The organism is Paenibacillus sp. PL91, assembly GCF_012935325.2.
In the GTDB taxonomy this organism is placed as follows: domain Bacteria; phylum Bacillota; class Bacilli; order Paenibacillales; family Paenibacillaceae; genus Pristimantibacillus.
On sequence record NZ_JABBYG020000008.1, the window covers coordinates 173,015 to 230,685 of the forward strand.

Genomic DNA, 57,671 nt, shown 5'->3' on the forward strand with positions numbered 1-57,671 from the left:
CGGATCGGGGATTTATCGCCATGGCAGCGGCTGCCGGTCACGCAAGCGAAGGAAGCGGCATATTCACGATGGGTCACGGGGATACCCGCAGCAGCGGCAGCGCCGATTGCCGAGGTGATGCCTGGAACAATTTCGAACGGAATGCCTTGTGTGGCAAGCGCCAACGCTTCTTCGGCACCTCTTCCGAAGACGAGCGGGTCGCCCCCCTTCAGGCGGACGACGCTTTTGCCTTGGCGAGCGTAATTGACAAGCGCTTCATTGATTAGATGTTGGGGCATCGCATGCGAGCCAGGGGCTTTGCCGCAGTAGACCAGCTCTGCTTGAGAGCTGGCGTAGCCAAGCAGCTCTTTGCTTATGAGCCGGTCGTACAGGACGACGTCAGCCTGCTGAATGCGCCGCATCGCTTTAATCGTAATAAGCTCGGGATCGCCTGGACCTGCTCCGACAATATAGACCATTCCTGCCGTTATATTTCTCATAAGCTGCTCCTTCCGGCCCTTTTTGCCGCTTTGTGTTCCGTCGTTATACGGGTTTTCTTTGAGACAAGCCAGCCTTTATATCGTTACGTAAATAGATCCGCTCTCTTGATCGATTTCGGTCTCGAAGGTCGTTACGCAGCCGTCGTCAGGCTCATGCACGCGGCCGCTGCGCAAATCCACTTTCCAATCATGAAGCGGGCAGTGTACGGCTGTGCCGCACACCATCCCTTCTGATAGCAGTCCGCCCTTATGCGGGCATTTATTTTCAACGGCGAGCACGCTGCCGTCAGTTAGGCGGAATACGGCAATTTCGATGTCCTTTACTTGAATGCGGCGCGATCCCTTTACATCAATATCGTTGAGATTGGCGACTAGCAGCTTAGTTGTCATGTGAGTACTCCTCCTTAAATGTTATGATTGCACCGTCTCAGGGGCGGATAATTGCTTGAAATTTTTGCGAAGCTCATCTGTTTCAACAATTTGCTTCCAAGGATCTGTCGTTAAGCTGAGCGTTTTCTCGATGCGCGACTTCAGCGCAAGGCGATCTTCAGGGTTTTGCAGCGCATTTTTTACATAATCGAGTCCAACGCGCTCGATCCACTGTGCAGTACGCTCATTCCACTGCGCATTTTCGCGATAAAGCTGCAAGTAGGCGGAGGACCATTCCATCACTTCATCCTCGGTTTTGACGATGCAGAGCAGGTCTGTTGCGCGAACCTTTACTCCACCGTTGCCGCCAACGTGAAGCTCCCAGCCTCCATCTATGGCGACTACGCCAAAATCTTTAATGGTTGCTTCCGCGCAATTTCGCGGACAACCGGACACGGCAAGCTTAACTTTAGCTGGCGTATTTAAACGCTCGAACGCTTTTTCCAATTTGATGCCCATGCCAATCGCATCCTGTGTGCCGAAGCGGCAGAAGGTTGATCCGACGCATGTTTTTACCGTACGCAGCGTTTTTCCGTAGGCGTGGCCGGATGGCATATCAAGCTCTTCCCAAATTTTCGGAAGATCCTCTTTCTTGACGCCGAGCAAGTCGAGCCGTTGGCCGCCAGTAAATTTAACCATCGGAACGTCGAATTTCTCGGCGACCTCGGCAATTTTTTTTAAGTCGGCTGGGGAGGTTACGCCGCCGTAAATACGCGGAACGACGGAGTATGTGCCGTCCTTCTGAATGTTGGCATGGTAGCGTTCATTGGTAATCCGCGATTCGTTCTCGTCAACGTATTCCTCCGGATTGATCATGCCAAGGTAATAGTTAAGCGCCGGGCGGCATTTTGAGCAGCCCTCAGGATTATGCCAGCCAAGTACGTTCATAACTTCCTTGGTGGAATTAAGATTCATCCTTGTTATTTCTGCGACGATCTCATCCCGGTTAAGCGTCGTGCAGCCGCAAATGCCTTCCTTGACCGGTTCGCCTACCGCATCGCCGGCATATAATTGAAGCAGTCCTTCAACTAGCGGCTTACAGCCGCCGCAGGAAGCGGAAGCCTTCGTGCAGGATTTGATTGCGCCAACCGTATTACAGCCCTTGTTCGTAATCGCATCGCCAATCGTTTCCTTTGATACGCCGTTGCAGCCGCAGATGATTTCATCATCGGCCATCGCCTCTAGCCTGTTGCCGCCGGAGTTTTTGCCAAGCATATCGGACGAAATGCCAAGCAGAAGTTCCTTCTCGCGGCCTTCTACCGATTCGCCTTTCTTAATAGAAGCGAACAATTCTGCGCCGTCTGAGGTGTCGCCGAATAATACTGCGCCAATCAGCTTGCCATCCTGAATGACGATTTTTTTGTACGTGCCTGCCAAATCGTCTTGGATCTTCAATGCGCGAGTGGTTGGCGATTCAACGAAATGGCCTGCAGAGAATACGTCGACGCCAGATACTTTAAGCTTGGTAGAGGTAACGGACCCTGCATAGCCAGCCGTTTCCACACCAGCTAGATGCTTAGCTAGCACTGCGCCTTGTTCATACAGCGGAGCCACGAGGCCGTATGCAATTCCGCGATGCTCTGCGCATTCGCCGACAGCATAAATGCCAGGCACGCTTGTTTGCATGAAATCATCGATGACGATGCCGCGGTTCACTTCGAGGCCAGTTGCCTTAGCAAGCTCTATGTTCGGCTTAATGCCGACAGCCATCACGACCAAATCGCCGTCTACCTCGGTGCCATCCGTGAAGGCGAGCCCGGAAGCGCGGCGTTTGCCTTTAATGGAAGCTGTGCTTTTTTTTAATAAAAATTGCATGCCTTGCGCTTCCAGCTCGCGTTGCAGCATTTTGGATGCTGCTTCGTCTAATTGCCTCTCCATCAGGTAGCTGTGAATATGGACGACGTTGACTTCCATGCCGAGATGGAGAAGGCCGCGAGCGGCTTCGAGACCGAGCAAGCCGCCGCCGATGACGACTGCTTTCTTATATTTTTTGGATGCATCAATCATCACTTCACAATCATGAATGTCGCGGAAGGCGATAACGCCTTCCTTGTCTGCGCCGGGAAGCGGCAGCATAAATGGATTGGAGCCAGTTGCCACAATGATCGAATCATAGTCAACTTCTATGCCTTGATGGGAGATCACCTTTTTGCGGTCCGTATCAATTTTGGTTACCTTGTGGCCGGTGTGAAGGGTGATGTTATTTTCTTTGTACCAATCCCAATCGTTAATGACGATTTCTTGCATATCTGCGCCGCCTGCAAGGACGGAAGAAAGCATAATCCGATTATAGTTGGGATGCGGCTCAGCGCCGAAGATTGTAATATCATAGCTATCTGGTGAAAGCTTCAATAGATGCTCGATCGCTCGAACCCCCGCCATGCCGTTGCCGATAAGGACTAGTTTCTTTTTCGTTGTATTCATTGTATTTCTCTCCTCTCAATCTCTGTCTAAGCGAAAATATTAAAAGCCTGCTTTCGATCCAAGAGAAAACGTACGTCTCCCTTGAAAACGAAAGCAGGCTTCTTTGCCGCTCCAAACGAATACATCGTTGTATTCGCGAATGATATGTGTTTGTTATCGTAAATATACAATGAGTTTAGAGTCTATGTCAAGATACTTAACATCAAATGGGTGAAAAAACTTGGGTGGTGACAATTTCATGATTTGTATGTTATATATAATCACAAAGACATCGACTTGTGCATAGTTAACAAATGAAATGAAGTCGAATAGGAGGGGGCACTTCTACATGCGTTCATTGTTGGTGATCGATCAACGTGCGGCAAACGAGGTACCGGTGGCGGACCCTCAATCGGATCAGCTTTCCAAAAAGCATACACCAAGGTTTTTGCTCGAGACCTATGGGTATCATGTCCTTCGAGCAGGAGACGAGAATAAGGCTGTGCTGCAAATGGGCAGCGCAGACGCCGTTATTTTTCACTTGCCTCTTAATGAAGTGAAGCAATGGGGAACGAAGCTCTTGAAGCATAAAACCGTGCCGATGCTATGGTGGTGCAGTGCTGCGACTGCATCCTTGTCAGCCGCATTTTGCGAGGACGACGTGCCTGTGGATGGCGTACTAACCCCTTCGATGAGCGAGCAAGAACTTCACTGGGCGCTGCATTTTGGATCTAAGCAATGCTTCGAGAGGCTGCAATGGATGAACGAGCGCAAGCAGCTGGAAGGACGGCTTGAGGAGCGGAAGTGGATTGATATGGCAAAGGGGATTTTGTGCAAAATCAAAAACATTTCCGAAGCGGAAGCCTATGACGTGCTGCGGAAGCAGGCGATGAACGAACGCAAGCGTATGGTTGACGTTGCGACATCGATTGTAAAGGTATACCAAATCCTTCAGGATCAAAAATAAAGGGGCGTTGCGATGATGATCAACCTGTTAAAGGAAGTCGGCCGTGGAAAAAGAGGAGCGCGTGACCTTGGGTATGATGAGGCGTTGCAAGCGGCCGATGCGATTTTGGAATTAAAGGCGACTCCAGCTCAAATCGGCGCTTTTTTTATCGCTGAACGAATAAAGATGGAAAGCGTTGAAGAAATTGAGGCTTTTGTAACGGTTTGTCGCAAGCATGCCCTTCGCGTTCCTATGCAACAAGGACTCGATTGCGCAGGACCCTATGACGGTCGGAAAAAATCATTTTACGCCACATTCCCTACTGCGTTTCTGCTTGCGGCTGCCGGCCTTCCCGTTACGCTGCACTCAGCGGAATCCTTGCCTCCAAAATGGGGGATAACGCTGCATGATTTGTTGAAGGAAGCCGGCATTGATGCTGAGCGCTTATCGAGCGAACAGATCGTTCAAGCGGCTGCGGATACCGGTGTGCTGTACGTTCCTGCGGAGGAATGGTGTCCGCCTCTTAAGGCGCTGCGATCCATTCGTATTGAGCTGGGTATGCGGACCGTGCTGAATACGGCCGAGAAGCTCATTGATTACGCCCATTCCCCTTATTTGATTTTCGGGGTTTTTCACAATACGGTGTTTGAGCGAATGGCGAAGCTCGCCAGCAACTTGGAATACAAAAAAGCACTCATCGTACAGGGGACGGAGGGCTCCGAGGATTTGTTCATTGAGAGGCCAACCCGCATCTATTACGTAAAAAACGGTGATTCGCATTTGAATATCATCGACCCGGACACCTATGGCTTGGAAACGGCGGTGCCGGAAATCGATTGGACGCCGGCTGAGCAGTTGCGCGTATCGGAATCGGTTCTGCAAGGACGCGGCCATATCGCATTCGTCAATCAAGTGCTGCTTAATGCGGCCGTGAGATTGCAATTGGCAGAGAAGGTTGACTCCATTGAGGAAGGGCTATATATTTGCAAGGATCTGCTCGATAATGGCACCCCATGGGAGCTTTATCGCAAATGGCATAATGCCATGCGGAGCGAAACGGCGCTGCCTTGTCGCACGACGTAACGGCGAGAGGCAGGGAGAGATCACCCAGTAATGCCAGCTTTTTCTGAACTAAATATAAACAAAGAAAACGAGCCTTAGAATCGCTTCTAAGGCTCGTTTGGCATACCTAGTGAGAATCATGAACACGGCAGAATCCTTGAATTATTGCTGTTTGGTAGAAATAACAGGAAATTCTCCATCTATTTTTCCGCTGAGGAGGGAGATAGACCAATTAGCAGGAAAATCTCCCGTTAATCGGAGCGATTTTACCCAAAGCAGGTCAAAAACATAAAATTAACGGGAGAAAATCATTTTAACGTTCGTTTTCGCCCATAATTGCTTGACATAACGGGAGTTTTTCCAGTTAATATGATTTTCAGACGCTTAATCGCAGCTACATCCATCAGTACTGCTGAGAAAATATAGGAGCAACGCTTTACGCCTGAATCCCCGCGCAAGAAAGTTAGCTTCGAAAAACGTCCAATCTTGCTGATTGCGGTCTGTTCCTTCCTGCGTGGTTAATTCGCGGATTGTTTTTTAAAACTCCGTTACTATTCCTTTATCGAATGGTCCGATCGTTGACGGGCTTGCTTTTTTCAGTTATCCGGAAGGGCAGGAGAGAGGTGATGAGCGGCGTATTAAATTCCCAGTTGTAGAGTACGGCTGCGAGCTTGAATTTGATCGACAAATAGTAGAGATACTCCTTCAAGCTGCTGCATTTATACCGGTAACCCAATACACTTGTGCTGTTCGTAATCATCTCGAGATTTAGAATTCGAATGAGATCTGCTTTCGTTACAGGCATAGGACTGTTCTTGAAATTTCTAATCAGCATGCTAAGGATGGACCCGATATGATAGGCTGCCATATCCCTCTTAAAATGACTATGGGCATACAAACCGAACTCCTCGGAAATCCGCTTCCTTAACTCATATTGCAAAATCAAGCTCTTCTCCAGATAAGGCTTATAGGGAGAGCTCATTAAGCTGTCCAGATTGTTGACGGTGTAAAAATATAACGTATCCGGCAGCGCGTAGGCGCGCTCAGCAGCAAGCAGCGCTTCCAGATGAAAGATGGTATCCTCCCCAATCGTCAATCCCTCGTGGAATTTAACGACATTTCTTTCGAGCGATTCCCGAAGAAATAAGCTTCGCCAGGCAAAGCATAAGTCGTTGTCGGAATGGACTGCTGCTGCACTTAAAATAAGGTCCTTCCCGTTTAAAAGCGAATGGAGCCTGTACTGCGGAGAAATGCGGAGACCAGTCGGAACTGTCTCATATCCGCTGATTACGACTTCACAATCATGCTCCTCCGCTGTAGCGTAAAGCTTAACGAAAAATAATTCATCAATTTCATCGTCAGCATCGAGAAAAGCGATGTATTTGCCGCTTGATGCCATGATGCCGACGTTTTTAGTGTTGCTCGTTCCGCTGTTCGATTTATGAATAACTTTTATTCTAGCGTCTACTAAAGCGAGCTCATCGCAGATGGCGCCGCTGCGGTCCGTGGAGCCGTCATTAACAAGCAGCACTTCTATATCCCGGAAGGGCTGATTAAGGATGCGGTTTACGCATCGGAGCAACCATTTTTCAGCATTAAAAATAGGTACGATTACACTAATGGCATTGCCCATACACGTGTCACCCCAGGTATGATCGTTAATGAAAAGCGCTTCAAAGCTGAGCGTTAAACTGATCATATCACATTCGTTATAAAGAACAAATTGTTATTTTGCACAAGGTAAGAAGACTCGAAATTTAAGTTTGGTAGGTAAAACTTTGTCGTGGTAATATAAGGATATTGTGACATTTCAAATTAAAGCTCGAGGGTGAGAGGCCATGAGAATCATCCTTATTGATTTCCGTTTTAATGAAAAAAAATTTGAATTAACCAATTACTTCAAAAGAGCAGCTCACTAGTGTAGGCTAGAGAAGCGTGACTTAAAGAAAGTGCATTAGGTGAGAGAAAGTTCATGCGACACGAAGGGGATAACGAGATATGGAACATATAACAGTCGAATGTCCCATTTTGGTAAATGCTTCTCGGGAGCAAGTGTGGCTTGCGGTAACGGAAGCGGAGCAGCTATCTGTATGGTACGCTCCCGGCTCGCCCTGGGATATTCCGAAGCTAGAGGCGGGAGCGGCAATTTACTTCCATCACTCTCCCAATTCCTATCATGCCGGGACGGAGGTTATCACGCTGCAGGCAACGATAGAGGCGATTGATCCGAAGCGTCGTTTTGCTCTTCGTTGGGAGCTGGATTTTGTGGGAGAACCGATGGTTACTACGTTTCTTCTCGAAGAGGAAGACGGCGGTACCAGACTCGTTTTAACAGAATCGGGCTATGAATCGCGAGAACAGGCTAGGCCGACGGAGGAAGGCTACACCATGTCGCTTAAAAACTTAAAGGCGCATTTAGAAGGTCGGGAGCTTCCTTATTGAACATCATGATAGGTTTTATCTTAAGTAAACAATGAACGGCAACAGGAAAAGGGGGATATGATGTCTTTTGTAAATCGGTTGCGATGGTTTTTTAAGGATCGATGGGGGAGTTATCTATTAGCCGTTAGCATCATGGCAATTGTCAGCCTGCTGTCTACGGTACCGCCCAATCTCATTGGGAAAACGGTCGATCATATACGTGAAGGGCAGCTTACATCTGCGGGCTTGTCGCAGACCGTGCTGCTGCTTATTGGACTTTCGCTGCTGCTCTACGTCATGGTTTATATTTGGATTACGACGTTGTTCGGCAATTCGGCGCTTGTCGAGAAGGTGCTGAGAGGCCGGCTGCTTGCGAATTTGACGCGGATGACGCCTGCTTTCTTTCAGCGCAACAGCACGGGGCAGCTAATGGCGCTCGCAACAAATGATATATTGGCAATCGGACAAACGGCAGGCTACGGCGTCATGACTCTCGTCAATACGCTTGTTGGCGCTTCGGTTGTCGTTATTATGATGGTTTCGCTCGTAAGCTATAAATTAATGATTGCTGCTCTCATCCCGCTCCCCTTGCTGGCGGTCGTGATTAGCAAGCTTGGCAAAAAAGTAAGGACAAGGTTTCTCGATGCACAGGCTTCCTTTGGCAAAATGAACGATCATGCGCTGGAATCGATCTCCGGCATTCGCGTTATTCGCTCGTACGTGCAGGAAAACGATGATCTCACGGCATTCGATAAGGTGACCTCGGATGTTATGCTCAAAAACAAACGGGTATCGATTCTAAATGCATTGTTCCAGCCGATCATTTCGTTGATTGTTGGTGTGAGCTATTCGATTGGTATTGGCTACGGCTCTTATCTCGTTTTTCAAGAAGAAATTTCACTCGGACAGCTCATTTCGTTCAATATTTATTTAGGCATGCTTATATGGCCGATGATCTCCTTCGGTGAGTTCATTAATGTCCTGCAGCGCGGAAGCGCATCGGCTGATCGCTTGGATACGGCGCTCACGCAAAAGCCGGACCTAAAGGACACGGACAAGCCGGTCGCAATCGCAGTGCCTTCAAGCATTGAGATGAAGCAGCTAACTTTTACTTACCCAACAGCCAGCCATCCTAGCTTGGAAAAGGTATCCTTCAAGCTTGAGCGAGGCCAGACGCTTGGCATTGTAGGCAAGACTGGGAGCGGGAAGAGCACACTGCTGAAGCAGCTTCTTCGCCAATATCCGCTGGATCAGGAACAGCTATACATAGCGGGCGTGCCGGTTGAGCGAATCGCCATTGACCAAATGCGACGCTGGATTGCATATGTGCCGCAGGAGCATCTGCTGCTATCCAAAACGATTAGAGAAAATATCGCGCTTGGCAAACCAAATGCGACGCATGAAGAAATTGCGCGCGCGGTCGAAATGGCCTCTTTTACGGAGGATATTGCAATGATGCCTGAGGGACTCGAGACCATCGTTGGCGAAAATGGCGTCATGCTCTCGGGCGGCCAGAAGCAGCGTTTGGCGATAGCGCGGGCGCTGCTCGTCGATTCCGAAATATTGCTGCTGGATGATTCGCTGTCGGCGGTTGATGCGCGGACCGAGAGCCGGATCCTTCATCACATCCGCTTAGAGCGCGAGGGGAAAACGACTTTCATCAACACCCATCGTCTATCAGCCGTTAGTCATGCGGACTGGATCATCGTGCTGAATGAAGGCAGAATTGTCGAGGAAGGCACGCATGAGGAGCTGATGCTGTTCGGAGGCTGGTATAAGGAACAGTGGGAACGGCAGCAAATGGAAGCAAGCTTGGAAGAATAAGGAGGCTGTTGCATGCCAAAGCAATCCACGGCGAGAAGACTATTCCAATATGCTCTCGTCTATAAATTCAGAATTATCGGCGCGCTGCTTATTCTTTGCTGCGCGGTAGGCGCTGAGCTTGGCGGACCTTTTATTATAAAAACAATCATTGATAAGCATTTGTCCGTCGAAGGCAGTGATTTGGCGCCTGTTCTCTGGCTGCTTGCGCTTTATATGGGATTGCTGCTCGTTGCGAGCATCGGCAATTTCTCGCAATCGTATATTTTGCAATCGACGGCGCTGCAAATTATCAAAAACATGCGCATGGATTTAATGCGCCATATCCAGCGGATTCCGCTGCGCTATTTTGACAATACGCCCATCGGTCAAATTGTATCGCGAATAGCGAATGACACGGAGGCTGTGCGGGATTTGTTCATGAGCTTCATGGCGACTTTTGTTGTGAGCTTCGTGCAGTTGATCGGGATATTTACGGCGCTGTTTATTTTGGATGTGCGGCTGGCGCTGTTCTGCTTGCTCCTGCCACCGCTTTTTGCGCTCATTATGGTCATCCATTTGAAGTATTCAAAGCGCTACATTACGATCATGCGGGCAAGGCTTAGCGATATGAATGCGATGATCAATGAATCGATTGTCGTTATGCCAATTATTCAAGCGTTTCGCCGCGAGAAGGTGACGCTGGATGAGTTCGAGGTGCTGAACGAGGATCGTTACGTCAATCAAATTAAGCAGTTTAGAGTGTTCTCTTTGTCCTCGCGGAACATTGTTGGTACGATTGGCAGCCTAGTAACGGCGCTGGTTATTTGGTATTTTGGCCGTGCATCGCTGGAAACGTCCATTATGTTCGGGGTGTTCTACGCCTTTATCGACTACTTGGGACGCATCTTTCAGCCGATTATCGGTATTTTCGATCAGCTGACGAATGCGCAGCGAGCATTCGTATCGGCCGAGAAGGTGTTTGCGATACTCGATATGGAAGGCATGGAGGTCGAGGAGGTTGCGGCGGTGAAGCGGCCTGAGGGCGTCGTGAAATTCGATCAAGTAACCTTCGCGTACAAAGAGGGCGAAAACGTGCTGAAGCAAATTTCGTTTGAAGTGCGCAAGGGTGAGACAGTCGCCCTGGTAGGCCATACCGGTTCGGGGAAGAGCTCGATTATGAACCTATTGCTGGGCTTTTATGAGCCGGATCAAGGGGTTATATCGATTGATGGGCGCGATATTTCGGGATACTCGAAGCAAGCGCTGCGCAAGCATATGGGGATCGTGCTGCAGGATCCGTATTTATTTGCCGGCGATATTAAATTCAACGTCAGCCTTTACAATAAGGATATTTCCATCGATCGTGTCAAAAGCGTACTGAAGGATGTTGGCGCCGCGCCATTCATCGAGCAGCTGCCGAATGGCTATGATGAGCTGGTAGTCGAACGCGGGAGCACGTTGTCCTCTGGACAACGTCAGCTAATTTCCTTCGCTAGAGCGCTAGCTTTCGATCCATCGATTCTTATTTTGGATGAGGCGACAGCGAGCATAGACAGCGAGACCGAGGGGCTAATTCAGCAAGCGCTGCGGGTAGTCAGTCAAGGGCGGACTACGCTAGTTATCGCGCATAGGTTGTCCACTATTCGTGAAGCAGACCAAATTCTCGTCTTGCACCGCGGAGAAATTGTCGAACGGGGCAATCATGATGCGTTGATGGCGCTTGGCGGCAGATATTACAAAATGTATCAGCTCCAAAAGGGCGAGAAAGCTTCTGCGGAACCGGTGAGCATGTCCAAAAAATCATGATCTTGTTATAAAACTTAAGTGCCGTGTGCGTGACGAATAATGTCATGTATATGGCACTTTTTGTTATATTGCATAGGGTTTTATGCCTATTTATCCATTACATTCTACCAATTGACAGGAAAATCGTTCCACTGTATACTCTTCAATATATTTAATGTAAGTTTACATCACATTAACAAATGGCGACTCCAAAAGCTTTTGGGCCCAAAGCTATAATCCCCCTTTCCTTCATTAATGCAAATAATCTGTTTATGGATGTCATGCATGTATTGGAGAAAGGGGATTTTTATTGTCGCCTGCGAACAAATGTGCATGTTTACTAGAACTTAATTTCACAATGATGTTCTGATTACAATTTTTTACTACTCTATTAGAGATATGTATTGTTGTTTAATACCATTTTTGGTCTTTGGGAGGAGAAGGTTGGAATGCAGAATTTGGTTAAAAGAATAAAGAGACAAGCCTGCATGCTTTTAGCGGCTCTTCTAGTGGTTACCGGCACGATAGGCAGCTTGGGAAGCCCTGTACAGGCGACGCCCGCGGGGGACAATATCGTTATTTCTCAGGTTTATGGCGGTGGGGGGAACTCCGGGGCTGTATGGAAAAATGATTTTATTGAATTGTATAATCCAACTGATTCGGACGTGATCTTGGATGGTTGGTGGGTAAGGTATGCAAGCGCGGGCAATTCTTTCTCATCAGAATTTGAAACAGCTTTAAACGGTACGATCAAATCCAAAGGGTACTTTCTAATTCAAGAAGCAATTGGCGCTGGAGGAACTACAAGCCTTCCGGCACCTGATGCTAGTGGAACGATTGCAATGGGCGGAACAGCAGGTAAGGTAGAACTAGTTAATGGCTCGCAGACGAGGATCGACTTAGTTGGTTATGGTACGGCCAATCTATCTGAAGGAACTCCAACAGGAGCCTTGTCCAATACCAAAGCAGCCATTCGTAAAGCTGTTGTAGATGCGCCAAGTGACAGTCGAGGCAAAGATACGGATAACAATGCTACAGATTTTGACATCCTTACACCAGACCCGCGCAATTCCTCGTATGGCACGGTTGTTGTTGGTGTGGAACCTGTAACGGCAGATGTAGCGCCAGGAGCTGTTCTACCCGGCACTATTATTAAGCTCTCAACGCCAACGGTTGGAGCAAGCGTGTACTACAGCGTATATGGCTCAGGTGATGCTGAGGTTGCTCCGGAAAACTTTAATTGGTATCAGCCGGGCGTGACATCGATTGAAATAAATGCGCCAACGACAGTACATGCCTATGCGAAAAAAGACGGGCTGGAAAACAGCGCATTACGTGAGTTTTCTTATAGCGTTGTGACGGGGCCGATTACGATCGCGGCAGCTCGGGCTGCTGCATCCGGCACAAACGTTACGCTTAGCGGTACAGTAACGCACCGAGCTGATTCAGGCTCGTATGTAAATCTATTCGTTCAGGACGCGAATAACGGAATTGTCGTTAGAGCGCTGAACACCGTCTCCGCACAGCCGGGGGATACTATCGAGGCTTTCGGGAAGCTTACCCCGTACTCGGGATTGGTTCAATTGATTGCGAATGTTGAAGATGTGAAGGTGACGGGCTCAGTCGCTCTCCCTGCGCCAATAGTTGTAGATTCTACAAGCTTTGGCAAAACGATTGATAACCAGAATAAATTCGAAGGCCGTTTCGTACAGCTAAAAAATATTAAGGTTGAGAGTGTGGCAGGCGGCGTTGTTACTGCAACGGATGCTGTGAGTACTGGTAAAATTATTATTTATTCCTCTGATGCTTCATTTGTCGCAGGAAAAACGTTCGAGCAGGTTACCGGCGTTATGACCTATCATTCCAGCGTAGGTCTGGAGCTGCTCCCGCGCAATACACTCGATATTGTCGAGAAAAGGCTAGCCGTTCAAGCGAGCATCCCTTCAGGCGGCATTAACGCAGGAGGCTCAGTTGCGCTAAGCTCGCTTGCTGATGGCGGTGTTATTCGTTACACGATAGACGGAGGTTCTCCAACTGCAACGACGGGAACGCTCTACAGCACTCCAATTGTCGTAAATGCGGATACCGTCATTAAAGCAGTTGTGACAGCTGGCGAAGTAACAAGCGAGGTAGCGACCTTCACGTATAAAGTATTGGAAAATACGGACGGTATTGCAATCCATAAGATTCAAGGCGAATCGCATAAATCGATCTACAATAATGTCAAAGTTTCGAATGTAACAGGCATCATCACTTCCGTCAGCACGGATTCCTTCTACATGCAGGCACCGGATGACAAGCAGGATGGAAATCCGAATACTTCCGAGGCTATACAAGTTTACAAGAAAACGCATGGCCTTGCCGTTAAGGATGCAGTGTCGGTGTCCGGTACGGTGCAGGAATTTGGAGAAAGCCCGTCTCTAACGGTAACTCAAATTAATGCAGCAACGATTGATAAGCAATCCAGCAATAATACGCTTCCTACGACTACTTTGCTTGGAAAAGGCGGACGTATTATTCCTAATCTCATCGATACGGACAGCTTCAGTGCATTTAATCCAGCTAATGATGCAATCGACTTTTTCGAGAGCGTGGAGAGCATGCTGGTTGAATTGATTAATCCTACGATAACGGGCCCCTACGCCAATGCGGTAACTCCGGTTACGATTGACAATGACATGAATAACCCGGTGAAAACGGCTTTTGGCGGCATTGTGCTTCAAGGCAATGGTTTAAATGCGACAGACAGCAGCCTGAATCCGCAAAAGCTGTTTATAGGCGGTTCAGAGCCAGCCGGCACTAAAATTAAAACGGGCGATGCTTTTGAGGGCAATATCGTGGGCGTTATTCAATACGCAGGCGACCTTTATAAGCTGATGCCAACACAGAGTTTGCCTATAATTAAACGAAGTGATAATAATCCGAAAATAACGAGTATTGTGCCGAATACGGACAAGCTGACGATTGGTACTTTTAATGTGGAGAACTTCAGTGCAGGCGATACAGTGAAAGCTGGGAAGATCGCGAGCATTATCGTAACGAACATGAAGCAGCCGGACATTATCGGTTTGATGGAGGTTCAAGACAACGACGGCAATACGAATTCGGGCAATACGGATGCTTCCAAAAGCTTCTCGACTCTCATCGATGCTATTATTGCAAAAGGCGGCGCAACTTACAAATACACCGATATTGCTCCGGAAAATAATATGGACGGCGGCGAACCTGACGGCAATATCCGAGTTGGCTTCTTATACAAAGCAGATCGCGTAAAGCTTGCATCAGGCAACAAAGGCAGTTCCAACACTTTCGTTAAAGTGGATGGAATTGGAGGCTTAACGCAAAATCCAGGACGCATTGGCTCTACGGATCCTACTACCTTCGCTTCTTCCCGTAAACCGCTTGTCGCTGAATTTCTATTTAAGGGGAAACGGGTAGTCGCGATTGCTAACCACTTTAATTCAAAAGGCGGAGACGGCAAGCCATGGGGCGATGTTCAGCCGGTTGTTCGCAGCAGTGAAGTGCAGCGTGCAAAGCAAGCGGATGCGGTTAACAGCTTCGTTAAGGAGCTTACAACGAAGGATCCCGAAGCAAGCGTAGTTGTATTAGGCGACTTTAACGATTTCCAATTCTCCGGTACGCTGAATAAGCTGCGGGGTGCAGAAATAACGAATCTTGTCGACAAGCTGGATGTATCGGAACGCTACTCCTACATCTATGACGGCAACTCGCAAACGCTTGATCATATTTTGGTGGATAACAACATTGAAACGAATGCCATTATTGACGTTGTACATGTTAATGCTGATTTCTCAACAGATCAAGGCCGAGTAAGCGATCATGATCCGCTTCTAGCGCAGCTGGATCTTTCAACGAAGAAAGATGCGGAGTTCGCCATGACAATTATGCATGTCAATGATTCACATGCCAATCTGGCGAATGTAGCAAAAAGATTTACTGCGGTAAATCAGGTTCGAAGTGAGACGGCTAATTCGATTCTGCTTGATGCCGGTGATGTGTTCTCAGGTACGTTGTACTTTAATAAATATTTAGGCCAGGCTGATCTAGCATTTATGAATAAGCTGAAGTACGATGCCATGGTATTTGGTAACCATGAATTTGATAAGGGACCGTCAGTGTTAGCTGATTTTGTGAAAAATGCCGAATTCCCGTTCGTAAGCTCCAATATTAATTTCAGCAAGGAGCCTGCGCTGAGTGAATTACTAGCTGAGCAAGCGGTTGGCGAAAAGGCAGCAAATGGAAAGATTTATAACTCTATTATTCTTGAGGTTGGCGAGGATAAGACAAAGGTCGGCGTATTTGGACTAACGACCGAGGATACGAAGTTCCTCGCTTCACCTGGCGAAAATATTGTTTTCAATGACTATATCGCTAAAGCGAAAGAAACAGTTAAATCGCTTCAAGACAAGGGCATTAACAAAATCATTGCTTTGACTCATCTTGGGCATACATTTGATCTCGTACTAGCTGAAAAGGTCGCTGGTATCGACGTAATCGTCGGTGGACACAGCCATACAAAGGTCGATACTCCAAAGGTAATCCAAGCGTATGGAGAGCCAACGCTTGTCGTACAGGCGGAGCAATACAACAATTATTTAGGTCGACTGGATGTTAAATTCAATCAATCAGGCGTGTTAACGAAATGGAATGGAAAACTGCTGGATATTATGACTTTTACTCCAGATCCAGTAGCGACAACAATGCTTGGGCCTTATAATGATGGAATTGCTGAAACTAAGAAACAAGTTATCGGAAAAACGAATGTGTTTTTAGAAGGCGGCAACCCTTCTTCTCGTGTTAAGGAAACCAATCTTGCCAATCTAATAACGGACGGGATGGTCTCTAAAGTAAAAAGCTTTGTTAACAGCAATCCAGAATTAAAGAAGTTAGATGTAAAAGGTTTTGTAGCCATTCAAAACGGCGGTGGGATTCGTTTATCTATCCCGAAAACCGCAGAGGGCAAAACAGATGGCGATATTACGCTAGGAGAATTGCTGACGGTTATGCCATTCGGCAATAACCTGACATCGCTTCGCATGACAGGTCAGGAAATTGTTGAAGCATTAGAGAACGGCGTAAGCGGAATCGAATCGGTAAAAGGCCAATTCTCACAAGTATCGGGCATGCGCTATTACTATGATTCCAAGAAGCAGCCAGAGGTGCTCGATGCGAATGGCAATCTGGTAACTGAGGGCAATCGTATCGTTAAGGTGGAAATTAAAAATGATAACGGCAGCTACAGCCCAATCGATTTGAATGCTTATTATTTTGTAGCAACGAATTCCTTTATGGCGAGTGGCGGCGACTTCTACCGCTCGATGAAGAAAGCGAAAGATGCCGGTCGTCATTATGAGATGAATCTCGTTGACTACGAGGTGTTCATCGAGCACATTACGAAGCTGGGCACCATCAATACGGGAATTGAAGGCCGCATTACCGATCTGAAAGGAAGCCCGCTTCCAGGCAGTGAAGGTGGTAATCCAAACCCAAATCCAAATACACCAACACCAACACCAACACCAACACCAACGCCGTCACCGACTCCAACACCAACACCAACACCTGGTGGTGGAAACGAAGGTCCGGCAATTGAGTTTAGTGACGTAGGCAGCCATTGGGCGGCTAAGGCCATTGAAGAGGCAGTGAAGATTGGTTTTGTTAACGGATATGGAGATGGCACATTCCATCCGGGAGACAAAGCAACGAGAGCGCAGTTCGTTACGATGGTCGGCAGAGCGCTGAAGCTTGAATCGACAGATGGCAAGCTGGACTTTGCTGATGCGGGTCAAGTGCCTGCTTGGGCGCGCTCCTTCTTTGCACAGCTTATTGAGGATAAGATTATAGCGGGATATGAGGATAATACGCTGCGACCATCTAATCCACTAACAAGAACGGAAATGACTGTCATTCTGGTTCGCGCACTCGGCATTGAGATTGATCCGAATGCGAAGTCAACGTTCGCTGATGTAAACGACATACCGGTATGGGCTCGGCCATATATCGCTGCGGCGCAGGCTGCAGGTCTTGTTGAAGGAATGGGCGTGAACCAATTTGCGCCGCAAGAGAATGCAACAAGGGCACAGGTTGTGACACTGATTTTGGCGGCGCTAAAGTATGATAAGAACAAAGGGTAATCAATAAGTATAAGCGTCTCAGTCCACTTTGTTACGAGTGGATTGGGACGTTTTATTTTTACAGTGGAAGGGGGAGAGGGGTTTTCATTGTAATTTTGTTAATGCTTTGTTATATATAAATGGGACGTATTCCTTTCAAGCGTTGGCTTTTCCATTGCAGAATGGCGCAGCCGTTTACGCTTATAGTCATATATAGAAAGAGTTGAGCTTGGATGGCAGATGATCGATTGGACGATAAGCTGAGCAAAATGATTGATGCTGCTAGGCTTTATTATGAACTAAATTATAATCAGGAAGAAATCGCGCAAAAGCTTGGCGTGTCGCGCCCTACTATATCTAGGTTTCTCCAGCAGGCGAAGGATGAGGGCTATGTTCAAATTAAAATCGTCTCACCAAACGATAATAACGATGTGCTTGCTGAGCGGCTGGAATCAAAGTTTCGCCTTAAAAAAGCAGTCATCGTTTCGGTACCGCAATTCGAGGATAGTATCATAAAAAGGTATATAGGCGAAGCAGCAGCGACTTATTTGTATGATACGGTGAAGGATGGCGATATCATTGCAACGACATGGGGGACAACGCTTTTTCAAATGGCTACTCAGCTTAAGGACAAGCCGGTTCGGGATGTGAAGGTCGTGCAATTAAATGGCGGGGTCAGTCATTCGGAGACTAATACATACGCCTATGAAATCGTTCATTTGTTTGGCAAGGCATTCCATACGATTCCTTACTTCATCCCGCTGCCGGCACTTGTCGATCACGAGGTTGTAAAGCAAACGATTGAGTCGGATCGCCATATTCGCAATATTTTGGAGCTAGGAAAAATGTCTAATATTGCCGTTGTGACGGTAGGAGCGCCGACAGACGATTCGGTATTGATTAGAGCAAACTATTTTACGGATGCGGACTTGGATATTATTCGGGAGAAGGCTGCAGGGGATATTTGCTCACGCTACATCGATATCGCAGGCGTTATATGCTCGGAGGAGATGAATCGGCGCACGATTGGCATTAGTCTTGATGAGCTGAGGCGGAAGGAGCAGTCGATACTAGTCGCAGGTGGAGCGAAGAAAGTGAGCGGCATTTATGGCGCGCTTCGCGGCGGCTACTCCAACGTGCTGATCACGGATCAATTTACGGCTAGATATTTACTTGAGCGTGATATGTAGGGTAGTGGGAGGGAGGTCGTTTCCTGCTAAAAAGTTTGAAGCTGAAAGCACAATACCAGCATGTTCAAGAACTCTACTAGATTTAAGAATTCCTATTGCACAAAGTGCAACAGAAACCTGACATGATTGTCGATTTGAACTGCTACAATGCAGAAATGCATCAGAATCAGCTGATTATGGGCTGAGCAAGCCATAAATGGCTGATTCTGTTGCACAAAGTGCAGCGTAGCATGGGAATGCATCGCTATTACCAACTTTCTGCTGCACAAAGTGCAACGTAGCAAGGAGCACCTTTCTCAAGCAGAGTTTTGGGACAGCCGCATCGAGTCGGCTTATCAGAAACGCCAAAAGGCTGCTGTAAGCACGTATTTGATCTTATAGCCATGTCCCAAATAGCAATTGAAAAAGCCTACCAACCCACGGTGAAAGTGGGTTGGTAGGCTAAATTTTTTTATCATCCGTATTTCAATGGGGCGACTGAAACCACGATAAGGCTTATGAGACAGCCCCATCTACCTAACTTATACCGCGCATTTCTCCGCCGCATCAACTGTATGCTTTAGCAGCATGGCGATTGTAACGGGGCCTACGCCTGCGGGTACGGGGGTGATGGCGCTGGCTTTGGCTAAGCAAGCTTCGTAATCGACGTCCCCGATGTTACCTTTATTGTAGCCGGCGTCAAGCACGACCGCGCCTTCGCGAATCCAATCCCCTTGAATAAACGCAGGTTTGCCGACCGCAGCGACGACGATATCGGCGAGCCGCAGCATATCAGATAGGTTTTCTGTTTTGGAATGACAGGTTGTGACGGTTGCGTTTCGGTTGAGCAGCATCATCGATACAGGCTTGCCGAGAATCGGGCTGCGTCCAACGACGACGGCATGCTTGCCCTCGATCGGTATTTGATAATAATCGAGAATGGCCATAATGGCGGCGGGCGTACAGGAAGGATAGTCGGCATAACCGAAGGCGTTTTGGGCAAAGCCGAGCGCTGTTACGCCGTCGACATCCTTCTCAATGCTAATCGCTTCAAAAGCTGCACGCTCATCGATTTGATGCGGTACAGGATGCTGCAGCAAAATACCGTGTACGAGCGGGTCTTGATTAAGCTGTGAAATAACGTCAAGCAAGTCCTCCGTTGAGATGGACTTATCCAAATGAACGCGCCGCGACTCGATGCCAAGCCGCTTGCATGCGTTACCCTTCATCCGAACGTAGGTCTCAGAGGCAGGATCATCGCCCACCAATACTGTCGCTAAGCAAGGGATGATCCCCTTAACGCCAAGCGCCTCTACTCTTGCCTTCAACTGCTCTTTAATCGCATCTGCCACGCGTATTCCGTCCAAAATGAGTTTCTCTGTCATTCTCTACCCCAGCTCCTTCGAATGGTTGTCGAAAAACATAAAAAGGCAAGGGGAATGTCCCCTTACCTTTGCCCAGGCGTACGGCTAATGATTCTATGCGCTTCCTCATGGTTCCCCATGCTCCGCCAGTTACGCACAGCTTTTGATGTTAAGTCTATTGTAACAGCAATATAGCCAAAAAACGATACGTCCGCAATATTCAGTTTATTTCCATTTATTGGAGTGCGGGATGGGACTGACGGATGCTATAATTGCTTTATCAGGAGGGCGCTTGAAGAGCAGCCCTCTTTATTTGCGATACTTACAAAATGCCAGTAGATTGAGGTGTCCTCGTGTTTAAGCTTGCTAGCTTTCTGAAAAAATATTGGCTGTCCGCAGTGCTTGCGCCGCTGTTCATGCTGCTTGAGGTGTGCATGGATCTGCTGCAGCCGCGATTTATGGCAAGCATAGTGAATGATGGGATTATGGCTGGAGATTTGGGAGCAATAGCGGCGACCGCCCCGAAAATGCTGGTTGCTGCGATTATCGGCTTGCTTGCAGGTGTAGGCTGCACCGTTTTTGCGACGATAGCCTCCCAGAGCTTTGGTGCCGATCTGAGACAGGAGCTGTTTCAAAAAATTCAGTCATTATCGCTAAGGTCGCTCGACCGATTCGGCTCAGGCTCCATAGTGACGAGGCTGACGGGAGACGTTACTCAAATTCAGGGCCTCGTGCTGCTAGTTCTCCGTATCTTCGCCCGCGATACGTTTATTATTATCGGAAGCTTGGCGATGGCTTTCATGATTAGTCCGCGCCTTTCGGTTATCCTGCTGGCCATGCTTCCATTGCTCGCCGCTTTTCTAGTTATTACGACTCGGATTACGGTTCCGCTCTTCTCGAAAATGCAGCAGCGGCTCGATCAGGTAAATACCGTCATGCAGGAAAATTTGTCCGGCATTCGTGTAGTCAAAGCGTTCGTTCGGTCCGATTACGAGGAAGAGCGTTTTAATGACGCGAATTCGAATTTGCTGCAGGCTAGTCTAAAAGCGGCCAAAATCGTTGCGCTCAACACGCCGCTTATGTCGATCATTCTTAATTTCAGCATCGTAGCTGCCTTATGGTACGGCGGAATGCTTTCGGAGCAGGGCGCTTTATCGGTCGGCAGCTTGGCGGCATTTTTAACTTATATTACACAGCTGTTGTTCTCTACCTTGGGTCTTGGCAATCAATTGATGGCGATTTCCCGCGCGAAGGCATCTGCGGATCGCATTAACGAGGTTTTGGAGCTGACGATCGACAAACAAGCAGCTTATCACCAGCCGTATGAGCAGCAGCCTAAGCAAATTCAAGAAGGCCGAATTTCCTTCGAAAATGTGAGCTTCAGCTATGATGGCGATAGCAAAAACGCCATTCTCCGCGACATCAGCTTTGCCGTAGAGCCTGGCGAGACGATAGGAATCGTGGGCGTGAACGGAGCGGGCAAATCGACGCTGGTCAGCCTCATACCGCGCTTTTATGAGCCTACCGAAGGAATGCTGCGCATCGATTCCCATCCGATCAGCGAAATAGCGCCTCATGAGCTGCATCGCGAGATTGGCATGGTGCTACAGCAGGCGCATTTGTTCAGCGGCACCATTGCGGAAAATATAAGCTACGGCAAGCCGGATGCAAGCCAGCTCGAAATCGAAGCAGCAGCCAAGGCAGCTGAAGCGCATGCGTTCATTATGAAGCTGGAGCATGGCTATCATACCGTGCTCGGACAACGGGGCGTCAATTTATCGGGCGGGCAAAAGCAGCGTTTATCCATTGCCCGTACGCTATTGCTGAAGCCCAAAATCGTCATTCTCGACGATTGCACGAGCGCCGTAGACCTGAACACCGACCTGCTCATCCGTAAATCGCTGCAAACGCTAATGAAGAGCAGCACCTGCCTTATCATCGGGCAGCGCATTGCGTCCGTTCAGCAGGCAGATCGCATAATCGTGCTTGAGGATGGCCAAATAACGGCGATGGGCACGCACCAGGAGCTGCTGCAGCAAAGCAAGCTTTACAAACAGATTGCCTTATCCCAGCAAGGAGCTTAAAGGATGAATCATACGCTATCGACATTAAAAAAACTCGGCACTTATTTGCTTCAGCAGCGGACAAGACTCACCGCGGTCATCATCCTTACAATAGCTGCCGCTGGTCTAACGCTTGCAGGTCCTTATTTGCTTGGCACGGCGCTAGACGATTATATTATTGCCAAGCAATATGACGGGCTGCTTCAAATCTGCCTGCTTATGCTTGGCGTGTATGCGGCTGGCAGCTTAGTTGGCTGGCTGCAAGCCTTCTTCCTGGCGGATGTGTCGCAGCGGACGGTATGGACCTTGCGCAACAATCTGTTCATTCATTTGCAAAAGCTGCCTATCCCGTTCTTTGCCAGCAAAAATCATGGAGAGCTGATGAGCCGCACGACAAACGACATCGATAATGTGACGAATACGCTGAACCAAAGCTTAATCCAGATCATATCGAGCGTCATTATGCTCATAGGCTCCTTCACGATGATGCTTCTCTTAAATGTCTGGCTCACGTTGGTCGCTCTCGTAGTCATTCCGCTCATTGTTTTCGTTTCCAAGCGAATCGCAAAGATGACGAAGCGCCAATTCAAAGGCCAGCAGCAGGAATTGGGAGGCCTCAATAGCTTTATTGAAGAGACGGTATCCGGGCAAAAGGTCGTTGCTTTGTTCCATCAGGAGGAGAGGATGGCGGAGCGCTTCAGCGAGGCAAACGCGAAGCTGAAGAAGGTCGGAATCAAGGCTCAAATCTATTCCGGCACGATGGGTCCTTTTATGAACATGTTTGGCCATATCAGCTATTTGATCATTGCGGGCGTCGGAGGTTGGCTCGCCGTGCATGACCTTGCCACCGTGGGCGTTATTATAAGCTTTCTCGGTTATTCGAGGCAGTTTAGTGGTCCGCTTAATGAAGTTGCCAATCAATTTAACATGATCCAGTCAGGCGTAGCAGGTGCTGAGCGGGTATTCGAAATGATGGAGGTTCCTTCGGAATACGAGGAGGCGGAGGCGGCATCAAAGGTGGAGTCGCTTGCAGGCAAGGTGGAATTCCGTGATGTAGGTTTTGAATATACGGATGGCACAGCTGCGCTTAGAAATATTAGCTTTACCGCGAAGCCTGGCGAGACGATCGCGTTGGTAGGTCCCACGGGAGCCGGCAAGACGACGATCATTAATCTGATCGGACGTTTCTTCGAAATAAAGGACGGTCAAATTTTGATCGATGATGAAGATATTCGGAACATGGACAAAAACAGCCTCAGAAGCCAGCTCGGCATCGTGCTGCAGGATGCTCATCTGTTCTCGGGCACCATTCGCGAGAACATCCGCTACGGCAAGCTGGACGCAACGGACGAAGAGGTGGAGGCAGCCGCGGCTCAAGCGAATGCGCACAGCTTCATCGCCAAGCTGGCCCAAGGCTATGACACGGAACTGACGGCGGAAGGCGGCAACATCAGCCATGGACAGCGCCAGCTGCTTACGATCGCGCGAGCTATACTAGGCGATCCCGCGCTGCTCATCCTGGATGAAGCAACGAGCAGCGTCGATACGCTTGCCGAGCTTCAAATTCAAGAGGCGATGAAGAAGCTGCTCAGCGGAAGAACGAGCTTCGTCATTGCCCATCGGCTAAGCACAATACGTCATGCCGATACGATTTTATTTATTAAGGACGGGGAAATCGCGGAGCGCGGAAGCCATGAGGAGCTGCTTGCCAGGAGAGGGCTTTACTATCAGCTGCACGGGAACCAGTTTTTACAAAACGCTTAGCTCGCAAACGCTAATAAGGGCAAGTGGAATGTGGTACAATGAGACAAGCGATGCGATTAGGAGATGACAAACGATGACTGAACAATTGAATGAGCAAGAGCTTGTGCAATACATTGCAAGCGAAACGAACGCGGATGAGCAGCTGATCAAGCTGGTTTTGAAGCATGAGCAAGCCTTCATCAACAATGCGAAGGAAGATAAGAACGGCGAGGTTGACATCGACAGCGACGAGCTGGTCGATTATATTCTTAGCCGCCCCGATGTCAAATCGAACGAGCTGGTAGTGGAGTCGATTATGGACGCGGAAATGGATTACTTAATGGATAAAGGGCTAGCCGGATACGTAGATTAATGCAAAAATGACTCCTGCCAAGAAGGAATGCGGCAGGGGTCTTTTTTTTTGCCCAAAATCGGCGATACCGTAAAATCGTCTACTTTTTTCAGGAGATTACTCCATATATTGCACGCCGGATTCATCATACAATGAGTTCACAAACCGATTAGGGGTGGGAGCAATGAGCCGGATTTTAGTGTCGATGGATGGCATCACGAAGCAGTTTCCAGGCGTACTGGCACTTGACCAATGCCGCTTCGAGCTTCATGCGGGGGAAGTGCATGCGCTGGTCGGAGAGAACGGGGCCGGCAAATCGACGATGATGAAAATATTAACCGGCGTTTACAAGAGGGATGCCGGACGGATCGTTTATAAAGGCAAGGAAGTTGAAATCGCGAGTACAAGAGCAGCGCAAAATCTCGGCATCAGCATTATCCATCAAGAGCTTCAGCTCATGCCGGATCTCACGATCGCGCAAAATATTTTTATCGGGCGCGAGCCAAGGGCGAGGCTTCCTCTCTTTCTCGATGACCAAGCGATCAATGACAAGACGCAGGCGCTGTTCCAGCGAATGAATCTAAAGCTCGATCCGCGTACGCTCGTCTCGGAGCTGACGGTGGCGAAGCAGCAAATGGTCGAAATTGCGAAAGCGCTCTCATTTCAATCGGAGCTGCTTATTATGGATGAACCGACGGCTGCGCTTACGAATGCCGAGATTGACGAGCTGTTCCGGATGATCAGCCAGCTGCGGGAGCAAGGAGTAGGCATTGTATACATTTCGCATCGGATGGAGGAGCTGAAGCGGATTACCGACCGCATTACGGTTATGCGGGACGGCACTTACATTGATACGGTACGAACGGCGGATACGACCATTGATGAAATTATTGCAATGATGGTAGGGAGGCAGCTATATGCGACCTCGAAGCCGGAAATAAGCGATAAGCAGCAGACCAAGGTGCTTGAGGTAAAGCGTCTCAATCGCGGCAGCGCGGTAATGGATGTTTCCTTTCATTTGAACAAAGGCGAGATCATCGGTTTTGCCGGACTGATGGGAGCGGGCCGAACCGAGGTCGCGAGAGCGATCTTTGGCGCGGATCGGATTGATTCGGGGGAAATTTTCGTCAATGGGAAAAAAGTGAGCGTAAAGGGGCCGACGGATGCGGTCCGTTACGGGATCGGTTACTTATCGGAGGATCGGAAGCAGTTCGGGCTGCTCGTCGATATGGATGTGAAGACGAATCTATCGATCGCATCCTACCGGGGCTTCCGCAATTCTCTTGGGTGGATGAATCAGTCGCGCATAGAGCAAAACGCGGAGAAGCATGTGGCATCGCTCAAAATCAAGACGCCGAGCGTCGACCAGCGGGTCAAGTTTCTGTCAGGCGGCAATCAGCAGAAGGTCGTTATCGGCAAATGGCTCACGCGCGACTGCCAAATTCTAATGATTGATGAGCCGACGCGCGGCATAGATGTTGGGGCAAAGTCGGAAATTTATAAGCTGCTGGATGAGCTGGTGCAGCAAGGGAAGTCGATCATCATGATCTCCTCGGAGCTGCCGGAAATTTTGCGGATCAGCCACCGAATCATCGTCATGTGCGAAGGTCGCATTACCGGCGAATTAAGCAGCGAGGAAGCTACGCAAGAGCTGATTATGAAATATGCAACGATGCGAGTAGGGGAGGAAGCGTTATGAAGCTAGCTGAAATACAAAAGCCCGTATCTTTAAAAACAGGCGCTACGCAAAAACTGCTGGCATTCGCCAGTCTCATCTTATTGGTCGTGTTCTTCTCCTTGTCGTCGGAAAACTTTTTCCGCTTCGATAATTTAATCGGCATCATGCTGTCAACCGCCGTCATCGGCGTGCTGGCGCTTGGCTCGACCTTCGTTATTATTACAGGCGGCATCGATTTGTCGGTCGGTACGGTCATGACCTTCGCTTCCGTTATGACCGGCGTCGTCATCACGTTTTGGGGCTTGCCGATCCCTTTCGGCATTGCAGGCGGCATTCTAACAGGCGCGCTTTGCGGATTCATAAGCGGCTGGCTTGTCGCCAAAATGAATATTCCGCCGTTCATCGCCACACTCGGCATGATGATGGTGACGAAAGGGCTGTCGTTTGTCGTCTCTGGGACGAAGCCGATTTATTTTAACGATACGCCTGCCTTCTCGAAAATCGCGATGGAAACGCTGTTCAAGGTGCCGTTTGCGGTATACATCTTCTTCGGGCTTGCCGTTATTGCCAGCATCGTGCTGTCGAAGACGATTATCGGACGCTACAACTTCGCCCTTGGCAGCAATGAGGAAGCGACAAGGCTATCCGGCGTTAACGTCACCTTCTGGAAAATTATTATCTATGTGATCACGGGCGCTTTCGCCGGCATTGCGGGCATCATGATGGCCTCGCGGCTTAATTCGGCGCAGCCTGCGCTTGGCTCCGGCTATGAGCTGGAAGCGATCGCAGCGGTCGTCATTGGAGGGACCTCGCTGAGCGGCGGGCAAGGCTCGATTCTCGGAACCGTCATCGGCGCGCTCATTATGAGCGTTCTGACGAACGGACTGCGCATCATGTCCGTACCGCAGGAATGGCAGGTCGTCATCGTTGGCTTAGTCGTGATCGGGGCGGTATATGCGGATATATTGCGCCGCCGCAAAAAATAAACAACGGTATAGCTCTCTAATAGCCTCATGGGCTGAGGAGATTTCATACAATAAAAACGAGCGTAAGGGGAGATCGACAATGAAGCGAAATAAATGGATTTCAATGGCCATGCTGGTGCTTGCTTCGGTTATGGTGCTCAGCGCATGCGGTTCTAACGGCGGAAATAACGGCGGCAGCAAAGCCGAGAATAAACCGGCGGCAGCGGAAACAAACGATTCGAAGAACGACACAGGTGACAAAAAGCTTTATATCCCGGTTATCTCCAAAGGATTCCAGCATCAGTTCTGGCAAGCGGTGAAGCAGGGCGCAGAGAAAGCGGCGACAGAGCTGAATGTCGAGATTACGTTCGAGGGCCCTGAGACAGAAGCCCAAGTGGACAAACAAATCGAGATGCTGCAGGCAGCGCTCGACAAGAAGCCAAGTGCGATAGCCTTCGCTGCGCTGGACAGCAAAGCCTCGATCCCGCTGCTCGAGAAAGCCAAAGCGAACAATATTCCCGTCGTGGGCTTCGACTCCGGCGTAGACAGCGACATTCCGGTAACAACAGCGGCAACTAACAACATTGCGGCAGCGGCGCTTGCGGCGGACAAAATGGCGGAGCTGATCGGAGGCTCCGGCGAGGTTGCGCTAGTCGTCCATGACCAAACGAGCCGTACAGGCATCGATCGCCGCGACGGGTTCGTGAATCAAATCAAAGATAAATATCCGGATATCAAAATTGTCGATATTCAATATGGAGCGGGCGACCAGCTCAAATCAACCGACCTTGCGAAGGCGATTATACAAGCGCATCCTGATCTTAAAGGCTTCTTCGGCGCCAACGAAGGCTCGGCCATCGGTGTCGTCAATGCGGTAGGCGAGCTTGGCAAGCAGGGCAAGATTACGGTCGTTGGCTACGATTCCGGCAAGCTGCAAATGGAGGCGATCAAAAACGGTACGATGGCAGGCGCCATTACGCAGGACCCGATCGGCATAGGGTATTGGTCGGTGAAAGCGGCAGTACAAGCGATTAATGGAGAGAAGGTAGAGCCGAATATTGATACGGGGTTCCACTGGTACGACAAAACGAATATCGATTCGGATGAAATTAAACCTCTTTTATACGAATAAGCATGTATCCATAAGCAGTAGGCCGGCGAAGCACACCGGTCTACTTTTTACTGTTTTCGCACAGCGGGAACAGCTAATGGCAGGGAATTATGTAAGCGCTATCGAAATGCTTGTGAAAGGAGGCGTGGCTAAATGTACAAAATGATAATCGTCGACGATGAGGATGAAGTAAGAGAAGGCGTGGAGCGGCTGACCAATTGGGAGCGCTGCGGTTTCGAGCTTGTCGGCGATTTCAGTAACGGCAGAGACGCGCTTGAGGCTGTTGAACGGCTGCGTCCCGATGTGGTCATAACCGATATTAATATGCCTTATATGGACGGGATGGAGCTTGCGGCCCAATTAAACGCATTGTATCGGGAGTTGAAGGTTGTCATCCTAACCGGCTACGAGGATTTTGATTATGCGAAGCAGGCGATTAAGCTGAAGGTAAAGGATTATTTGCTGAAGCCAATTAATTTGCAGGAATTTACGGAGTTTCTGTTAAAAATGAAGCGGGAGCTGGATGAAGAGCAGGCCCGCATGGAGGATATGTCGGCCTTGCAGCAGCGGTTGAATGAGAGCTTTCCGCTGCTGCGCGAGCGCTTCCTTGAGAAGCTGGTCACGGTGCCGATGGCCGAGCACGATATCGTGCAGAAGCTTCATTACTTCCACCAAAGCTTAGAGGGGCCGGCTTATTTGGCGATGCTGCTGGATTTGGAGGATGCCGATGCGTTATCTGGGACGGCGGCATATGGAGATAGAGAGCTGCTTCGATTCGCGCTGCTGAATATCGCGCAGGAAATTATACAGAAGGAGCATGGAGGAATCGTTTTCCAGACGAATCATGACAAGTCTGTCGCGCTGCTCGGGGGACCGGAAGATGCGATTGCGGTAGAAGCGCAGAAGCTGGCGGCGCATGTGGGGGAAGCGGTTCGCAAATATTTGAAGCTGGACGTATCGATCGGGATCGGCGGCATTTGCCGATCAAGAAGAGAGCTGCGAATCTCTTATCAGGAGGCTTGCTCGGCGCTGGACTATCGCTTTCTGCTCGGCACAGGCAGCATTATTTCGATTCACGACGTAGAGTTCGGCGAGCGGATCAGCACGTCCGCCTATTACGAATTTGAGAAGAAGCTGATGGCCGCGGTAAAAACAGCGAAGGCTGCGCAAGCCTCTGCCATACTTGGTGAGTGGTTTATGGAGCTGAAGCAGTCGGGGGCAACGCCTGGCAGCTGCTACGGCTATCTTCACCGCATATTGGCAGCCTTTATCAACATGATCGCCCAAACGGGCTTTGACGACTCCAAGCTGCTGGGAGATGATCCGTTTGCAACTATTCCGGCGCTCAAATCAGTCGATCAAATGAAAGACTGGCTGGATGAGACATGCCGCAGCGTGATTTCATTTCTGTCCGAGCAGCGGACGCAAGTTAACAATACGCAGCTGGAGGACGCTCTTTTGTACATTAACGATAACTATGGCAGTCCGGAGCTGTCGCTTCAACAAGTGTGCCAGCATGTGTTTTTAAGCCTTAGCTACTTCAGCGCGCTGTTCAAGCAGCATACCGGCGATACGTTTGTCGAGTATTTAACTCGTCTTCGCCTTGAGAAGGCTAAGCAGCTGCTCGTTGGAACGCAGCTCAAGGCGTACGACATCGCTGAGCGGGTCGGTTACGCCGACCCGCAATATTTCAGTGTCATCTTCAAGCGCCGCATCGGCATGACGCCGAAGGAATATCGAGCAGCTATGAAGGAGAATGCTTCGAGATGAGGGGACGTTCCTTCTTCCAGTTCAAAAGCATTCATACCAATATTGCGCTTGCCTTCTCCTGCCTCATTATTTGCACGACTGTCATCCTTAGTGTAAATACGTATCTAATTTCTTCGGATGCGGTGAAAGACAACTCATACGATTATACAGCCCAGCTCGTCGAGCAGGTAAACAACAACATACAGACTTACATTGGCAACATGGAGAGCATTGCTGAGCTCGCGCTGCGTGACGAGGATTTGCAGCGACTGATGCGGCTATATGATCCGCAGGACCCGGAAGGACTGGCGCTTGCCAAGCAAACGAGCACCTTCTTCCGTTCCATCGCCCGATCCCGCAACGATATTGCCTCCATCGTATTCATCGGGACGAACGGCGCACTCGTATCCGACCGCGATGACGCGCAGTTAAAGGATTATTATGAGCTGATAAGCCAAGATTGGTACAAGCAAGCGAAAACGGCAGAGGGCAAGTCAGTCATTTCCTCCTCGCGCGTACAGCATGTATACAAGAACGAGTACAACTGGGTAGTCTCGATCAGCCGTCAGGCAGAGACTGCTGCGGACGGTAATAGCGGCGTCCTTCTTGTGGACTTGAACTATAATGTCATCAATGATCTTTGCAAGCAAATTCATATGGGGAATCGCGGCTATGTGTTTCTGCTTGATCCGACTGGCGATTTGATTTACCACCCGCAGCAGCAGCTCGTATACTCGGGCCTGAAATCGGAGGCGCTCAATCAAATTTTGCAGATGCAGGGCTATCGGTTTATAAAGGCAAAGAGCGACGGTACAACAAAGCTTTATACGATTGGCAGCTCACGCTACGGCTGGAAGGTCGTCGGGGTAAATTATCCGGAGGAGCTTGTCGGCGATAAAAGCAAAATTCAATTTTCAGCGATGCTGTGGGGCTCCATATGTTTGCTTATTGCGCTCATCTTCTCGATTCTTCTCTCCTTAACGCTAACGAAGCCGATCAAAAAGCTGGAAGGCCATATGAAGAAGGTAGAGAAGGGAGATTTCAATACGCGCTATGAAATTGAGGGCATCAATGAAATCGGCAAGCTGGCGCGAACGTTTAATTTGATGACCGGCAAAATCAAGGAGCTGATGAGCCAGGTCGTGCAGGAGCAGGAGGATAAGCGAATCAGCGAGCTGAAGGCGCTGCAGGCGCAAATCCATCCTCACTTTCTGTACAATACGCTTGATTCGATCATCTGGATGGCGGAGATGGGGAAGATGGGCGATGTGGTCAAGATGACATCAGCCTTGTCGAAGCTGCTTCGCTCAACGATTAGCAAGGGCGAGGAGCTTATTCCCATTCGTGCGGAGCTTGCGCATATCGAGCATTATTTGACGATTCAAAATATCCGCTACCGCAACAAGTTTGCTTACAGCATCGACGTCGATCCAGCCATTCTGGATTGCAAAATATTGAAGATCGTACTCCAGCCGATTGTGGAAAACGCGATTTACCATGGCATCAAAAACAAAGCCGATGCCGGCCATATTCTCATTAAAGGATTTCGAACGAGCGAAGGCATAACGCTCCAAATTATAGATGATGGTGTAGGGATGGACGAAGCAAAGCTCCAAGCCCTTGCAGCTAAAGGGCGACCGCAGCCGCATACATCCCATGCAGCGCCTGCGCACTCGCTTGCTTCCGCATCCGCAACGAGCGGACTAGGGCTCCAAAATGTGAATCACCGCATTCAACTGAATTTCAGCGACCGCTTTGGGCTGTCCTTCGAAAGCGAGCTCGACGAGGGAACGACGGTTACGCTTCGAATGCCGGAAATCATGGAGGATAAAGGAGAATAACCATGATGAGAAAATGGACTTGGGCTCTTCTATTTGCCGCCCTCATTATGATTGTGGCTGCCATCCTTCTGAACTTGGGCATTTCGGAGAAGCAGGCAAAAAAACCGCAATTTTTGTTCGTGCCAAAAACGACGGACCAACAGGTGGAATTTTGGGAGGCTATGCGACAAGGGGTTAACATGGCAGCCGAGGAGTTCGGCGTGGAGGTAAAGGTCGCCGGAATGCCATCCGAATCGGATATAGACGGGCAAATTGCATTGCTGGAGCAAGCCATAATCGATAAGCCGCAAGCGATTATATTGGCGGCTACGGATTATAACCGAATCGTACCCGTAGCAAAACGTATTGTTGAAGCCGGCATTATACTCATTTCCGTCGATTCTGCTATGAAGGAGGGCATATCGAGCAGCTTTATCGCTACAGATAATTATGAAGGCGGGAGGAAAGCCGGTCAGCTGCTGGTTGATACGATTGACTCCAGCGAGGACGGACCGGTCGCTGTCATTAATTTTGTGCGCGGCACGGCAACGGCAATGGACCGTGAGCGCGGCGTGCTGGACAGCTTAAGCCTAAGGCCCGATATTAAAGTGCTCGATACGCTATACAGCAATGCATCGGAGCAGCAGGCGTACGAAATGACATTGGAGCTGTTGCAAACTGAACCGGGGCTCAGGGGCATTGCAGCGCTTAATGAGCCGACTGTAGTTGGCGCCGCAAGAGCGATTAAGGAGCTGCGAGCGGTCTCGCGAGTGAAGCTGATCGGCTTCGATAATTCGATGGAGGAGATTGCTTACCTTGAGGAGGATGTCTTGCAGGCGATTATCGTTCAGAAGCCGTTTAATATGGGTTATTTGGCTGTGAAGGCCGCACTCGACCTAAGTGAAGGCAAATTCGTACAGCCGGTAATCGATACAGGATCGGAATCGATTACAAAGGAAAACATGTATACGAGCGATAAACAAAAGCTGTTGTTTCCGTTTATGGAAAAGTAGTTTTTTTGAAAAGAAGGTTCGTTTATGTTAAAGTCAAAGGATATACTTGTAATAAACGGAGGTTGAGCTGTTGGCAAAAACGCATAAGGGGTTATCATTTTTAGAGATACTGAAACGGTTTATATTTATTACAATTGGTTCGATTTTAATGGGCGTGGCCTTGGAATTGTTTCTTGTGCCTAACAACGTAATTGACGGAGGCATAGCCGGTATTTCGATCATGCTGGCGCACTTAACATCGCTTCCGCTCGGCGTGTACTTGTTCATTGTGAACGTGCCTTTCCTCATTCTCGGCTATAAGCAAATCGGCAAAACGTTCGCGATCTCGACGCTGTACGGCATTATCGTCATGTCGGTTACGACTTCGCTGCTACATCATGTAGATGCATTCACCGAGGAGAAGCTGCTGGCCGTTTTGTTCGGCGGTCTTATTCTAGGAGCTGGCGTAGGCCTTGCCATTCGCTTTGGCGGCTCGCTTGACGGCGTAGAAATTGTATCGATTCTGATCTCGAAAAAGCTGCGTATGCCTGTCGGACAGATCATCATGATTTTCAACGTCATTATTTTTGTAGTAGCCGGCTTTGTATTCGAATGGGATTCGGCCATGTACTCGATGTTTACATACTATATTGCGATCAAATTGATCGATATCGTTGTGGAGGGTCTCGACGAATCGAAATCGGTTACGATTATTTCGTCCGAATTCGAAGAGGTATCCCAAGCGATCATTGACCGGCTTGGACGCACAACCACTTTGATTCAAGCGCGCGGCGGCTATTCGAAGGAAGACACACAAATGATTTATTGCGTCGTATCACGTCTTGAGCTGGCGAAGCTGAAGGCAATCGTGCAATCGATTGATGAGAATGCGTTTATTGCTATCGAGCATGTATCCGACGTTATGGGCGGCGGCTTCAGCAAAGGCAGCATTCACTAATGATAGAAGGAAAAATCCGGCACCCTCGTCTGTAGACGAAGGCGCCGGATTTTTTTAAAGGATAGATATGATCTTTCGTATGGGCTCGTCATCCCAAATCTGCACTTCGATATAACGCTCCGGTCCTTTGCTTCCATCAGAGTTCCAAGCCTGCGGTAATCCGTACTTATGGATGACCTCGTAAATCTCTTGGAGCGTATAGACCTGACCTCGATAAGGTTTTCCGTCCTCGTACCTCATAGTTGGGAACAAGTCTCCGTATGTGAAGCTGATTGTGGCAGGAGCAAACTCCTCGATTGAAATTTGCAGTTCTCTGCCTCGCGGATACCAATCCAAAAGCCAAGGGCATTTCCCGATGGTCATATAGTGGGGATGGTTCCGAACCGGCTTGCCGCCCTTGAGAATAAACAATTCTCTTGCCCGTAGTTCGAGGCTTCGCCTTACTTCGAGATAGTCAGGAGATCTTTTGCTCGCGAAACCCTTATTTTGCAGACGAATTTCTTGAAGTACAATTTCTGCCTCGCCCAATGCCAGGTCAGATAAATTACAAAACGGCCCCGTTGAATCATCGTAATAGTGATGTAAGAACAGCATCTTTTAAACCCACCTAGCGCAAACTATTATTATGCCTATAGACTAGTCGAAGCGTTAGACTCTGTGGTAGCTCTAGACAGCCCCTTATCCTTGACGCAGAGAAGGAACAGCAAAGCGATAACCATGCCCCCCGATGAGAAGTAGAACAGCGCCGAGTAGCCCAGCAAATCGATCAATCCTCCCATTAGCGGCGGCGAGGCAATGGCGGCAAGCGAGGAGATCAGGTAATAGATGCCTGTACGTGTGCCGATGCTTTGCTCCTTTCCAAGCGAAACGATAAAGGGGTAGGAGTTGATATTGATCATCGCCCAGCAAATGCCGCCTAGAATAAGCAATGTGCGAAGCGGCAGCAGAGCGTCCACAAATGAGATGGCGGCAAAAATGATGATAAGGCCGATGACGCCGAGCGAGATAATGAGCTTTTTGCCAAAGCGATTGCCTAATAACCCGCTTGGAATGGCGGCCAGAACGAAAGCGAGCGAGAAAAAGGCAAGCGAGAACGATGACTGGCCTTCAGTCAGCTGCAAATGGTTTTTGCCATATAGGGTGAAGAAGGCTTCGACGCCTTGATAGGATAGAAACCAGAAAAAGATTGCGCCTAGCAGGAAGATGGTAGGTCGGTTCCATTGTCCTTTGAACGATACTGCGTTTTTTTCCTCAGCAGGCGTGTAGGCAATCGCATCTCGTTTTTCCTTAATGACGTAAACGAGTATGACTAAACAGATAAGCGTCAAAACGGATGCTGACAGAAACGGAAGCGAGGAATGCTTCTCATAGAGAAACGAGCCTCCGGCAAAGGCGAGTATGGAGCCGATGCCGCCCATGAAGTTGATAATGCCGTTCGCCTGCGTCCGCTTGCTGTCCTGTGTAATATCGGGCATAAGCGCGACGGTCGGAGATCGGTACAAGCTCATCGACAGGTTCATCAATACCATAAACAATACGAGCGTCAGCAGGCTGGTATGCCAAGGAATGAGCGCTCCGAACAAGGCGGCTAGCGGCATGCCGATGATCAGGTAGGGCATTCGTTTGCCGAAACGGCTGTTCGTGCGGTCGCTGCGGCTTCCGATCCATGGCTGCAAAAACAAGGCGAAGTAATTGTCGATCGTCATCATGAACCCGATAAGCGCGGTGCTCGTCAAAAACTTCTCAAGAAAAAAAGGGACGAATGCATTGTACAGCGCCCATGTGATGCTGATGCTGAAAAAACCGAACCCGAGCAGCCATGTTTTTTTCATTACGCCTGTGCTCCTCTCCTAATCAGCAAATCTGCCAAACGATCAGGATAGTCAGTGATGATTCCGGCAACGCCTGCGTCAAGAAGCCTCTCCATTTTAGGTATATCGTTAACGGTAAAAGGATTATAGTCAATGCCCTTCTCGGAAGCTTCGGCTACCCAATCTGGCAATACGGCATAATGGTAGGCATGAAGCGCGTCAGCTTGAAGCGTTGCGGCGTAATCCCATGGGCGATATAGACCCTCCATATACAAAATGCCGGTGCGGATTTCGGGCGCGAGCTGCTTGCACAGGACGAGTGAATAATGATTGAAGCTGGATAGAATGACACGATCGGTCATATGATAAGCGCGAACCATCTCGATTACTTTTTTCTCGATATCTTTATATTGAATGCGGTCGTTTTTGAGCTCGATATTGAGGATGGTATCGGTTGATTTCAGAAGCTCGAGCAGCTGCTCCAGAGCAGGAACTCGCTCGTCTGCGAATGAGGGCGCGAACCAGCTCCCGGCATCCAAGTCTGCAAGCTCCTCGTAATCGGTATCTTTCACTAGTTTGTTTAGTCCGGTCGTTCGCGCTAAGGATTCATCATGGATGACCACAATACGGCCGTCCTTCGTTAAATGAACATCGGTTTCGATGCCTGTAGCGCCTAGCTCAAGCGCTTTTTTGAATGCGCTAAGCGTATTTTCGGGACAATAGCCGCTTGCTCCGCGATGGGCAAAATTAATAGTTGTTTTGATAACGATTCATCCTCTCTGTTTGAAAGCGACTTGTTGGCTTCTATTTGCCTAGCATCGCTGTAGAAAATTTACAGTTGATTATTTGGATCGTAGCATATTGCCTGTTAGATTTAAAGTGCCTTTACCGGAATAAAAAAACAAAATAAAAAAGACTATTTACATACCCCGTGGGGGTATGATATATTGAATTCAGAAACAGATACCCCATGGAGGTATGTTGAATGAACAATCGCATAATAAACGATGAGTCGAAAGAGCATTCTCATGCTTCGGATGACTGCTGCGTTGCGGCTGGTCCGCGCAAGAGTCACCACTCCGAGCAGATGAAGGACAATTTAACGAAGCGGCTCAACCGTATTGAAGGACAAATTAGAGGCGTGAAGGCGATGATCGAGAAGGATACTTACTGCGATGACGTGCTTAATCAGATCGCGGCTGCGCAATCCGCACTCAACAGCGTCGGCAAGCTTTTGCTTGAGGGCCATATGAAAAGCTGCATCGTCGAACGCATTCAAGCAGGCGAAAGCGAAGTTATTGATGAACTGCTGGTTACCGTTAACAAACTAATGAAATAAGTGAGGGGAATATAAAATGGCAAACACGGTATTGAAGGTAGAGGGCATGACATGCGGACATTGCGTGAGCTCGGTTGAGAAGGCGGTCAGCAATGCAGGAGCAGTAGGCAAGGTGGATTTGGCGAATAAGAAAGTAACAGTTGAGTTCGACGAGTCAAAGGTAACGATTGAAGCTGTCAAAGCGGCAATTGAAGATCAAGGCTACGACGTTGTTTAAGAGAAGGGCAATCGAGCAACAATGAGCATGTGAGCTATTCATGAAGAGGCTTCGTAAGCCTCTCTTTTTTTACAATAAAATATACCCCGTGAGGGTATATACACGGTAGGTGAGTAAGCGTGGATAAAGTACAGAAGACGATTCAAATTACAGGTATGACCTGTGCAGCATGCGCCAATCGGATTGAGAAGGGACTCAACCGGATGGAAAGCGTAGAGGCGAATGTGAATTTGGCATTAGAGCGCGCATCCGTCAGTTATGATCCGCAAATGATGGATGAAGCCAAGCTGGAGAAAAAAATTAAAGATTTGGGTTACGGCACGATTAAGCTGGCCGATGATTCGGACGAGAGCGCAGGCGATTACAAGAAGCGTGAAATAAGAATGCAGCAGCTTCGCCTCGGCGTAGCGATCCTTCTTTCCTTGCCGCTGCTGTGGGCGATGGCTGGGCATTTCTCCTTCACTGACTTCATACCGGTGCCGGAGTTGTTTATGAATGCATGGTTCCAGCTGGCATTAGCTGCCCCAGTTCAGTTCATTATCGGTTGGCCGTTTTACGTGGGAGCGTTTAAAGCGCTGCGCAACGGGTCAGCCAATATGGATGTGCTTGTGGCGCTTGGGACATCGGCCGCTTTCTTTTATAGTCTCTACGTAACGCTGCAAACATTAAGCCAGAACGGACATGGAGCGCATGAGGTAGAGCTCTATTATGAAACGAGCGCCGTATTGATTACATTGATTGTGCTTGGCAAGCTGCTAGAAGCTTTGGCAAAAGGAAGATCATCCGAAGCGATCAAGACGCTTATGGGGCTGCAAGCTCAAACGGCTATCGTCATACGGGACGGCTCGGAGCAGCGTGTGGCAATTGAGGAAGTCGTCGCAGGCGATGTGCTGATCGTGAAGCCCGGCGAGAAAATCCCTGTTGACGGCATCGTGCTGGATGGTGCTTCTACGGTCGACGAATCGATGCTGACCGGCGAGAGCATGCCTGTGGAGAAGCGCCAGGGCGACACGTTGATCGGCGCTACGATCAATAAAAACGGCGCCATGCGCATGCAAGCGGAAAAAGTCGGCAAGCAGACGGCGCTTGCGCAAATTATTAAAGTCGTGGAGGAAGCGCAGGGCTCGAAAGCGCCGATCCAGCGGGTTGCGGACCGTATATCGGGCATATTCGTGCCGATTGTAACGGCTTTGGCTCTCATTGCCTTTTTGGTGTGGTTTTTCGTCGTGGAGCCGGGGGACATCGGGAATGCTTTGGAGAAGGCGATTGCAGTTCTTGTCATTGCTTGTCCTTGTGCGCTCGGTCTTGCAACGCCGACTTCGATTATGGCCGGCTCAGGCAGAGCGGCTGAGCTAGGCGTCTTGTTCAAGGGCGGAGAGCATTTGGAGAGCACGCATCATATTGATACGGTCGTGCTGGATAAAACCGGTACGGTAACAAAAGGAAAACCGGAGTTAACCGATGTTAAAGCTGCTGCTGGCTTCGAGGAGGCAAAGCTGCTCAGTTGGGTTGGCGCAGCGGAGCGAAGCTCGGAGCATCCGGTTGCGGAAGCGCTCGTCGCAGGCATTGCGGCTCGCGGCATCGTCATGGCGAATGCCGAGCAGTTCGAGGCGGTTCCGGGCTTTGGGATTGAAGCGCAGGTTGAAGGTCAACAATTGCTAGTAGGCACCCGGAAGCTGATGGAGAAGCATGGCGTAGACATCGTGTCTGCTTTGCAAGAACAGCAGCAGATGGAAACGGAAGGCAAGACGGTGATGCTTATTGCCGTTAACGGGACATACGCTGGCCTCGTCGCTGTAGCCGATACGGTTAAGGAAACGTCGGCGGCAGCCGTAGCACGTCTGAAGGAAATGGGTCTAGAGGTCATCATGCTGACCGGTGACAATGAACGCACGGCGAAGGCGATCGCAAGCCTCGTCGGGATAGACCGCGTGCTTGCCGAGGTGCTGCCGGAGCAGAAGGCGAAGGCCGTTCAAGAGCTGCAAGCGGAGGGAAGAAAGGTCGCCATGGTAGGCGACGGGATGAACGATGCGCCTGCACTCGTAGCAGCCGATATCGGCATGGCGATTGGCGGAGGCACAGACGTAGCGATTGAAGCCGCGGATATAACGCTTATGCGCGGAGATTTGAACAGCATCGCCGATGCGATTCGGATGAGCAGAGTGACAATGGCCAATATCAAACAAAATTTGTTCTGGGCGCTCGCGTACAATGTGATTGGAATACCGATAGCGGCAGCCGGCTTTCTTGCTCCTTGGCTGGCGGGAGCCGCGATGGCATTAAGCTCGGTATCCGTTGTACTAAATGCGCTTAGGCTGCAAAGGATGAGATGATCGAGATGTTTAAGGAAAGCGCACAGAAGACAAAATATCGCAAACGCTCCGCAGCAGCAGCTTTAATCGTGCTAAGCTTGCTTGCTGCAGGCTGCGGCAGTGCATCGAAGATTGAACACGCGGAGCATGCAGCAACGAATGGGAAGGAGGCAGCGGCAAACGAGCATAGCGGGCATGCTTCTGATGCGGCAACGAATGCTCCAGGCAATGAAGCAGCGGAAGATCATAGCGAGCATGGCGGCAAGGCTGAAATCGAAAGCAGCGATCAAGCAGACGTGAAGCTGGAATGGCGCTATTCGCCGGAGAGTCCAAAGCCGGGCGAGGAAACAAAGATCGAGCTGCTCGTATCTGATGCGGCTGGAGAACCAATCGAGAAATACGACGTCAATCATGAGAAGCTGATGCATCTTATCATCGTCAGCGAGGATTTGTCGGCGTTCAGCCATATTCATCCCGATTATATAGGGAAGGGGAAATTTGAAGTGACAACCGCCTTCCCTCAAGGCGGGTCGTACAAGCTGTTTGCGGATTTTATTCCGACAGGCTCCTCCCAGAAGACGGCGACGTCGCTCATCAAGGCTGACGGCAAGAAGCAAGCTGCGCAGCCGCTGGCAGCTGATGCAACGCTTACGAAAGACATAGACGGCGTTGCCGCCTCTTTGGACATATCGTCACTGAAGTCGGGGCAAGAGGTAGATTTAACGTTTACGCTAAGCGATGCAGAGACGAAAAAGCCGATAACCGATTTGCAGCCTTACTTAGGCGCGATTGGACATGTCGTTATTTTGAGCGAGGATTTGAATCGTTATTTGCATGTTCATCCGAAGGAAGGCAATGAGAGCGGTCCGACCGCCGAGTTCTCGACAAGCTTTCCAGAGCCGGGCATATATAAAATTTGGGGTCAATTTCAGCGCGGAGACAAATCGTTTATCATTCCATTTACGGTCGAGCTGAAGTAAGTTTCGGTTGATGAAAAAGTTAGTAACGGCTGTAGCTAATCCCGATGACATAGGGGTCATCGGGATTTTTTTGCATGTTGAGGATGAATCGTTGTCCAAAACTTGTTTTGCACGATCCATTCAACCATACTTTTGAACTACAGTGAATTTCAAATTTTACCTTTATTATAAATTTATGAGATGAGACAGTCGAGAATTTTAAAAAATCAAATGGTACTTTCGGTTCCTTGCCAAAGGATGTAGGAGCATCTCCGGCAATAAAACCTTGAACCTGAAATGAGATGATTAAAATATTGGGATATTTTATTACTTTCATAAGGAACTTCATATTTGCTTACTTTATCTATGATCAAACAAGTTTAGTTAAGCCTTTATTGCAATCTGTTCTATTATTGATTGTGATTGCTGCGATGGATTTAATTAAGCGCTACTACAAAAAGAAAAAACAAGATCAATTAAGTTAGTGGATTTTGGTACGGAAGAGGCTGTGAACTTGAATTTTAAAGGCTATAATCATTTACAAAAATGCTAATCACCCCTTGAGGGTGATTTTTTTTGTCCATTCGCTAAAGGGGGAAACGGGGAGAAATCCCGCTGCTATGCGGGTTTTCAGAAGGCGTGCTGCATATGAAAGAAAACGCTTCCCATGAAAATTGAAAGAAACCCAAATTAGGGGTTGAAAACCTAAAAATACGTGTTAAACTAATCATGTAATAAAACCATTAATTGATTAACATATTAGTTATTTCGTGTGGAGGTGAAACATAATCCGAACAAGGGATCGGGTATTATGAGGCTTTCAGCTCATTCCCGTCATTGGCGTTAATAAAATGATTAAAATGTAAGCATTCAAATTAGTTGTACTAATTCCTTGCTTATCCTTTGAAAGAAAACGGGTGTTGTACAGGCTTGATGCCGTCTGCGCTTGAAGCTGCTGATTACTAAAGGGAGTCATAACAGCCTGTTAGACAAAAAGAAAGTTTCTTTGCTTCAAGTAAGCGGTAGTTCTGATTAATAAATATATTAATCAAGTGATTGATTGCGCCTGTCACGACAAATCGTGAAAGGTATTAATGACTATATCGCTTAAGCGATTAAATGTAAACGCTTTATTTAAAAATTCGAGGGAGGATTTTTTGATGAAAAAGATTGCAAGCACTTTCATTTTTATGTTGGCACTTATCATGCTTGTTACGGCATGCTCCAGCGGGGCGGGAACGAACACCGTGAACAACGGCAAAGAAACGACGACTGCGAATACCGAGGGCAACAAGGAAGCGCCAACAAACGAGGCGGGAGCAGAAAATGCCGAGCCGGAGGATGGGACAGCCAAATCAACAGTAGATCCTTCGATTTCCGGCGAAGTGACGTTCTGGACGTTCCTTGACAATAAAGAGAAGGATGCTGCGCTTCAAAAGGCGTTCAACGAGGCGTATCCGAACATTAAGCTAAAAACGATTTTTGTACCATTTGCGGATCTGCACGATAAGCTGCAAACGACGCTCGCGGCAGGCAAAGGCGCACCGGATGTGGCGCTTGTCGAGCAAGGCCAATTCACGCGCTACAGCACAGGAAACGTGCTGGAGGATTTGCTTCAACCGCAATACGACGCAGGCAAATATCAAAGCCTGGTGTCCGAGTACAACTGGAACCGCTGGTCATCCATAGACGGCAGCAAGCTGCTCGGCATGCCGTGGGATGTTACGCCAGCCGTAACGTACTATCGCGCAGACATTTTTGAAGAGCTTGGCTTGCCTTCCGACCCTGCCGAGCTTGGCGAATACATTCAAGATCCAGACAATTTCTTCACGCTGGCTCAAACCTTGAAAGCAAACGGAAAGTTCTCGATGGAATGGCGTGATTCACCGGTTCACTGGCTTGGCGACTCGCTAGGCTACTATGACAGCGAAATGAAATGGGTCCGCAATACGGATGAATTCGTGAAATTTCTAGATATTTCGAAGCAGGTCAACCAATTGAAAATTGCTCCGCATGACGGCATATACAGCGACAAAGGCAAGCAGCGCGTGAAAAAAGGCGAGTCTCCGATGTACGTAGCGGGAACTTACGGCGCGCGTGACCTCGAAATTAACTTCCCGGATCAAAAAGGGAAATGGAGAGCTACGACAATGCCATTCGGACTGAACGTGGGAATGGGCGGCTCGACATTCGTTATTCCTTCGCAAAGCGGCAACAAAGATGCAGCATGGGCGTTCGTAGAGTTCATTACGACCTCCGAAGCGGCATGGAAGCTGTGGATCGAGCAATCCGTTCAACCGGACTACAAGCATATTACAAGCCAAGAATGGTACCTCTCGCATACGAATCCGTACCTTGGCGACCAAGAGGATTACAAGTTCTACAATGAGCTTGCAAGCTTGATTCCAGTAAGACGCTTCACTCGTCTTGACGGCCAAGCGTGGCCGCTATGGGTGGAAGGTGTGCTCGCTGCGCTGGATAAAAATATCGACTCGAAAACGGCAATACAGCAAGCGCAAGAAAACATCGAGAACAAGCTGAAGGCTGAGAAGGAAAAACTGCTCAAAGAGCTGCAGCAGTAGCTGCTGCGTCAACTTTCGCTTCTGCTTGGGCCGAATCATCCTTCCGCTTGAAGGATGATTCGGCATTTTCATGCAAAAAAAATTCTCGCTTTCATTGCGAAACGGCAGCTGCGCCGCCTGAGGGTGACGCAAGCCGTTTACGCTAGTATGGCAAGGGGGTGCTCCTTGGTGATTCGTTGGCTAAGCAAGTATAAGGTAACATTGATTGTCATTGCCGCATTGATCTGCTTTTTCTTATGGTGGAACAACTCAAGAGGCTATAACGATGACGCAATGGCTGGCATAACGCTGGATTCGGGAATCGATGAATCGTCCATTTTGGAAGGTGAAGACGCCAGCAGCAAGCTGGAGCCGTCTTTTAATAAATATGTAGACAGCTGGAACGAGCAGGGGGCTGCGGACACAACGGATTTCAGCGTTACGCTTGCCTCCACTGATTATTTGGCAATTAGTGAAACGGGGACTCGCATGGAATCGGGCCTCGGCGATCAGGCTGGCCAAGCACTTGCGTTAATCGATGAGGACAGCTGGGTAGATTATGCCTTTGAGGTGCCGCAGGATGGCTATTATCAAATGGGCATGAGTTATTTCGCGATGGAGGGCAAGCGCTCATCCATCGTTCGAAGCGTGCAGATTGATGGCAAATATCCGTTTTACCAAGCGAAGAAGCTGGAATTCCAGCGGATGTGGAAGGAAGCCGGCGAGCCTTGGTTCGATAATCAAGGCAATGAGTTCAACCCGCGCAGGGAAGAGACGGCCGGCTGGCAATATCGCGATTTCCGCGATGCGGAGGGCAAAACGTACGAGCCGTTCCGCTTCTATTTGACGAAGGGCAAGCATACGCTCCGCCTTCAAGCGGTTCGCGAGCCGGCGGCAATCGGGCAAATCGATATTTATTCGCCCAAGCATACGCCGACTTATGCAGAGGTAGCTGGCGAGTATGAGCAGAAGGGCTACAAGAAAACGGCAGGCCAGCTCATTAAAGTGCAAGCCGAGCTGTCGACCTTGAAATCCGATCCGACGCTCAAGCGCATCGAGGACCGTGAGCCGGCAACGGAGCCGTTCAAAAAGGATTCAATCGTGCTCAACACGTTCGGAGGCGCGAGCTGGCGGACTGGCGGTCAGTGGGCCGAGTGGGAGGTCGAGGTGCCGGAGAGCGGCTTGTACGAAATCGGCGCCCGCTACGGGCAATGGTTCCTAAACGGGATGCCGACGCAGCGCAGCGTTACGATTGACGGCGAGCTTCCTTTTAAAGAAATGAATGAAATCTCTTTCCCGTACAAGTCCGAATTCCAAATTTCGAAATTTGGCGGCGATAGCGAGAGCAAGGAGCCTTATCTCTATTATTTGGAGAAGGGCAAGCATACGATTCGGATGGAAGTACAGGTCGGGGCGCTTGGACGGATGCTTGAGACAGTTACCGATACGACCCGCAAAATGTCGCTGCTCGGCCGCGAGGTCATTCAAGTAACGGGAACAAATCCCGATCCCAACGGCGACTGGCGCTTGGAGCAAAATATTGCAAACCTCGTGCCGCGCCTGCAGCTTATGGCCAAAAGCTTCGATGAGACGATCAAAGGGCTGTACGCGCTTGGCGTTGATGAAGGCAGCTCTGAGGTAAGCACGCTCTACGAGGCGCGCGACGTTCTCCTCAGCATGTCTGGCGAGACGACCTCGATTCCTGGCCGGATGCTGCAATTCAACGATTTGCAGGCATCGCTTGGCACATGGGTGAACGGGCTGAGCAAGCAAAGCCTGCTGCTCGATTATCTCATTATCAAATCGCCTGATACCGCTTGGCCGACTCCGGCGGCGGGCTGGATGGCTAGAACGGGCACGATGCTTTACGACTTTACGAGCTCCTTTACGAAAAACTACGGCGGCATCGGCAACGTGTATGAAGACGAAAAGGTGCTGGACGTATGGGTAGCTAGAGGCCGTGACTGGGTCGACATCATCAAGCAAATGATCGACGAGGACTTTACGACGGAAACGGGCATTAAGGTCAACGTCAACGTAATCCCTGCGCAGCAAATGCAGGTGCTTCTGCTTGCGAGCACGGCCGGTCTTGCACCGGATGTCGCGCTCGGGGTAGAGGGCGAAATTCCGATTGATTACGCGGTTCGCAACGGGCTCGTCAATTTGGAGGAGTACGAAGATTATGACGAGGTAGCCGCCCGCTTCAGACCGGGTGCGCTCATTCCGTACAAGTATGACGGCGGCAGCTACGCGCTCCCGGAAAATCAAAACTTCAACATGCTGTTCTACCGCAAGGATATCATGCAGCAGCTAGGCATCAAAGAGGATCAAATGCCGGATACGTGGCAGGAAGTGATGGATCTCATTCCGATCCTGCAGCAGAACGGGATGGACTTCTTCTACCCGCATGCACCGAATAATCCGGCGCTTGCGATCAATGAATTCGCGCCGTTCCTATTCCAGCAAAACAGCGAGTTCTACCGTGAAGACGGCAAATACTCGAACCTTGATTCGCCGGAGGCGATGGAGGCGTTCAAGCTGTGGACGGGGCTGTTTACCAACTTCAAAATTTCGAAGCAGGCCGATTTCTATAACCGCTTCCGTTCCGGTGAAATGCCGATAGGGGTGGCGGATTACTCCACCTACGTGCTGTTGTCGACAGCCGCGCCGGAGCTTACCGGCTGGTGGGGCATGAAGCCGATGCCGGGCACCCCGCAAGAGGACGGGCAAATTAACCGTTCAACCGGCGGCCTCGCGCAAACGGGCATGATTTTCAAAGACACCGATATGAAGGACCAATCTTGGGAGTTTCTAAAATGGTGGACCAGTGCCGATACGCAGGAAAGATTCGGGTCCGAGCTTGAAGCGCTGCTTGGCGTTGAGGCGCGATGGAATACGGCAAATATTGAGGCGCTGCAGCGCATGCCTTGGCAGTCGTCCGATATTGAGGCGATTCTCGAGCAGTGGGAATGGTTCAAGGAGCGCGAGGTTGTCATTGGCGGTTACTACACGACAAGGCATATCGCGAATATTTGGAACCAAATTGTATTGAACGGCAAAATACCGCGTGAAGCGGTGGAGGAAGGCGTTAAGGAAATCGATAAGGAGCTGCGCAAGAAGCGCGAGGAATTTGGCTTAAACGACGAATCGACCGATCAGGCAGCTTCAAAAGGAGGCGACAGTCCGTGAAAATGAACACAGAACCGGCGGTAACCGCGTCCACTCCAGCAGCGGAGCGCCTCCGCAAGCCGGGCAAAATGTCCTTGCTGTGGCAGGAAATGAAGAGAAACAGGGTATCGTACCTGTTTCTCGCCCCGTTTCTCATCCTGTTCACGCTGTTTACGATTGTTCCGGTCGTAACATCGGTAGTACTAAGCTTCACGTACTACAACATCTTGGAGGCGCCTCGATTTATCGGCCTATCCAATTACAGGCTCTTGTTCGTTGACGACGATATCTTCCTGAAAGCGATTGGCATTACGCTGAAATTTGCATTTATTACCGGCCCGGTCGGCTACGTAATGGCGTTTCTGCTGGCTTGGCTCATTAGCCAAATCCCGCAAAAATACCGTTTTTTCTATACGCTATGTTATTACACGCCTTCGATTACGAGCGCAACGGCGATGTCAGTCGTATGGCTCTATCTGTTCGCGGGCGACCGCAAGGGCTTGCTTAACTATTTTGCATCGAAGCTTGGCATTATCGACGAGCCTTATTTATTTTTGCAAAATATTAATTCGATCGTTCCCGTCATCATTATCGTCTCGCTATGGATGTCCATGGGGGTAGGCTTCCTTGCCTTTCTAGCCGGACTTCAAAACGTTCCAAAAGATTTGTACGAAGCAGGGGAAATCGACGGAATTAAGTACAGATGGCAGCAGCTAATCTATATTACGGTTCCATCGGTTAAGCCGCAATTGCTATTCGGGGCAGTACTTCAAGTCGTGAGCTCACTAACCGTATTCGACGTCAGCGTGCAGCTCGTCGGATTGCCGAGTCCGCTTTATGCGGGCCATACGATTTTGACGCATTTATTCGATTACGCCTTTATCAAGTTTGAGATGGGTTATGCTGCGGCGATTGCGGTCGTGCTGTTCGTCATGATGATTGGACTCAACCGTCTCATATTCAAATGGCTAGGAAAGGACTGAACCGATATGACTGGCGCAGTGAAAGGCAGGAAGGATTGGGGCGGCTTTTTCCTTTATCTATTTCTAACGTTGTTCGGTCTCTTGATGCTTGCACCGCTCGTTTACATGGTGTCTACCGCCTTTAAACCGACAAGCGAGCTGTTCCTGTTCCCGCCGCGATTTTTCGTGAACAATCCGACGCTCATCAATTTTCGCGATCTATTGCTAATAACGGGAACAACAAGCGTTCCGTTTTCACGGTTTATTTTTAACAGCTTGCTGATCAGCTCTTGCATCGTCGGCTTCGGAATTATCGTGTCGGCGATGGCCGCTTATCCGCTGGCGAAGCACAATATGCCGTTCCGCAGCGCGATTTTCAACATGGTTGTGCTTGCGATCATGTTCTCGCCGATGGTCGTGCAAATCCCGCAATATTTGCTTATTAGCAAAATCGGTCTGATCAATACGTATTGGGCGATGATCTTGCCTTATTTGGCGGCTCCGATCGGGATGTTCCTGATGACGCAGTTTTTGCGCCAAATTCCGGACGCCCTGCTTGAGGCGGCGCGGATGGACGGCGCTTCCGAATGGAAGGTGTTCTGGGTCGTCGTCATCCCGATGCTGAAGCCGGCGATTGCAACCTTTGCCTTATTCAGCTTTATATCGGCATGGAATGATCCGTACCCGGCGATGGTGTATACGACCGATCAAGATATGAAATCGCTGCCGCTGGCCATCCAGACGTTAAGCGGCGGTTACGGGGTCGTTGCGCGTGTCGGCACGCTCGCAGCCGCCAGCTTATTGATGATTGTGCCGACGATTATCGTCTTTATCGTCACGCAGCGCCTGGTGCTGCAAACGATGGCGCATTCAGGTCTGAAAGAGTAGGAGGACAACCGGGATGAAGCAGGTTACGATATTCCGATTCGTAGTCAGTACGGCTATCGCCATACTGATGCTAGTTACAGCTCTGCCGGTTCAAACGTTCGCGGCTTCTCCTTATGAGGGATATACGAGGAACAAGCTGGGCCAGGACGTTCACTCGATTAACGGGTACATGTACGAGAGCTCGATTGACGGCTTCAACCTGGAATCGGGTCCGTTCAATGCCCCGGAGGATATTTTTCTGGCGGATGACGGAACGATCTACGTGGTCGACACCGGAAATAGCCGGGTTGTGCATTTGGATACGAATCATAAGGTGCTGAACATTATCGGCGACGCGGAAGGCGACGGCATGCTGAACGAGCCGAAGGGTGTTTACGTGAAGCAGGACGGGACCGTCTTTGTTGCGGATACCAAAAATCAACGAATCGCTATTTTTGATCAAAAAGGAAAGTTCGTCAAGCAGTTCGGAAAGCCGGAAAGCCCGCTGCTTGGGGCGACCTTCTCGTATTCCCCGTCGAAGCTGCTCGTCGACAAGCGCAACTATATGTTTGTCGTGAGCGACGGCAATACGCAGGGGCTTATCCAAATTGATCCGAACGGACAATTCAAGGGCTTTTATGGCGCGAACCATGTCGGCTTCAGCTGGAGCAGGCTATTCGTTAAGCTCGTCGCGACCGATGAGCAGAAGGCGAAGCTGTCTGTCGTGAAGCCGCTGGAGTTCTCGAATGCGGTGCAGGATGCGGAAGGCTTCATTTATACGTCGACGCTTGGAACGGAAATGAACCAATTGAAGCGGCTGTCGCCCGTAGGCGTCGATACGCTCAATATCGTTCCGAAAAGGTACGGCGGACGCTTCGATGCCGGCCCGTTCGAGGTGCCTTCGTTTCTTGACCTAGCTGTAGACAAGGACGGCGTTATTACGGCGCTTGATCTGCAATCCAGCAAGGTTTACCAGTACGACAAGCTTGGCAATTTCTTGTTCGTGTTCGGCGGGCTCGGGGATCAGAACGGCTTGTTCATCACGCCGTCCAGCCTTGCGCAGTCGCAGGATGGAACGGTATACGTGGTAGACAAAGGGCGCAACCGGATCGATTTGTTCCGCACGACGCCGTTTGCCGATCTGGTGCATGACGCATCGCGGCTGTTCGTAGACGGGCGATATAAGGAAGCGGAGGGGATGTGGAACGAGGTGCTGCATTTGAACGCCAACTTCGACCTAGCCTATCTCGCGATCGGCAAATCGCTCTACAAAGCGGAAAACTATAAGGACGCAATGACCTATTTTGAGCTGGCAAGATCACGCTTTGATTATTCGGTCGCGTTCAAGGAATACCGGAAGGAATATATTAGAGAGCATTTTGCTTGGATATGCCTTGCCATCATTGTCCTTATCATTGCTCTGCGGTACGTCATTCCTTTCTTATGGCGAAGGATGTCTGTTATTCTGGCAGCCCGCAATACCGCTAAAGCCGTTCACATGAAGGGAGGGGTGCAGCATGATCGCAACGTTTAAAATGATGCGGCAAGTGCTTGTGCACCCGATCGATTTTTTCCACGACATTCAGGAGCCGGGCCGCATTAAATGGGGGCAGGCGCTGTTTATCGTCGCGCTTGCTTACGTCGCCAGAATGATTGCGATTTTAATTACAGGCTACGCCTTCGAGACGAGAGAAAACTATGAGGTTTCTCTCGTGCATGAGCTGATCTGGATCGTCGTGCCTTGGCTGACGTGGACGGTGTCCAATTGGGGCGTAAGCGCGATTCTTGAGGGAGAAGGAAAGTTTAAGGAAGTGTTCGTCGGCAGCGCGTTCGCGCTGGTGCCTTATGCAATCTTCATCATCCCGATCACGCTGCTTACCAATGTGCTGGCGCTCGATGAAAGCGGCATTTATTCGTTCCTCATTAATTTCACGATCTATTGGGTGGGTTGGCTGCTGCTGCTGAAGGTCAGAATCGTTCACGATTTCGAATTGGTGAAAATGATCTGGATTACGCTGCTGAGCATCGTTGGCATCTTGATTATTTGGTTTATTGGCATTCTGATGTTTGGCTTAGTCAATCAGCTCATTAACTTTGTCGTAGACATGTTCAAAGAAATAAACTTCCGAAGGTAGGTGTACGAGATGAGGAAACAACGGAAATGGCTTGTTATTGCGGTGCTGCTGCTCGTTGTCAGCATATTCCCTCACTTCGGGACCGCGGAAGACAAGCTTCAAGTGCAGGCGGAAGCTGACGCTGGCAAGAATGAGGCTGCGGCGCAGGAGACTGCCGCGGATGCGGATGCGGTTACGTCAGCTGCCGAAGAAGCGCCGGATGAAGCGGCTTCAACTGGCACTGCGGTGCCCGCTGCCGGGGGAGTAGTGAAGCTGTATCCCGTTTCTGCTACGAAGGAGGTAGCAGAAAACGCCGGCTACAAAATGTACATCGATGAGAAGACAGGCAACGTTCGCCTCGTGGATAAACGGACCGGCAAGGAATGGCTAGGTACGCCGCAGCTGCCTCGAACGACGATGCCTAACAATAAAAAGTTTATGGACGCGGCCGTTCACGTGAAGTATACGGAGGGCTCGGATACGGTTCAAACCTATTTGGCGAAGGAAAAGGAAAATAAGCTGAAGATCGAGACGATCGACGGCGGAGCGAAGGTGACCTTTCAATTCGTGAAGGAAGAGCTTGAATTTGCGATCGAGTATCGCTTGGTCGAGGACGGCTTCGAGCTTACTATTCCCGAGGCTTCGATTAAAGAAGCAGGCAAAGCGAAGTTCGTGAGCATCGAGCCGCTGCCGTTCTGGAACGCCGCAGCGGATACCGAGGACGGCGCGATTTTCCTGCCGGACGGCTCGGGGGCGCTTATGAAATACAGCGCGAAGCATCCGCAATATTTTGCCGGCTATTCGGAAATCATTTACGGCGCTGACCCTGCTTACGTCACGCAGTCGCATGAAAACATCGACCAAATGTGGAGACAGAAGGTGGCTCCGAAAGAGCTGGTGGCGCTGCCGGTATTCGGCAACTACAGAAGCGAGACCGGCTCATTAGGAATCGTAACGAAGGGACAATACGATGCGAAGATCAACGGAACGCCATCCGGCATCCGCGCGATCTCGTATTACCGGACGTCTGCGGAATTTATCTACCGGTGGAGCGACGTTATTTTTATCGGAACATCGGGTGAAATTCCTTTCTTCCAGGGCAACTGGATCAAAGGTGACCGGCAGACGCGTTATGTGCTGCTGCAGGATAAGGAAGCGGATTACGTCGGCATGGCGAAGGCATATGGCAAATACCTGCAGCAAGAGCAAGGCCTTCAACCTGCTGAGCAAACGGAAGTCCCTGTCAGGGTGAAGCTGCTTGGCGGCATTATGCGCGATGAGGTGCTGGGAAGCACGTTTATTTCGATGACAACGTTTGATCAGGCGCGTGAAATGATTGATGCGTTCCAGCAAAAGGGGATCGCGAACCTCGAGCTGACGTTCTCCGGGTGGTCGGATGACGGCTTGTACGGCGATCAGCCCGATCACTTCCCTGTGGAGAAGAAGCTGGGTGGAGCGAAGGATCTTAAGGAACTGGCTGCTTATGCCGCGAACAAAGGGGTATCGCTTTATTTGGAAGCGAACTATGCCCGCGCCTTCTCGGAGAGCGACGGCATGAAGGAAACGAAGGATGCGATTCGTGGCATGGACCGTGAGGTCGCGCCGAGCACTGATTATTTCGTGGGCAGCAGATGGAACGATGACAGCAGGCTCTATTATTGGATGAAGCCGGAACGCGTCATCAGCAAGCATCTGAATAAAGAGCTGAAGGATTACGCGAATCTGGGTATATCCGGCGTTCATCTTGCTTACTGGGGGGATACGCTCTATTCCGACATCGATCCGAAGTCGCAAACATCGCGCGGCGAGACAGCGGCCGCATGGGTGAAGGCTGCCGATGCGATTCGGGAAGCAACGGGCGGCACATCCGTCGATTACGGCTTTGCGTATATGCTCGGACATATAGACGGCATCAGCGGGGCACCGCTCGATTCCAGCCATTTTATTTACAATGACGAGACGGTTCCTTTCTATCAAATTGCGGTGCGCGGGCTGGTTCCTTACACAGCTAATGCGATGAACCTGCGAAACGATGCGCAAAATGAGCTGCTTCGGAGCGTGGAATACGGTGCTCTGCCAAGCCTTGAGCTGACGTACGAGCCGACGACGAAGCTTCAGCGAACGTTGGAGGATCGGCTTTGGAGCTCGCAATATACGACGTGGATCGATGACGCCGCCGAGCAGTACAAGGAGCTTGAACAAATCTATGAGGCGATCTCGAATCAGCCGATTGCGGATCATGAGAAGCTGAGCAGCAACGTGTTCAGAACGACATACGCGAATGGAACGAGGGTCATCGTCAATTACGGCGGAGCTGAAGCCACGGTTGACGGCATTTCGGTTCCTGCGGCAGGCTACCTCATGCAGAACGGAGGGGAATGAGCATGGGCAAAAAATTAGGACTCTCGATGAGAGGCCGTCACATCTTTGAGGGCTATTCGTTCATTTCCATTTGGATCATCGGCTTCTTGCTGTTCATGGTCATTCCGCTCGGCAAGTCTCTCTATTATTCGCTTAACAATCTGGAGGTTACGAAGGAAGGATTAAAGGCCTCCTATACGGGCCTCACCCATTACCGCGCCGCCTTCACGACGGATATCGATTTTGTTCCGCTGCTGCAAGGGACGCTGACGACGATGCTCTCGCAAGTTCCGCTCATTCTAATCTTTGCGATGTTCAGCGCATTGCTGCTCAATCGCCAATTTCGCGGCCGCACGTTATTCCGCGGTATTTTCTTCCTGCCGGTCATTATCGCATCCGGCGCGATTTTAAGAGAATTGCTGGAGCAGGGCGCAGCCCAGCTCCCGATCTTTTACCAATATGACCTTTACAGCAAGCTGAATGCGTTTATACCGGAGAGCATATTGGACCCGCTGCTTCAATATGCGGATTCGCTGACACTGGTCATGTGGGATTCAGGCGTGCAAATTTTGATTTTCATCGCCGGCTTGCAGACGATTTCTCCTGCGCTTTACGAAGCGGCCAAATGCGACGGAGCGACGAAATGGGAGAGCTTCTGGAAAATTACGTTCCCGATGATTATGCCGATGATGTTCGTAAATACGCTTTACAGCGTCGTAAACTCGTTTACCAAAACGGATAATCAAATTATGAATCACATTATGAACAACGTATTTAAAACGAATAATTACGCGTATGGCTCCGCAATGGGCTGGATTTACTTTATAGTCATTTCGGTCGTGCTGGCGGTCGTGTTTTTCATATTCCGCAAAAGCTTATCAGCGACCGAAGGTAGGGGGTAGAAGGCATGAGTTCACCAAGTGTGACCGAAAAATATGCGGGTCTTCAAGGCAAAGCGGAAGCGGTCTGGAAGGTGACGTGGATGAAGCGCGGACGCGGCATAGTCGGAACGTTCTTCTACTATTTAGTCATACTCAGCTTGGCGTTCGTATTCGTCTATCCGCTGCTTTACATGGTATCCAAATCGCTTATGCGGCCGGAGGATGTAGCGGATGCGACGATTCAATGGATTCCGAAGCAGTTCAGCTTAACGAATTACTCGATTGCGCTTAAGGCGATCAACTTCTGGCCGGGGCTATTGAACAGCTCGATCATCTCTTTCGGGAGCGCGATTTTGCAGGTCGTCAGCTGCTCTATTGTCGGCTACGGCTTCGCGCGTTACCGCTTCCCCGGTCAAGCGCTGTTTCTGGCGATGGTCGTGTTTACGTTTCTTGTACCGCCGCAGACGATTGTCGTGCCGCTGTTTACCTTTTTCCTCGACTTGGGCTGGGTCAATACGCATTTGCCGTTTGTTGTGCCAGCGCTGCTCGGCCACGGGCTGAAAGGCTCCTTGTTCGTGCTTATCTTTATACAATTTTATCGCACCCTCCCGAACGTGCTGGAGGAGGCGGCGAGAATCGATGGCGCAGGCGCATTCCGCACGTACTGGATGATTATGTTCCCGCTCGCCAAGCCGGCCATGCTGGTCGTCTTCCTGTTCTCGGTCGTATGGCACTGGAATGACCTATTCGAGCCTAATATGTATTTGCTCGTTCCGGAGTATTTTAATTTGGCGCAAAATATGGCCTTCTTCAACGGAAACGCGAATTTAGATCTTCAGCAGGCATCGAGCTCCGTATCCGCAGGCACGCTAGGCATGGCGCCCACGCTGCAAAACCAAGTCATGGCCGGCGTCATGCTCACGATACTGCCTGTGCTCATCCTGTACATGTTCACGCAGCGCTACTTCGTAGAAAGCGTGGAGCGTTCCGGTATCGCGGGTGAATAGCGCAATGAACGCCGGTGCCTGACGTGAAAAAAGGAGCTTAGCGGCTGAGGCCGCTAGCTCCTAATCGTTTCGTTCGTAGTATAGCTTGAAGACGATGTCTTGGTTATAGTTGCCGAAACCGGCGCCGAATAGCGTAACGCCGCCTACATTTTCGGCGTCTTCTTCAACGGCTATGCGGAATTTCCACTGCTTGTTTAAGATGTCGATATCATCAAGGGTAACGTCGGATATTTGCTGGCCGTCTATAAACGTTCCGTTAGGCGTAATTTTCAATACTTTAAGCAGGCCATATTGATTGATCTCGTCCCACCACCAATCAGGCGTGTACTTCCCGCGTTTTCCGCCGAAGTCGCCTGGGCTTGTCCATAAGCCGATTTTGGTGCCGTTGATATAAAAGGAAATGTCGGACGGCCAATTCTCGTTGGCAAACGGAGCCTCGGACGATATTTCGAAAGAAATTTCGAGCTCGGTTGGCTTCTCGCTTTTCAGTAGAAAGTTAGCAATCTTGTATTCGATGAAGCCGCTGCTGAACCATAATATTTTCGCATTAGTGCGCTCCGAATCAAGAAAAAAACGCGGCTCGTCGAACATGCCGATTACCTTCACCGTAGTAGCGAGGCCGCATGTTGGTTCTACTTCGAAGTCGGTATAATGGCCTACGGAAACGATAGATTCGTGATAAGTGCGCAGCGCGGGACGGCTTTTGGAAGGGAAATCGATTTCGATGCTGTCGGTAATAAGCTTGCACATTTTTTTGGTGCCGCCGCTGCTGGAAACCATCTCGGAGCTGATAAGCCCGGCTTTCTCCAGCTTTTTGACATGCATCGTCATGATTGGGCTGCTCAGCTCGAGCGCCTGTGCGAGATCCTTAATATTCATTTCCTGCTTCGCCAGCAATTGAATGATCCGAAGTCTTACATCGCTCGCCAATGCTTCATAAACCGGTAAATGCGTATCTGAAATATCTATCTTCATGCTTTCACTCCGCTCAACTTTATTAACATTGCAATCGCTCTTCATTTAAATGAATGAAATAAGAAGTTGTTATGATATCCGTTATTAATATTCTACAAAAGGGAACTATTTGTTTATTTTATATGTTAATAGTTGGCTTGACAAATTATATTTCCAACCCAAGTACATACCATTTTTAGCTGGAGGATTGAGAGGAATCATGAGCATACAAGCATCCGAGCAGTCGCGCAAGCAGCTGCGTAATCCATTAGTAGAGCAACGGGCAGACCCTTGGGTTTTGAAGCATGCGGATGGGTATTATTATTTTACGGGCTCCGTCCCTGAGTATGATAGAATCGAGCTGCGAAGAGCGTCTACGATCGAAGGGCTGACCGATGCAGAGCAGGCTGTCGTGTGGAAGCAGCATCATACAGGGGCGATGAGCAAAAACATTTGGGCTCCGGAGCTGCATTTTATCGGTGGCAAATGGTATATCTACTTCGCCGCTGCGAAGGAAGACGCACCGTTCCGGCATCGTATGTATGTGCTTGAGAACGACTCGGCGAATCCGCTTGAAGGCAGCTGGACGGAGAAGGGACAAATCGTCACGGATTGGGATTCCTTCTCTTTGGATGCTACTAGCTTCGAGCATAACGGCGAGCAATATTTAGTATGGGCGCAGCAGGACCCCGCCATTCAAGGCAATACAAATTTGTATATTGCGATGATGGACAATCCATGGACGCTTAAGAGCAAGCAGGTGATGATCACGAGGCCTGAGCTGGATTGGGAAGTTATCGGCTTCATGGTGAATGAGGGAGCGGCTGTGCTGAAACGTGGCGGCAAAATCTATTTGACGTATTCCGGCAGCGCGACGAATCACAATTATGCGATGGGCATGCTGACGGCTGTTGAAACGAGCGACTTGCTAGATCCAGCCTCTTGGGTGAAGTCGCAGGAGCCAGTGTTTGCGAGCTGTGATGAAAACAGCCAATACGGACCGGGACATAACAGCTTTACGGTATCGGAGGACGGCAAGCAGGATATTCTCATCTACCATGCCCGCAGCTACAAAGAAATTGTAGGCGATCCGCTGTTTGATCCGAATCGCCATGCGCGAGCAAAGGTGTTCACATGGAACATCGACGGCACACCGAACTTTGGCCTTCCGCCGGCTGATACTAAATAATGACATATAGAAAGAGCTGCCATGTCGATGGCGGCTCTTTTTGTATGTGAATAAAAGGCTAGGAGACACAAGCCTAACAATTGATTTAGCTTTGTATGGAAATCATATTCTGTTACTGTTTTTTATGGATTTTAAGCACTGGATAAAAGAATATTTCTTCCTATAGTGGACAGCATACCACTGGAGGTGATTATGTGATAAATCAACAAACATTGGCGGCGCATGAGTCGCTCGAAGTACATGAAGCAATCAACTTCAAGACGCTGTGCATATTAAAATCCAAAATGATGCAAGGATTAGTATTCGATCAAGACCTGAAAGCATTGATGCAGAAAGACGTGGAGCAAGCAACGCAAGCGATTGCCGACCTGCAAGTCGTGTATGCAAAAGCCGCATTCCAAGCTCCCATTCCTAATCGTCCAACACCAATCTTAAATTGAAGGTGAAAATTGATGAATAATGATTATTTAGACCCGAGCAATGCACTGAATATGCCGGAAATGGCGGATATGACGTTTGCAATGGATTTCCTCATCCGAGCCAAGGAGGGGGTAAGAAACACTGCGACAGCGCTAACTGAAACGATTTCTCCAGACGCTAGAGCGCTTTTGCGGGCTCAGCTCTACCAAGGCATTGCAATGCATCAGGAAATTACTGATTTAATGATCAGCAAGAAATGGTTTCATCCTTACGGACTTCAGGAACAATTCCAATTGGATATGCTTGGCGCTCTTAATGCTGTACAAATCGGGGGAATGGATCTCTTCCCAGGCGATACCTCACGCAAAGGCATGTTTGATCGGACACCTGATGAATAACATTATTGGAGGAATTGAAAAATGAAAGCTGTCACGTATCAAGGCCTCAAGAATGTCGTGGTAAAGGAAGTACCCGATCCAAAAATCGAGAAAGCCGATGATATGATCGTCAGAATGACGACCACGGCTATTTGCGGTTCAGACTTGCACCTGATTCACGGCATGATTCCTAATCTACAGGAAGACTACGTGATTGGACATGAGCCAATGGGAATAGTAGAAGAGGTCGGTCCCGGCGTAACGAATTTAAAAAAGGGTGACCGTGTCATCATTCCGTTTAATATCAGCTGCGGTGAATGCTTCTACTGCAAAAACCAGTTGGAAAGCCAATGCGATAACTCAAATGAGAACGGGGATATGGGCGCTTATTTCGGATATTCAGGAACGACAGGAGGTTATCCTGGCGGACAGGCGGAATTTTTGCGGGTGCCTTATGCTAATTTTACTCACTTCAAAATTCCAGAAAGCTGCGAAGAGCCGGATGAAAAGCTATGTTTAATTGCCGATGCTATGACAACTGCCTACTGGAGCGTCGATAATTCCGGCGTGAAGGACGGAGATACCGTTATCGTTTTGGGCTGTGGCCCTGTAGGTCTGTTAACTCAAAAATTTTGTTGGTTAAAAGGAGCAAAGCGCGTAATCGCGGTTGATTATATCGATTACCGCCTGGAGCATGCAAAGCGTACCAACAAAGTAGAAACTGTAAACTTCGAGCACGGAGAGAA

43 protein-coding genes and 1 riboswitch (2 of these 44 running past the window's edge) are annotated in these 57,671 nt (G+C 49.5%); of the genes, 34 read left to right on the top strand and 9 right to left on the bottom strand.

Features of this window, described 5'->3' with window-relative positions; genetic code table 11:
* The 3 genes from cobA to nirB form a co-directional block, all read right to left on the bottom strand.
* On the bottom strand, nucleotides 1-479 hold the 5' portion of the coding sequence (gene cobA, locus HI950_RS19470) for a uroporphyrinogen-III C-methyltransferase (RefSeq protein WP_169087867.1). It extends 298 nt beyond the left edge of the window; 479 of the gene's 777 nt are visible here — the first part of the coding sequence; it begins with the start codon at nucleotides 477-479; the stop codon falls past the left edge of the window.
* Between the two features lie 75 nt (nucleotides 480-554).
* Nucleotides 555-869 carry a nitrite reductase small subunit NirD gene (gene nirD, locus HI950_RS19475; protein WP_169087868.1) on the bottom strand — a complete coding sequence of 105 codons (315 nt, stop codon included), beginning with the start codon at nucleotides 867-869 and terminating at the stop codon, nucleotides 555-557.
* Between the two features lie 21 nt (nucleotides 870-890).
* On the bottom strand, nucleotides 891-3,332 hold the full coding sequence (gene nirB, locus HI950_RS19480; protein WP_169087869.1) for a nitrite reductase large subunit NirB: 2,442 nt from the start codon (nucleotides 3,330-3,332) through the stop codon (nucleotides 891-893).
* Nucleotides 3,333-3,660: 328 nt separating this feature from the next.
* Between nirB and HI950_RS19485 the strand changes: the two genes are divergently transcribed.
* Together HI950_RS19485 and HI950_RS19490 are read left to right on the top strand one after the other, a co-directional pair.
* A complete protein-coding gene (locus HI950_RS19485) occupies nucleotides 3,661-4,278 on the top strand; it encodes an ANTAR domain-containing response regulator (protein ID WP_169087870.1) in 618 nt (205 codons plus the stop codon).
* Between the two features lie 15 nt (nucleotides 4,279-4,293).
* Nucleotides 4,294-5,340, top strand: a complete 1,047-nt coding sequence (locus HI950_RS19490; RefSeq protein ID WP_169088117.1) for an anthranilate phosphoribosyltransferase — start codon at nucleotides 4,294-4,296, stop codon at nucleotides 5,338-5,340.
* Nucleotides 5,341-5,878: 538 nt separating this feature from the next.
* Here the strand turns inward: HI950_RS19490 and HI950_RS19495 are convergent.
* Entirely contained in the window at nucleotides 5,879-6,952 is a 1,074-nt protein-coding gene (locus HI950_RS19495) for a glycosyltransferase family 2 protein (protein WP_169087871.1), read from the bottom strand.
* A gap of 365 nt (nucleotides 6,953-7,317) precedes the next feature.
* On the opposite strand from HI950_RS19495, the gene HI950_RS19500 reads away from it, so the two are divergent.
* From HI950_RS19500 to deoR, 5 genes are all read left to right on the top strand, one after another.
* Nucleotides 7,318-7,761: an SRPBCC domain-containing protein gene (locus HI950_RS19500; RefSeq protein ID WP_169087872.1), complete on the top strand. Its 444-nt coding sequence runs from the start codon at nucleotides 7,318-7,320 to the stop codon at nucleotides 7,759-7,761.
* Between the two features lie 60 nt (nucleotides 7,762-7,821).
* Complete coding sequence (locus tag HI950_RS19505; RefSeq protein ID WP_187768133.1) at nucleotides 7,822-9,564, top strand: ABC transporter ATP-binding protein; 1,743 nt, start codon at nucleotides 7,822-7,824, stop codon at nucleotides 9,562-9,564.
* Nucleotides 9,565-9,576: 12 nt separating this feature from the next.
* Nucleotides 9,577-11,349: an ABC transporter ATP-binding protein gene (locus HI950_RS19510; RefSeq protein ID WP_169087875.1), complete on the top strand. Its 1,773-nt coding sequence runs from the start codon at nucleotides 9,577-9,579 to the stop codon at nucleotides 11,347-11,349.
* A gap of 428 nt (nucleotides 11,350-11,777) precedes the next feature.
* Entirely contained in the window at nucleotides 11,778-17,483 is a 5,706-nt protein-coding gene (locus tag HI950_RS35945) for a 5'-nucleotidase C-terminal domain-containing protein (RefSeq protein WP_223285386.1), read from the top strand.
* 212 nt (nucleotides 17,484-17,695) lie between these two features.
* Nucleotides 17,696-18,652: a DNA-binding transcriptional repressor DeoR gene (gene deoR / locus HI950_RS19550; RefSeq protein ID WP_169087877.1), complete on the top strand. Its 957-nt coding sequence runs from the start codon at nucleotides 17,696-17,698 to the stop codon at nucleotides 18,650-18,652.
* A 521-nt stretch (nucleotides 18,653-19,173) separates the two neighbouring features.
* Here the strand turns inward: deoR and HI950_RS19555 are convergent.
* Complete coding sequence (locus HI950_RS19555) at nucleotides 19,174-20,016, bottom strand: bifunctional 5,10-methylenetetrahydrofolate dehydrogenase/5,10-methenyltetrahydrofolate cyclohydrolase (RefSeq protein WP_169087879.1); 843 nt, start codon at nucleotides 20,014-20,016, stop codon at nucleotides 19,174-19,176.
* A 63-nt stretch (nucleotides 20,017-20,079) separates the two neighbouring features.
* Nucleotides 20,080-20,159: riboswitch (ZMP/ZTP riboswitch) on the bottom strand.
* A 189-nt stretch (nucleotides 20,160-20,348) separates the two neighbouring features.
* On the opposite strand from HI950_RS19555, the gene HI950_RS19560 reads away from it, so the two are divergent.
* From HI950_RS19560 to HI950_RS19605, 10 genes are all read left to right on the top strand, one after another.
* A complete protein-coding gene (locus HI950_RS19560) occupies nucleotides 20,349-22,079 on the top strand; it encodes an ABC transporter ATP-binding protein (protein ID WP_169087881.1) in 1,731 nt (576 codons plus the stop codon).
* A 3-nt stretch (nucleotides 22,080-22,082) separates the two neighbouring features.
* Complete coding sequence (locus tag HI950_RS19565; RefSeq protein ID WP_169087883.1) at nucleotides 22,083-23,822, top strand: ABC transporter ATP-binding protein; 1,740 nt, start codon at nucleotides 22,083-22,085, stop codon at nucleotides 23,820-23,822.
* A 73-nt stretch (nucleotides 23,823-23,895) separates the two neighbouring features.
* Nucleotides 23,896-24,174 (top strand): hypothetical protein, encoded by a 279-nt coding sequence (locus HI950_RS19570; protein WP_169087885.1) that lies wholly within the window; start codon nucleotides 23,896-23,898, stop codon nucleotides 24,172-24,174.
* Nucleotides 24,175-24,337: 163 nt separating this feature from the next.
* Entirely contained in the window at nucleotides 24,338-25,852 is a 1,515-nt protein-coding gene (locus HI950_RS19575; protein WP_169087887.1) for a sugar ABC transporter ATP-binding protein, read from the top strand.
* Complete coding sequence (locus HI950_RS19580) at nucleotides 25,849-26,817, top strand: ABC transporter permease (RefSeq protein ID WP_169087889.1); 969 nt, start codon at nucleotides 25,849-25,851, stop codon at nucleotides 26,815-26,817. Before HI950_RS19575 ends, HI950_RS19580 begins: the two co-directional genes overlap by 4 nt.
* 79 nt (nucleotides 26,818-26,896) lie before the next feature.
* Entirely contained in the window at nucleotides 26,897-27,928 is a 1,032-nt protein-coding gene (locus HI950_RS19585; protein ID WP_169087891.1) for an ABC transporter substrate-binding protein, read from the top strand.
* A gap of 132 nt (nucleotides 27,929-28,060) precedes the next feature.
* Nucleotides 28,061-29,677 (top strand): response regulator, encoded by a 1,617-nt coding sequence (locus tag HI950_RS19590; protein WP_169087893.1) that lies wholly within the window; start codon nucleotides 28,061-28,063, stop codon nucleotides 29,675-29,677.
* Nucleotides 29,674-31,497 (top strand): sensor histidine kinase, encoded by a 1,824-nt coding sequence (locus tag HI950_RS19595; protein WP_169087895.1) that lies wholly within the window; start codon nucleotides 29,674-29,676, stop codon nucleotides 31,495-31,497. Before HI950_RS19590 ends, HI950_RS19595 begins: the two co-directional genes overlap by 4 nt.
* 2 nt (nucleotides 31,498-31,499) lie before the next feature.
* The gene (locus HI950_RS19600; protein ID WP_223285387.1) at nucleotides 31,500-32,489 is read left to right on the top strand and encodes a substrate-binding domain-containing protein; all 990 of its coding nucleotides are present in this window, start codon (nucleotides 31,500-31,502) and stop codon (nucleotides 32,487-32,489) included.
* Between the two features lie 70 nt (nucleotides 32,490-32,559).
* Nucleotides 32,560-33,426, top strand: coding sequence for a YitT family protein (locus tag HI950_RS19605; RefSeq protein WP_169087897.1), 867 nt, complete (start codon nucleotides 32,560-32,562; stop codon nucleotides 33,424-33,426).
* Nucleotides 33,427-33,480: 54 nt separating this feature from the next.
* Here the strand turns inward: HI950_RS19605 and HI950_RS19610 are convergent, their stop codons facing one another.
* The 3 genes from HI950_RS19610 to HI950_RS19620 are packed head-to-tail and all read right to left on the bottom strand — an operon-like array spanning nucleotide 33,481 to nucleotide 36,001.
* Entirely contained in the window at nucleotides 33,481-34,020 is a 540-nt protein-coding gene (locus HI950_RS19610; RefSeq protein ID WP_169087899.1) for a hypothetical protein, read from the bottom strand.
* Nucleotides 34,021-34,055: 35 nt separating this feature from the next.
* Nucleotides 34,056-35,258, bottom strand: coding sequence for an SLC45 family MFS transporter (locus HI950_RS19615; protein WP_169087901.1), 1,203 nt, complete (start codon nucleotides 35,256-35,258; stop codon nucleotides 34,056-34,058).
* A complete protein-coding gene (locus HI950_RS19620; RefSeq protein WP_169088124.1) occupies nucleotides 35,258-36,001 on the bottom strand; it encodes a glycerophosphodiester phosphodiesterase in 744 nt (247 codons plus the stop codon). The genes HI950_RS19615 and HI950_RS19620 overlap by 1 nt, the downstream gene beginning before the upstream one ends.
* A 221-nt stretch (nucleotides 36,002-36,222) precedes the next feature.
* On the opposite strand from HI950_RS19620, the gene HI950_RS19625 reads away from it, so the two are divergent.
* The 13 genes from HI950_RS19625 (at nucleotide 36,223) to HI950_RS19685 (ending at nucleotide 53,985) form a co-directional block, all read left to right on the top strand.
* Nucleotides 36,223-36,576 carry a metal-sensitive transcriptional regulator gene (locus HI950_RS19625; protein WP_169087903.1) on the top strand — a complete coding sequence of 118 codons (354 nt, stop codon included), beginning with the start codon at nucleotides 36,223-36,225 and terminating at the stop codon, nucleotides 36,574-36,576.
* A gap of 16 nt (nucleotides 36,577-36,592) precedes the next feature.
* A complete protein-coding gene (locus tag HI950_RS19630) occupies nucleotides 36,593-36,793 on the top strand; it encodes a copper ion binding protein (RefSeq protein WP_169087905.1) in 201 nt (66 codons plus the stop codon).
* A gap of 119 nt (nucleotides 36,794-36,912) precedes the next feature.
* Entirely contained in the window at nucleotides 36,913-39,126 is a 2,214-nt protein-coding gene (locus HI950_RS19635; protein WP_187768130.1) for a heavy metal translocating P-type ATPase, read from the top strand.
* 5 nt (nucleotides 39,127-39,131) lie between these two features.
* A complete protein-coding gene (locus HI950_RS19640; RefSeq protein ID WP_169087907.1) occupies nucleotides 39,132-40,085 on the top strand; it encodes a hypothetical protein in 954 nt (317 codons plus the stop codon).
* Between the two features lie 1,139 nt (nucleotides 40,086-41,224).
* Nucleotides 41,225-42,646: an ABC transporter substrate-binding protein gene (locus HI950_RS19645; RefSeq protein ID WP_169087912.1), complete on the top strand. Its 1,422-nt coding sequence runs from the start codon at nucleotides 41,225-41,227 to the stop codon at nucleotides 42,644-42,646.
* A gap of 168 nt (nucleotides 42,647-42,814) precedes the next feature.
* Nucleotides 42,815-45,814, top strand: coding sequence for an extracellular solute-binding protein (locus tag HI950_RS36765; RefSeq protein WP_169087914.1), 3,000 nt, complete (start codon nucleotides 42,815-42,817; stop codon nucleotides 45,812-45,814).
* Nucleotides 45,815-45,816: 2 nt separating this feature from the next.
* Nucleotides 45,817-46,776 (top strand): carbohydrate ABC transporter permease, encoded by a 960-nt coding sequence (locus HI950_RS19655; protein ID WP_169088128.1) that lies wholly within the window; start codon nucleotides 45,817-45,819, stop codon nucleotides 46,774-46,776.
* Nucleotides 46,777-46,782: 6 nt separating this feature from the next.
* A complete protein-coding gene (locus HI950_RS19660) occupies nucleotides 46,783-47,643 on the top strand; it encodes a carbohydrate ABC transporter permease (protein ID WP_169087916.1) in 861 nt (286 codons plus the stop codon).
* A 13-nt stretch (nucleotides 47,644-47,656) separates the two neighbouring features.
* Nucleotides 47,657-49,156 (top strand): NHL repeat-containing protein, encoded by a 1,500-nt coding sequence (locus HI950_RS19665; protein ID WP_169087918.1) that lies wholly within the window; start codon nucleotides 47,657-47,659, stop codon nucleotides 49,154-49,156.
* Nucleotides 49,140-49,757, top strand: coding sequence for a YIP1 family protein (locus HI950_RS19670; RefSeq protein WP_169087920.1), 618 nt, complete (start codon nucleotides 49,140-49,142; stop codon nucleotides 49,755-49,757). The genes HI950_RS19665 and HI950_RS19670 overlap by 17 nt, the downstream gene beginning before the upstream one ends.
* 9 nt (nucleotides 49,758-49,766) lie before the next feature.
* Entirely contained in the window at nucleotides 49,767-52,118 is a 2,352-nt protein-coding gene (locus HI950_RS19675) for a DUF5696 domain-containing protein (protein ID WP_169087923.1), read from the top strand.
* 2 nt (nucleotides 52,119-52,120) lie between these two features.
* A complete protein-coding gene (locus tag HI950_RS19680) occupies nucleotides 52,121-52,999 on the top strand; it encodes a carbohydrate ABC transporter permease (RefSeq protein WP_169087925.1) in 879 nt (292 codons plus the stop codon).
* Nucleotides 53,000-53,004: 5 nt separating this feature from the next.
* On the top strand, nucleotides 53,005-53,985 hold the full coding sequence (locus HI950_RS19685) for a carbohydrate ABC transporter permease (protein ID WP_169087927.1): 981 nt from the start codon (nucleotides 53,005-53,007) through the stop codon (nucleotides 53,983-53,985).
* Nucleotides 53,986-54,045: 60 nt separating this feature from the next.
* On the opposite strand, the gene HI950_RS19690 is transcribed toward HI950_RS19685, so the two are convergent.
* Nucleotides 54,046-54,960, bottom strand: a complete 915-nt coding sequence (locus HI950_RS19690) for an ArsR/SmtB family transcription factor (RefSeq protein ID WP_169087929.1) — start codon at nucleotides 54,958-54,960, stop codon at nucleotides 54,046-54,048.
* Between the two features lie 199 nt (nucleotides 54,961-55,159).
* Here HI950_RS19690 and HI950_RS19695 point away from each other — a divergent pair, with 199 nt between their 5' ends.
* From HI950_RS19695 to HI950_RS19710, 4 genes are all read left to right on the top strand, one after another.
* The gene (locus tag HI950_RS19695) at nucleotides 55,160-56,128 is read left to right on the top strand and encodes a glycoside hydrolase family 43 protein (protein ID WP_169087931.1); all 969 of its coding nucleotides are present in this window, start codon (nucleotides 55,160-55,162) and stop codon (nucleotides 56,126-56,128) included.
* Between the two features lie 197 nt (nucleotides 56,129-56,325).
* Nucleotides 56,326-56,568, top strand: coding sequence for a spore gernimation protein GerQ (locus HI950_RS19700; protein WP_169088130.1), 243 nt, complete (start codon nucleotides 56,326-56,328; stop codon nucleotides 56,566-56,568).
* A 12-nt stretch (nucleotides 56,569-56,580) separates the two neighbouring features.
* Entirely contained in the window at nucleotides 56,581-56,946 is a 366-nt protein-coding gene (locus HI950_RS19705) for a spore coat protein (protein WP_169087933.1), read from the top strand.
* Between the two features lie 21 nt (nucleotides 56,947-56,967).
* Nucleotides 56,968-57,671: the 5' portion of a zinc-dependent alcohol dehydrogenase gene (locus tag HI950_RS19710; RefSeq protein ID WP_169087935.1), read on the top strand. Its footprint extends 433 nt past the window's final position; the window shows 704 of its 1,137 coding nt (coding positions 1-704); the start codon lies at nucleotides 56,968-56,970; its stop codon lies off the right edge, out of view.

Bases quoted from the DNA above. Each gene is read 5' to 3' on its own strand.
- nirD (WP_169087868.1), bottom strand. From the start codon at position 869: ATGACAACTAAGCTGCTAGTCGCCAATCTCAACGATATTGATGTAAAG.
- nirB (WP_169087869.1), bottom strand. From the start codon at position 3,332: ATGAATACAACGAAAAAGAAACTAGTCCTTATCGGCAACGGCATGGCG.
- HI950_RS19485 (WP_169087870.1), top strand. From the start codon at position 3,661: ATGCGTTCATTGTTGGTGATCGATCAACGTGCGGCAAACGAGGTACCG.
- HI950_RS19490 (WP_169088117.1), top strand. From the start codon at position 4,294: ATGATCAACCTGTTAAAGGAAGTCGGCCGTGGAAAAAGAGGAGCGCGT.
- HI950_RS19495 (WP_169087871.1), bottom strand. From the start codon at position 6,952: ATGGGCAATGCCATTAGTGTAATCGTACCTATTTTTAATGCTGAAAAA.
- HI950_RS19500 (WP_169087872.1), top strand. From the start codon at position 7,318: ATGGAACATATAACAGTCGAATGTCCCATTTTGGTAAATGCTTCTCGG.
- HI950_RS19505 (WP_187768133.1), top strand. From the start codon at position 7,822: ATGTCTTTTGTAAATCGGTTGCGATGGTTTTTTAAGGATCGATGGGGG.
- HI950_RS19510 (WP_169087875.1), top strand. From the start codon at position 9,577: ATGCCAAAGCAATCCACGGCGAGAAGACTATTCCAATATGCTCTCGTC.
- HI950_RS35945 (WP_223285386.1), top strand. From the start codon at position 11,778: ATGCAGAATTTGGTTAAAAGAATAAAGAGACAAGCCTGCATGCTTTTA.
- deoR (WP_169087877.1), top strand. From the start codon at position 17,696: ATGGCAGATGATCGATTGGACGATAAGCTGAGCAAAATGATTGATGCT.
- HI950_RS19555 (WP_169087879.1), bottom strand. From the start codon at position 20,016: ATGACAGAGAAACTCATTTTGGACGGAATACGCGTGGCAGATGCGATT.
- HI950_RS19565 (WP_169087883.1), top strand. From the start codon at position 22,083: ATGAATCATACGCTATCGACATTAAAAAAACTCGGCACTTATTTGCTT.
- HI950_RS19570 (WP_169087885.1), top strand. From the start codon at position 23,896: ATGACTGAACAATTGAATGAGCAAGAGCTTGTGCAATACATTGCAAGC.
- HI950_RS19575 (WP_169087887.1), top strand. From the start codon at position 24,338: ATGAGCCGGATTTTAGTGTCGATGGATGGCATCACGAAGCAGTTTCCA.
- HI950_RS19580 (WP_169087889.1), top strand. From the start codon at position 25,849: ATGAAGCTAGCTGAAATACAAAAGCCCGTATCTTTAAAAACAGGCGCT.
- HI950_RS19585 (WP_169087891.1), top strand. From the start codon at position 26,897: ATGAAGCGAAATAAATGGATTTCAATGGCCATGCTGGTGCTTGCTTCG.
- HI950_RS19590 (WP_169087893.1), top strand. From the start codon at position 28,061: ATGTACAAAATGATAATCGTCGACGATGAGGATGAAGTAAGAGAAGGC.
- HI950_RS19595 (WP_169087895.1), top strand. From the start codon at position 29,674: ATGAGGGGACGTTCCTTCTTCCAGTTCAAAAGCATTCATACCAATATT.
- HI950_RS19600 (WP_223285387.1), top strand. From the start codon at position 31,500: ATGATGAGAAAATGGACTTGGGCTCTTCTATTTGCCGCCCTCATTATG.
- HI950_RS19610 (WP_169087899.1), bottom strand. From the start codon at position 34,020: ATGCTGTTCTTACATCACTATTACGATGATTCAACGGGGCCGTTTTGT.
- HI950_RS19615 (WP_169087901.1), bottom strand. From the start codon at position 35,258: ATGAAAAAAACATGGCTGCTCGGGTTCGGTTTTTTCAGCATCAGCATC.
- HI950_RS19625 (WP_169087903.1), top strand. From the start codon at position 36,223: ATGAACAATCGCATAATAAACGATGAGTCGAAAGAGCATTCTCATGCT.
- HI950_RS19630 (WP_169087905.1), top strand. From the start codon at position 36,593: ATGGCAAACACGGTATTGAAGGTAGAGGGCATGACATGCGGACATTGC.
- HI950_RS19640 (WP_169087907.1), top strand. From the start codon at position 39,132: ATGTTTAAGGAAAGCGCACAGAAGACAAAATATCGCAAACGCTCCGCA.
- HI950_RS19645 (WP_169087912.1), top strand. From the start codon at position 41,225: ATGAAAAAGATTGCAAGCACTTTCATTTTTATGTTGGCACTTATCATG.
- HI950_RS19655 (WP_169088128.1), top strand. From the start codon at position 45,817: ATGAACACAGAACCGGCGGTAACCGCGTCCACTCCAGCAGCGGAGCGC.
- HI950_RS19660 (WP_169087916.1), top strand. From the start codon at position 46,783: ATGACTGGCGCAGTGAAAGGCAGGAAGGATTGGGGCGGCTTTTTCCTT.
- HI950_RS19665 (WP_169087918.1), top strand. From the start codon at position 47,657: ATGAAGCAGGTTACGATATTCCGATTCGTAGTCAGTACGGCTATCGCC.
- HI950_RS19670 (WP_169087920.1), top strand. From the start codon at position 49,140: ATGATCGCAACGTTTAAAATGATGCGGCAAGTGCTTGTGCACCCGATC.
- HI950_RS19675 (WP_169087923.1), top strand. From the start codon at position 49,767: ATGAGGAAACAACGGAAATGGCTTGTTATTGCGGTGCTGCTGCTCGTT.
- HI950_RS19680 (WP_169087925.1), top strand. From the start codon at position 52,121: ATGGGCAAAAAATTAGGACTCTCGATGAGAGGCCGTCACATCTTTGAG.
- HI950_RS19685 (WP_169087927.1), top strand. From the start codon at position 53,005: ATGAGTTCACCAAGTGTGACCGAAAAATATGCGGGTCTTCAAGGCAAA.
- HI950_RS19690 (WP_169087929.1), bottom strand. From the start codon at position 54,960: ATGAAGATAGATATTTCAGATACGCATTTACCGGTTTATGAAGCATTG.
- HI950_RS19695 (WP_169087931.1), top strand. From the start codon at position 55,160: ATGAGCATACAAGCATCCGAGCAGTCGCGCAAGCAGCTGCGTAATCCA.
- HI950_RS19705 (WP_169087933.1), top strand. From the start codon at position 56,581: ATGAATAATGATTATTTAGACCCGAGCAATGCACTGAATATGCCGGAA.